The organism is Flavobacterium sp., from assembly GCF_027484705.1.
Taxonomy (GTDB): domain Bacteria; phylum Bacteroidota; class Bacteroidia; order Flavobacteriales; family Flavobacteriaceae; genus Flavobacterium.
In genome coordinates, this window is the sequence record NZ_JAIXSL010000019.1 from 1 (window position 1) to 57671 (window position 57671).

Here is a 57671-nt window from a genome sequence, read left to right on the forward strand (position 1 = left end):
ATGTATTTACAATTGGAGCTAATGTTAGTTTAATTCCAAACGTTTCTGGCGGAACGGTGACAAGTTATAGTGTTTCACCTGCTTTGCCTTTGGGACTTAATTTCGACACAACAACCGGAGAAATCTTCGGAACGCCAACGGCAATTTCAAATGGAATTTATACTGTGACTGCAATGAATTCCGGCGGTTCAACTTCTTTTGATGTGGAAATTACTGTGGACAATCCTTTAAACAACAATCAAAATGATTTTGAAAACATTACGGTTTATCCTAATCCATTCGAGGAAGTTATTCATATCAATGGCAACATTAATGGAGTTTCTTACCAAGTGTTCTCGATTGACGGAAAGCTGATTCAGAAAGATAAGCTTCTAAACAATGATATTGAATTCAGGGATTTACCGACAGGAGTTTATTTGTTACAGTTGTTTTATCAAGAAAAAGTTCAGACGTTGAAAATTATCAAACAATAAATAGATTGTAAAACTGTTTGAGCATAAAAAAGGAGGAAATTATTTCCTCCTTTTTTATATTTCATTCGTATACTGTTCTAAGGCAATATCCCAGTTTTTTATTGTTTGCTTAAATGTCTTTTCTATTTTTGACTTATCTAAAACGCTGTATTCAGGGCGTTTGGCCGGCGTCGGATATTGAGCCGTTGTGATGGGTGATAAAGCTATTGAAACATGATTCACTTCGAAAATCTTTTTGGCAAAGCCATACCAACTCGTGTTGCCTTGGTTGCTAAAATGATAAATTCCGTAATTTTTACTATTGCTTTTTATGATGGTCAGCAGCATTTTTGCCAAATCTACTGCGTGCGTTGGTGTTCCGATTTGGTCATCAACGACACTTAATGAACTTCTTTCCTGTGCCAGTCGTAGCATGGTTTTCATAAAATTATTGCCAAATTGGGAATAGAGCCATGAAGTTCTGATGATGAAATAGGTTTTCATGGTCTTGATTATGGCCAATTCTCCTTCGCGTTTGGTTTTTCCATAAACACTCTGAGGATCGGCGGCATCCGTTTCTAGATAGGGCGTTTTTTTATTTCCGTCAAAAACAAAATCAGTAGAAATATGTAATAAAGTCGTATTGAAAAGTAGGCAAACTTCGGCCAGATTCTTGGCGCCATCAACATTAATCGATTGGGCTTTTTCAATTTCTGTTTCGGCTTTATCGGTAGCTGTATAAGCCGCAGCATTGATGCAAAAATCGGGTTTCAATGCTTTCCAAACCGATTTGATGTCTTCGATTTTAGCAATATCAAGTGCCGTTGAACCAAGAAAATGAAATTGTATTTCGGGATAATCGGATGCAATATAATGCACCGCTTGCCCCAATTGGCCGTTGGCCCCTACAACTACGACTACCATGCGCTTCGTGCTTTTTCGAAAGTGGGCAGGATCGCGTCTTTTTCGGAAATGATGAGCTCGGCTTCATCAAACTGCCATTCGATGTTAAGTGTAGGATCATTATAGATGATGCCGCCTTCGGATTCCTTATTGTAAAAATTATCGCATTTGTAGAAAATGGTGGCCGTTTCGCTCAAAACCAAAAAACCATGTGCGAATCCTTTAGGAACAAAAAGTTGTTTCTGATTTTCTGAGGAAAGTACGATGGTCAGATGCTGGCCGTAAGTTTCCGAATCTGGTCTGAGATCAACGGCTACATCGAGAATTTCACCCGACAAGACGCGTATCAGCTTGGATTGGGCGTGCTCACCCACCTGATAATGCAATCCTCTTAGAACGCCTTTTGATGAAAAAGACTGGTTGTCCTGAACGAAATGAATGTGCTCACCTGTTTTTTCGTGAAAGGTTTTTTCATTAAAACTTTCCATAAAATAACCGCGATGATCATCAAAGATTTTAGGTTCTATGCAATAACAACCTTTTAATGGGGTGGCAATAAAATTCATGGTTATAAAATGCTTAACAAATGGGCTCCGTATCCGCTTTTGAGCAAAGGCTGGGCTAATGATTTTAATTGTGCGGCGTCAATGAATCCCATTTTAAATGCTGCTTCCTCAATCGATCCTATTTTCAATCCCTGACGCTCTTCAATCACCTGAACAAACTGCGAGGCCTGCATCAAAGAATTAAACGTTCCGGTGTCGAGCCAAGCGGTGCCTCTGTCGAGTATGCTTACTTTGAGCTTTCCGCGTTTGAGGTATTCTTTATTGATGTCGGTGATTTCTAATTCGCCGCGGTGGCTTGGTTTGATATTGGCAGCAATTTCTACTACATCATTGTCATAAAAGTATATACCGGGAACCGCATAATTTGATTTGGGGTTTTCGGGTTTCTCTTCAATGGACAAAACATTGCCATCAGCATCAAAATCAACCACGCCGTAACGCTCCGGATCCTGCACATGGTAGGCATAAATGATTCCACCTGTAGGATTGTTATTCGCCAAAAGCAATTCCGACAAACCAGTACCGTAGAAAATATTATCGCCCAGTACCAAAGCTACTTTATCGTTTCCTATGAATTCCTTTCCAATGATGAATGCTTCCGCTAAACCATTCGGGTTTTCCTGAACAGCATATTCGAAACGGCAGCCTAACTTTTGCCCATCGCCTAATAATTGTCTGAATAATGGTAAATCATGAGGCGTGGAAATAATCAATATTTCTTTGATGCCTGACCACAATAAAGTGGAAAGCGGATAATAAATCATCGGCTTGTCGTAAATCGGCATGAGTTGCTTGCTTACGGCCAGTGTCAATGGATGCAATCTGGTGCCTGAACCGCCGGCTAAAATGATTCCTTTCATGGGATTATTTATTTTTTGCTGCTTGTGTTTTATAGAAACTGATAAATATAGACGCCAACAAATAAAGTCCGATAAACAGTATGGGCAGTATCAATTTCAGTTTGCCGTTTATAGATTTAGTATTGAGTAAATTGATGGTCGTGCTATTGGTTTTAATGATTTTATCGGTGCCGACCAAACCTAGTCGCAAGCCGCCGTTTTCTGAAATCAGTTCGTTTTTGGTCTGGATCACTGCATTCAATTGCGTATTTTCATTGTAATAGATCAGCTTGTCACTTTTCGCACTGGCTTCGGACTTACCATAATCGTTTAAAAAACCATCAATTTGTGCGATGATCTCGTTATTTCTGAGAATTTTAGTTTCTGCATTTTTGATGTATACGCTTTTCATCTGCTCAAAATAAACACTATTGTTGAAATAGGCCATCAACGGGTCTATGATTTCTTTCAGGTTTATGGGTTTGTTGGTGGTAAACGAAATTAAATGAAAGGCATAATTTTTACTGGTCATTTTTTCTTCAACAATCTTTTTCAAATCTCCGTCATCGGCCATTAATTTCAACAGCTCGAAATTGAGTACGTTGCGGTCCTTATCACCGGAGTTAATGAATTTATAGATGTCAATCACCGGCGCAATGTCGATTTTTACTAGTTTTGACGGATTCTTGATTCCTATCGCTTTTAAGAAAACGGAGTCTCTCTGTTTTATTTTTGAGGTCAACAAGGCTACTTTGGCATACAAATAATCCGTACTTTCAAAATTGGGCTGAACAATAATCTCATGGTCATAAACTTTGTTGGTTTTGTCAAAATACATCCCCAAACCAACACCAATAACAAATAAAATCCCAAGAATGACAATGTGTTTTAAAACAAATTGAATGGCCTTAAAAATCATCGTGTTGATGCCTTGAAAAAATTCTCCAATCTTAGCCGAAATTAAAAACAAATCGATTTGCTGATCGTCTGAATTCCTTTTTTCGTTTGTACTCATAATGTAGCGTTTATTTTATGTTGAATATTTGCTCTAATATTTTTATCGTAATGAGATAAGTGGGTTTCACACCTGTGGTTCCCAATCCGCCTGAAGCCAAAGTGCTTCCGGTTTCTAACGGATTATCCGAAGCGTAATAGGCATAACGCACTTTCACATCAGGATTGATGCTTTTTCTGATTTTCGATGCCGATTGAATCGCTTTCTGATAGTAAGCGCCTTCCATTTCCAGACCAATCACGCCCCAGGTGGAATCATGGAAAAATTTCAACAAATCCTTATTCTGCAATGAAGTTCCCAAAACGGTAACCATCGGCCCGGCAAAAACTGGAATGCCGTTGCCGTCGAGCATCGCTGCAGTCAATTCGTTCACAAAAGGATAATTGTCACCAGTTCCTTCGTTAATGTGCGCCGAAGGAATCATGATATCGCCTTTTCCACCTTGCAAAATCCCGGCTTTTCCCATGATCGAAACCGATTCGACGTTGAGAAATACTTTCTTGATTTTGGTTTCCTGATAAGGTTTTAATAATTCATCGATGGTTTCATACGCCTGTTCTCCAAACGCATAATCCATCACAATGATTACTGGTGGTTGTGCGTCGATTTTAGCATTTGGGAACGATGATTTTTTCCAGTCGATTTTAGCGGTATCGAAAATCTGCACATCGATGTTGGTTCCCGAAGTATCCGGAAGCGAAATCATTCCGTGCTGATGGGCAAAAGCCGTCACCTTATCGCGAACCTCGTGTGCACCGGATTTGCTGAGTTCTTCGTAAATAAAGAAATCCGATTGGTCTTTGAATTTGGTTTTGAGCACATGCGTCGCGAAAATCGAATTCATCACGCTGTGCATGTTCGCGCTGATGATATGAATCGGGCGGTCTAAAAGTCCGTTTTGCATCAGCACATCTTTGATGTTGTTCGCCCAGATTTCTCCGTGGATGTGGTGCCCCAAACGTTCCCTTAAAATCGGGCTGAACGTGATGGTTCTTTTGGTGCTGTCCATGACTTCCTCAAGCGCCAGTTTTCCTAACCAATAAATGACATGCAGGAAACGGTCTGGTTTTTCGGCAATTCCGAACGCATCGTAAATATCCAATACTTCGGCAAAGGTTCTTCCGAGAATGTTAGCGGTATGCGAAATGGTTTTTTCTTTCTCTTCGAGCGTCAGTTTTTTATTCTGTAGCACGGCTTGTTCCAGTTTAAGCCAATCGCGTGTCACTTCGCCGCTTTCGTCAATGAGAATACGGTCTTTGATTTTATGTGATTCAATGAAAATAAACGTCAGGTGCGTCAGGATATCATAAATGTCCGAACGTCCGCGGGTGATTTCAACATTCATTTGCTCCTCATCGATGCGGTAACAATTTCTTCTTCTTTTGGGCGGAATGATGGCTTTGAAATGCGATTTCGAATAGCCTTCATCCGAAGTCAGGTTGATGAAACGGCATTGCTCAATTCCAATCGGCAGCCTTTCGATAACATATAAAAGTCCGCTAAGTTCTACTTTTTCTTCAGCAATAGTTCCGTAAATTTCCGGACGAAGCGACAACAATGCCTCGCGCAAAGTTTCTCCTGAGACGCCCATCGGTTTGTAGAAGCCTCGGTTGAACAAATGGCGCATGGTGATGTACAGTTTCTCAACAGCGCTTGAAGATTCCTGTGCTCTTGATCGTACGATATTTTTAATTTCTTTCATTAAGGTATATATTTTTTAATCTTTTGATGTCCATTTTCGGCCGTCTCTTTTCCTTATATTTCAATTTTCGACCGCGTAATTTACATTATTGTTATTTATTAACCGGCAAATGTAAGGTTTTTATCTTTTAGTTGGTTAGCATCAGACGGATTACCGGTTCATAGACCATCATTTTATCGGTTGCATTATCGGCATTGCGCTGGGTTTTTTTGATCCATTTTCCGCCTGAATACGCAAAGGTAAAATCTCTTTCGATCGCGGCATAAAGCACAAAAGGATAATACGTTATTTTGGTTTGGGTTTGTTGTGTGTTCGGATTGATGATGGTTTTTTCTACCTTGTTCTTTTCAATAATCAGTTTTTCAAAGCCGACGAAAATGCCATCTTTGGGCATTCTTAGATTGAATTTGGTCACACTGAATTTCGTTCGTTTTTCGCCTTTGCTTACCGAGACGATAAAATCTTTCGCCAGCAATTCTTCGCCCGGAAAACCACTGGCGCCGACGCTGTAAAAATGAATTTTAAAAGTAGCGTCATCAATCTGGCTGTCGGTTGAAATGATGACTTGTTTGATGAATTTTGTTTTTTTGTAAGAAGGAAAGTATGGGAAAAACTTTGTGTCGATTCTCGGTCCGTTGTCAAAAGCCTGGAAAATCTGATTGTCCGTTTCGCCGATTTCTTTCTCGCGGGTTTCAAATCGTTTTGAGATGGTCACCTCATCGAGTTGGTAAGCCATTGGTTTTAAATAGACTTCAGCAGTTTTTGCCAAGCCCACTTTTTTCTTTTCGAAACCCAAAGCTGAAAAAATCAGGTTTTTGCTTTGCTCTGAAACGTGTATTTTGAACGCGCCGTTTTCTTCAGAAGTCGCGCCTAGATTTTCGTTCTCCACCGAAATGTTGACGAACGGAATCGGTTGTTTGGTGATGCTGTCTTTGACGACGCCTTTGATTTGCGCTGAAACAGAAATACAGATCAAAAAAGTTAATAATACATTTAAGTTTTGTTTCATTTTAATGGGAGGTTTTCAACACATTGACGATATTTCTATCATTACTCAAACGCGGAATCTTATTCTGTCCGCCGAGTTTTCCGATCGATTTCATATAATCCTGAAAGCCGTTTTTGGCTACAGGCGTGACAACCAAACGCCGCAATACTTTACCGACAATCAGGTCGTCGTAATAGACATTCTGTTTTCGCATCGATGCCTCAATCGCTTCGGCGAAAATATTTAAGTCCGCTGGTGCATTTTCAAACTCGATGAACCATTCGTGGTAAGGCAAACCTTCTGTTGGTGTGATTTGAGGCGCCACAGTAAATTCATTGATTCGAATTTCGGTTCCCAGAATCGCTTCCTGTAAAGCCTGCTCGACTTCTTTGCCGATGACATGTTCGCCAAAAGCCGAAATGTAATGTTTGATCCTTCCCGAAACAATCACGCGGTATGGTTTTGTGGAAGTGAACTGAATCGTGTCGCCAATATTGTAACCCCAAAGTCCGGCGTTGGTTGAAATGATTAAGACGTAATTCACGCCAATTTCAACTTCGCCAATCGTATAGCGTTTTGGGCTTTCGGTGAAGAATTCCTCAGATTTGATGAACTCATAAAAAATCCCCGAGTTCAAAAGCAATAACATTCCTTTTTCTTTTTGGGAATCCTGGTACGCGAAAAAACCTTCAGAAGCCGGAAACAATTCAATGCTGTCGACTTTTCTGCCAATCAGGTTTTCAAATTTTGCGCGGTACGGTTCGTAATTCACGCCGCCGTAAATAAACAAATTGAAATTTTTGAAAATGTCACCAACCGACTTTCCTGCTTTCTGCTGTAGCTTTTCAAAATACATCTGCACCCATGAAGGAATTCCCGAAATCACGGTCATGTGCTCAGAATAAGTTTCTTCAACAATCGCATCGACTTTGGTTTCCCAATCTTCAATGCAATTCGTTTCCCAAGATGGCATGCGATTTTTCTGTAAATATTTAGGAACAAAATGCGCTACGATTCCGGACAACCTTCCGAGTTTGATGCCGTTTTTTTCTTCGAGCATCGGGCTTCCTTGCAGGAAAATCATTTTGCCATCGACAAAATCCGCTTTTCCGGTTTCGTGTATGTAATGCAAAATCGCATCGCGCGCCGCTTCGATATGAAAAGGCATCGATTCTTTCGTTAGTGGAATGTATTTCGCGCCAGAAGTCGTTCCTGAAGTTTTCGCAAAATACAACGGTTTTTCTGGCCAAAGAATGTCCTCTTCGCCTTTCACGACAAGATCGACGTAGCTTTTCAAGGCTTCATAATCGCGAATCGGAACGTGTTTGGAAAAATCTTCATAAGTATGAATCTCAGCAAAATGATGGTCAATACCGAACTTGGTGTTTTTCGCTTGTTGGATCAAATCCTTAAAAACCTGCTGCTGCGTTTCAATGGGATGGTTCGCCCAACGTTGCGTCTTGTTGACGATGTATCGGGCAAATAATCTAGCGGCGAAAGTTTTTACAGACATAGTCGATTATTCAAATTCGATGAATTGCGTCGGATCGATCGCGTAGCCGTCTTTCCAGAGTTCGAAATGCAAATGCACACCGGTTGATTCTTGTCCTGTTGAACCTGCCAGCGCAATGACTTCGCCAGTTCGCACGACATCACCTTGGTCTTTGGTTAAAGAAGCGGCGTGTTTGTATACTGAAATAAACCCATTGTTGTGGCGTATGATAATGACGTTTCCGGTTGAAGGCGTCCAGTCGGCAAAAATGACCGTTCCGTTTAAGATGGCTTTGATTGGCGTGTTTTTCGCGAGCGCGACATCGACGGCATAATGCTTATTTTTTGAACTGAACTTTTCGGTAATTGATCCTTTCGCTGGCGGAAAAAGTACTACACTTACTTTCGATTGCGCTTTTTCGAAAAGGTTGTATTTGTCTTCATGCGCGACTTCTTCGCGGAGTTTTAAATCAGCTTCGGAAGGCTTCGTTACTTCGCTATCATTGGTTTCCACTTTAGTGGCATAAATCGAATCTTTGCTGTATTTGGCAAATTCAAGATCGCCCGTGAGCACTTTTTTAATGGAAGCGATGTAAGCTTCGTTTTTCTTCACGGCATTCGTGAGCGAATCTGACTTCAAAGCCAATTCCGTAGCGTCTCTTTTAAGTTTGTCCGAAGCGTAACCCGGAATAAATTCCCGCAGCGGCGTAAAGGCAATGATGAAAGTCGTCATCGTGATGATCAAAACCGTGCCGACCGTAGCGACCACAAACACATTCATCAAGGTCAGCCTTAAAGAAAAAATCTCCTCGAACGACTCTTCGTTGAGGATCACCAAACGGTTTTTGGTGAATAATTTTTTCTTGATCAGCTGGCGTTTGAGCCTTTTCTTGGTCATGCTTTCAGTTTAGGATACAAATATAGAAATTATGTTAGTGTAGCCTTAGGGTTTGCGGAGTAAAATAGCTCCGGAACATTAACGCAGCCAAATCATAAATATTTGCCAAGGAATGAAAACAATTGTGATATTTTCTATTTATCTTTGCCCCGATATTATTACCAATTTGCTTCGGCAACAAATTATTACATCATGGGAAGATTAGGTGTTACAGAAATCCTTATTATATTATTGGTGGTTCTTTTACTTTTCGGAGGTAAGAAAATCCCGGAATTGATGAAAGGCTTAGGAAGCGGAATCAAAGAATTCAAGAACGCTGCTAAAGACGACCAATCGGCTGAGAAAAAATCAGACGAAACAAAATAAAAGAAATGTCCCGGTTTTCGGGACTTTTTTTTGCTGTAAAATCATTGATAACTGAATTCTTTTACGCTCTTCATCAACATCGGTGACTTTGACCTCAACATGCTGGTGCAGTTTCACGACTTCATTGACATCCGAAACAAATCCGGCTTTGAGCTGCGATATATGCACGAGCCCACTTTCCTTAATGCCGATATCGACAAAGCAACCGAAGTTCGTGATGTTATTGACAATGCCCGGCAAGATCATTCCGGTGCGAAGGTCTTTGATTGATTTTACATTGGCATCAAATTCAAAGACTTTAGCGGATTGTCTCGGATCAAGTCCGGGTTTTTCGAGTTCCTTAAGAATGTCTTTCAATCCTAAAACCCCAATGTCTGCCGTGACATAATTTTCGGGTTTGATCTGCGCGGTCTTTTCTTTATTGGCAATCAATTCGTTGACGGAAACCTTTAAATCCTTGGCCATTTTTTCAACAATCGGATACGCTTCTGGATGTACCGCTGAATTGTCGAGCGGGTTTTTGGCATTCGCAATCCTGATAAACGCGACGCCTTGCTGATAGGCTTTTTCTCCGAGACGCGGCACTTTTTTAAGTTGCTTCCGGTCTTCAAACGGACCATTTTCCAGACGATATTGTACGATGTTTTCGGCAAGCTTCTCTCCTATTCCACTGACGTAACTCAATAATGATTTGCTTGCAGTATTGATGTTGATGCCGACAGAATTTACACAACGAATCACGGTATTGTCAAGTTCTTCTTTGAGTTTGGTCTGATCGACATCGTGCTGGTATTGTCCTACTCCGATAGCTTTTGGGTCAATTTTTACGAGTTCGGCTAGCGGATCAGAAAGCCTTCTACCGATCGAAACCGAACCGCGAACCGTCACATCGAAATTCGGGAATTCCTCACGTGCGATTTTAGACGCGGAATACACTGAAGCTCCGGCTTCACTCACTACAAAAACCTGAACTGGTTTGTCAAAAGCGATTTTCTTGATGAAGAATTCGGTTTCGCGAGAAGCGGTTCCGTTGCCAATGGAAATCGCGTCAATCTTATAGGCGTTGACCATCGAACGGATTTTTTTCATCGCAATGGCATCTTCGTGTTGTGGCGCATGCGGATAGACGGTTTCGTTGTAAAGCAGATCGCCTTTTTCATCGAGACAAACCACTTTACAGCCGCTTCGATAACCGGGATCGATTGCAAGAATACGTTTTTCACCCAACGGTGGCGCCAACAACAACTGGCTCAAGTTCGTGGCAAAAACCTGAATCGAATTCGCGTCAGCTTTGGCTTTGGCTTCCTGTAAAGTTTCATTCGAAATGGCCGGAACCAACAAACGTTTGTAACTGTCTTCTATCGCCAATTGCAAATGCGGCGTACTGTCGTTGTTTTTTTTGATGATCGAATTTTCAATGGTGGTGATCGCTTCTTCAGGTTCGATCTCGACTTTAATCTTGATGAAACCTTCATTTTCAGCACGCAACATAGCGAGCAAACGGTGCGCCGGCGTTTTGGAAACGTTTTCAGACCATTCGAAATACTGATTGAATTTCTGCGCGGCTTCATCCTCTTTTTTAGTCTTGACGACTTTGGTCGTGATGGTTGCGGTGCGTTGAAAAAGCCTTCTGAGCAATTTGCGCACATAAGTGTTTTCGTTGATCCATTCGGCGATGATGTCGCGGGCGCCTTGTAAAGCTTCGTCTTCGTTGACAACTTTGTCGTTAAGGTAACGCGAGGCTATAAAATCAATGTCGTCGTTGTTTTGCGCCATGATGATTTTGGCGAGCGGCTCGAGTCCGTTTTCGCGCGCGACATCGGCTTTGGTTTTCTTTTTCTTTTTATAAGGCAAATAGAAATCCTCAAGTTCCTGCAGATCAAAACTGTCGTTGATTTTTTTGGCAAGTTCGGGCGTCAGTGCTTTTTGTTCTTCGATGGATTTCAAAATGGCTTCCTTGCGTTTTATAATCTCGTCGTATTGTTTGTTGCGTTTGGCAATCTGTTCGATCAAAACTTCGTCTAGGTTTCCGGTTTGGTCTTTCCGATAGCGCGCAATGAATGGAATCGTACAATCTTCGTCTAATAATTGCACGGTTTTTTGAATATTGATGGCCGAGGTCGCCACAGTCTGTTTGATGAAATCGATGTTTGTCATGATGGAAACTGGGAAATTTTATTCCTGGATAATGTAGTCTTTGGTGCATTGCTTCCCAAATTCTGGTTGGATTGTGCAATGGTTGATCTCGAATTCGTGAAAAAGCACTTCTTCAATCGTGTCGACAAGTTTGTTGAATTCGACAATCGTCATATTTTCTTTGCAATCCAAGTGCGCCTCAAAATGCAAAATGTTGTCATTAAGATGCCATAAATGAATGTGATACAATTGGTGAATGCCTGTTTTTTGATGGACGGTTTCAACGATTTTTTCGATTTCAAGATGTTGCGGCGTGAACAATAACAACATTTTTGTCGACGTTTTCAAGATATCGAAACTCATATAAATCAGATAAAGCGCAATCAGGAATGTCAATACGCTATCGATCCAGAACCATTGGAAATAATACATCAGAATCCCGCCGATTAAAACCGCCACAGAAGCGAGCATGTCGGTAAACAAATGGATGTAGGCCGATTTCATATTAAGGTTATGCTCAGAATCTTTTTTAATCAGCAGCGCTGAAAAACCGTTGAATAAAATCCCCAGCAAAGACAACCCAATCACCAATTCCGAACCAATATGCACCGGATTTGAAAAACGTTCGATGGCTTCAATGACAAGAAAAATAGCGACAATAATTAACGTAGCCGCATTGATAAACGCCACGAAAATCTCGGCTCTTTTATAACCGAAAGTACTGTTAGCATTGGCTTTTCTTTTTGACAATCGATGTGCAATCAGACTTAAAACGAGCGACAAAACATCACTGAAATTGTGCAGCGCATCGGAAATCAAAGCCAAACTTCCCGAAACAAAACCGCCAACAATCTGTGCCAAAGTAATCGCGATGTTTAGCCAAATGGAGGCTGAGAGATTTTTATCGGTTACTTCATGATGATGATGATGGTGGTGATTGTGCTGGTGCGCCATAAATTAACAGGAAATTTTGTTGACGCGGTTGGCGTGTCTTCCGCCTTCGAAAGTTGTATTTATAAAAGTTTCCACCATGTCAACTGCTTGAGGAATCGAAGTGAATCGTGCCGGAATACTGATAATATTAGCGTCATTATGCTGGCGTGCCAAGCTTGCAATTTCTTTGGTCCAACATAAAGCAGCTCGCACTTTCGGATGTTTGTTCACCGTCATTGCGATGCCGTTTCCGCTGCCGCAGATGACAATGCCAAAATCTACTTTACCTTCAGAAACATCATTCGCGACCGGATGGCCGAAATCTGGATAATCGACACTGTCAAAAGTATCGGTTCCGTAATTGGTCACTTCATGTCCTTTATCGCGAAGCATCTCGAGAATGGCTTTTTTATATTCGGGGCCGGCGTGGTCGTTGCCTATGGCTATTTTCATAATCGTTATTGTTGTGTTGTGGGGCAAATTTAATCAATCTTAGTGAAGTAATTCTTTTTTGCTTATCATTATCAAAGAAAAGCGATTGAAATAAAAATTAAATTCTAAAACATTCTAGAATATTTATAAAGTCTTAATAATCAGCTGTTTTATCGTTTATAAATAGTTAATTTTAAGTTATGTTAATAGTTTTTTTTAAACGCTTGATAGTCAGTTTACTTTAATTTAACATCCAATGTTTATAACTTGAGATAGAAAATCAGAACTTTTTCTTGGTGGTGTCTTTTAAAATTGTAATGCAAAACGTAAGTCGAAAAAACAAATTTAGTTTGGCATTTTTTTGGAATAGTTATGCGTAAAATTTAGCCGGTTGTTAACAAAAAAACGCAAACAACTTATCTACAAAACAACCTCTTTTTTTGTTGTCAACAACTGTTGATTATTTTTCAATTTAACTTAAAAATGAATCATTTATCTATTGAAACTGATGTTAACAAATCGTTATAAAAAAAGATAAGTACAAAACCATCATTCTAAAACGAAAGTTATTGTAACTATTAACACGCTATAATAACCATCATAAATTAAATTTAAATTCGTTCTCTTTGTTTTTGTTTTTAATAGCTGTTGAAAACTTTCAAATGATATTTAGGTTTGGCCGGTTTAGTTCTTCTATAATTTCTTGAACGCTATTGATATCATTCGGATGTACTTTAAGTTGAATACCGCCATAAGCGATACTTGCTAAAGAATCAATTGAAATCAGATTCTCATTCTGAAACAGATACGGAATTCCTTCATGATCTAAAATCGTTTTTAGAATCGTGATTTCGTGCGAATAATTGAAAGTGACTACGGTAACAAACTCCATAATCTTTTTTTATAAAGATAATCAAATGTTAGTTTTCTATTAAAACTCCAGACTTATCACTTATAACTTGCAACTATTTCGTAATTTTCAAGCTTTAAGAAAAAGATCTATGAGTAAGAAGCCTAAAAAATTTGGCAAAAGCGAGAAAACCTTCTCCGAAAGAATTTTAAAGATATTGTCCAAAAACGCCAATAAACCTTTCAACTACAAACAAATAGCCGCAATCCTCGAACTTGACGATACCAAAAGCAGGAATGAAATCATCAAAGATTTAAAGATTCTCGCCGCGCAGAAAGTCATCGTCGAATCAGAACCCGGAAAATATTTAGTCAAAGCCGTCAGCCAGGATTACTACGAAGGCACGATCGATATGACCTCGAGAAAAACCGCCTATTTCATCTGCGAGGATTTCGAAGAAGATGTTTTCATCCCGACCAACAACCTGAACCACGCTTTAGATAAAGACAAAGTAAAAGTCTATGTGTATAATCGCCGTCGCGGTAAAAAACCAGAAGGTGAAGTGATTGAAGTACTCGAACGTGCCAAATCAGAATTTGTCGGTGTCATCGATATCCAGAAGAATTTTGCTTTCGTGACGACCGCGAATGCTAAAATGTATACTGATATTTTCATCCCGAAAGATAAGATTGGCGAGGCCGAACAAGGCGATGTCGTCATCGCAAGAATTGAAGATTGGCCTAAAAAAGCTGACAGTCCGTTTGGTTCTATCATTAAAGTTTTAGGAAAACCTGGCGAACATGATACCGAAATCCATGCGATTTTGGCCGAGTACGGATTGCCTTATGATTTTCCGATTGACGTCGAATTGTATGCGCAAAAAATTGACACCTCGATTCAGGAAAGTGAAATCAAAAACCGTCGTGACATGCGCGATACGCTGACCTTCACGATCGACCCGAAAGATGCCAAAGATTTTGACGACGCGCTTTCATTTAAAAAATTAGATAACGGCAACTACGAAATCGGAATCCATATTGCCGACGTTTCTTATTATCTTCAGGAAGGAACGATACTTGACGATGAAGCCTACAACCGTGCGACTTCCGTTTATCTGGTCGATCGTGTGGTGCCGATGCTTCCTGAAGTATTGTCGAATTTTGCCTGTTCGTTACGTCCACAAGAAGAAAAATATACTTTTTCCGCCATTTTTGAAATCAATGAAAAAGCCCAGGTGATGAACCAATGGTTCGGAAGAACCGTGATTTTTTCAGATCAAAGATTCGCCTACGAGGAAGCACAATATATCATAGAAACCAAAGACGATACGATTCCCGCGGAAACTTCCATCACAGGAAAAGCTTATAAAGTCGATGCTCCGATTGTCGAAGCTACTTTAAAACTCGATGAACTTGCCAAAATTTTGAGAAGAAACCGAATGGCCAATGGCGCGATTTCGTTTGATAAGGTTGAAGTGAAATTTAACCTCAATGAAGAAGCTGAACCGGTGGGCGTTTATTTCAAAATTTCGAAAGATGCCAATCATTTAATAGAGGAATTCATGTTGCTTGCCAATAGAAAAGTGGCGGAATTCATCGGAAAGCAAAAGAAAACGTTTGTGTACAGGATTCACGACGAACCTAACGAAGATAAATTGATTAACCTACAAACGATTATTTCTAAATTCGGTTACAGTATTAATTTCAAATCGAAAGCGGACATTTCAAAATCATTGAACAATTTGTTGAACGATGTCGTCGGCAAAAAAGAACAGAATCTCGTTGATACGCTGACGATCCGAAGTATGAGTAAAGCCAAATATTCCACAGATAACATCGGACATTACGGTTTGGCTTTCGATTATTATTCGCATTTCACTTCGCCTATCCGACGTTATCCTGATGTGATGGTGCACCGCTTGCTGCAGTATTATCTCGATGGAGGAAAATCCGTAGATGCAGAGTTGTATGAAGAAAAATGCGAACATTCCTCAAGCATGGAAGGTTTGGCGACCAATGCCGAGCGTGACAGCATCAAATACATGCAGGTGAAATACATGCAGGATCACAAAGACCAGGAATTCTTGGGTGTGATTTCCGGAGTTACAGAATGGGGAATTTATGTGGAGATTGTAGAAAACAAATGCGAAGGTATGTGCAGAATCCGCGAAATAAAAGATGATTATTATACGTTTGATGATAAACAGTATGCGTTGGTTGGCGAGATTTCAAAAAATATTTTGCAACTTGGTGATGAAGTGATTGTCAAAGTCAAAAACGCGGATCTTGTCAAAAAGCAACTTGATTTTCACTTCATCAGAAAAAATGATACCGTATGAAAAAAGGATTCTTAACATTGTTTTTCGCAACGCTGGGCATGGTGGCGCAACAAAAAAAGGTTGGCGATTTTAATAAAGTAACGGCTTTTGACCAAATTGATGTGATGTTGGTTCCATCAAAAGAAAATAAAGTAATTTTGAATGGCAAAGGCTCTAAAGAAGTTGAATTGATCAATAAAAACGGAGAACTCAAAATCCGGATGCCACTGACCAAATTACTCAAAGGCGACGATATTTCGGCAACGGTTTATTACAGCAAAATCGATGCGGTGGAAGCGAATGAAGGCTCTCGAATTGCGAGTGAATCGGCTATTCAAGCAACTGATTTTAACATCATCGCAAAAGAAGGTTCGACGATTGAATTACTGCTCGATGTTGAGGATTTGCAAGCCAGAATTAGCAATGGCTCTAAAATAAACCTTGAAGGAACCGCAACCCAACAAGATGTTTTGATCAATTCTGGCGCTATTTACCATGCTTCAAATTTGAAGACTAAGCATACCACCATTACAGCAAATGCTGGCGGCGACGCAGAAATCAACGCTTCGGATTCTGTTGATGCTAAAGTCAGGGCTGGTGGTGATATCGTCATTTACGGAAAACCTAAAGACATCAACCAGAAAGTAATCGCCGGCGGAAAAATTTATGAAAAAGAAGAATAAAAAGAATTATTGCTATTTTTACATAAAAACCAATCGATGATTGAAGATATTATTACCGGAATTCCGTTGGGTATTTTTCTAAGTTTTCTGGTAGGCCCTGTTTTTTTTGTATTGCTCGAAACCAGCGCTGTAAAAGGATTCAGGGCAGCATTTGTGTTTGATATTGGGGTAGTATTGGCTGATATACTTTTTATAGCCGTAGCTTATTTCAGTAGTTATCGATTGATTCAAAGCATCAAAAACGATCCGGCAATCTTTATTTTTGGCGGTATTATGATGCTTACTTATGGCATTATTTCATTTCTAAAATTAAAAAAAGTCAGCAAGAATATTGATGAAATCGCTGTGGAAGAACTCATCAAAAAGAACTATCTAAGTTTGTTTTTCAAAGGTTTTTTTCTGAACTTCATCAACGTGGGCGTGCTTTTGTTTTGGTTTATGATTCTCATTACCATCGGACCAAAACTCGAGTTGGATACCATGAGAATGATCACTTTTTTCTCTACAGTTTTACTGACTTATCTGATTGTTGATATAGGTAAAATACTTTTAGCCAAACAGCTTAGAAACCAAATGACACCATCGAATATCTTAAAAATCAAGAAAGTAATCAGCATCCTGTTGGTGATTTTCGGGCTGGTGCTGATGTTTCAGGGTTGGTTCCCTAGCGACCAGAAATTGGTAAAGAAAGCACTGGAAAAAATCGAATAAATCCAATCTTAACTTTTTTTGCTCCATAAAAAAAGCTGCAAACGTTATTGTCTGCAGCCTTTTTCAATAAGCGTATTTCTATTAGTTGAAATGTTTCGAGATGAATAAAATAAGGTTTTCATCACTCATTTTGTTGGAAGTACTTTCGCTTGATACGGCATTTTTATATTGTGGCGTATCGGCAAGGAATTTCATAAACTGTTCTTGAACCTGTCCTGTTCCGATGATGTGGATCTCATCGATATTCGGCATTAGAACTGCAATTTCTTTGAAGAACTTATGCGTTAAACCAATTTCTTTGTTGTGAGCGGTTTTCTCGTTCGGATTGTGATTCGGCCCGCTACTGTTCACATGCCCAAGGATTATAAAAGAATCGTTATCGGTTTCTTTACCGACAATCGTTGCGTGAACAGAGTCCATCCAGACTCCGAATTGTTTTGTTTTTTGATCAGACATGATTTTTACTTTTATTAAAGGTACGCCTTCTTTGAAGTAAATATTCTTTTTTGTGTTAAGATTGTGATTGCGAATCCGCTTAGTTTAAGAATTCATTTTCATTATCCTAACCTTCAAAATAAGACACAAAAAAACCTCTAAATTGCTTTAGAGGTTTCAGAGGCATCGTCCGGATTCGAACCGGAGTAGGAGCTTTTGCAGAGCCCAGCCTAGCCGCTCGGCCACGACGCCATTAATATTGGTGGGCAAACTTAATAAATTATTTTGAATTCTGAATTTTAAATGCTGAAATTCTTCGCAAATTCCATGATCCTAGTTTCTGTATTCTTCCATTTCAATCGTAACCGCTTCAACATCACCGCCAATCGGAGGATTGATTTTGGAAACCGCCAGAACAATTCTTGATACCGATGGGATTTCCTTAAAAATTCTGGTAATAATTCTATGCGCAACATGTTCCAATAATTTCGAACGGATCGCCATTTCTTCGACCACGATGCGGTTCAGCAACACATAATCTACGGTATCTTCTAAATTATCACTGATCGAGGATTTTCTCAAATCGGTTTTAATTTCCAGATCAACGGCATAATCAGACCCGATTTTTCCTTCTTCTACTAAACAACCGTGATACGAGAAGGTTCTGATGTTTTTTAGTTTGATATTTCCCATTGTATGTTTATTCGTGAATGTCGTTATTTACTTCGTCTGTTCGCATTTTTAAAATGCTCGAGTGTTTATTCGATAAAAGTACAAAATAATCATAAGTGCAAATAACCAAATCAACACATAACCATATTGCCAACAATTTTGATAACTTTGCGACACTAAATTTTGATTATGTCCACTGAAGAAAAGTCACTGAATTTTATCGAGCAGATTATCGAGGAAGATCTCAAAAACGGCTTGTCGCCTGACAAATTGCGTTTTCGTTTTCCTCCCGAGCCCAATGGTTACCTGCATCTTGGCCACGCCAGCGCGATTGCTTTAAATTTTGGTTTAGGCATCGATTATCAGGCGCCCGTAAACCTGCGTTTTGATGATACGAATCCCGCCAAAGAAGAGCAGGAATTCGTAGACGCAATCAAACGCGATGTGCAATGGCTTGGTTACCAATGGGCCGAAGAGCGTTATGCTTCTGATTATTTTCAGCAGTTGTACGACTGGACGGTTGACTTCATTAAAAAAGGGAAGGCTTATGTTGACAGTCAAAGCTCGGAAGCCATGGCTATGCAAAAAGGAACGCCAACCACTCCAGGAACGGACAGTCCATATCGAAATCGCTCCGTGGAAGAAAATTTAGACTTATTCGAGAGAATGAAAAATGGCGAATTCGAAGAAGGCACCCATATTTTGCGCGCTAAAATCGATATGAAATCGACCAATATGCTGATGCGCGATCCAATCATGTACCGCATTCTTCATAAACATCATCACAGAACCGGTGATGCCTGGTGTATTTATCCTATGTATGACTGGGCGCATGGAGAAAGCGATTATTTAGAACAAATTTCACATTCGTTCTGTACACTCGAATTTTTACCGCACCGCGAATTATACGATTGGTTTTTAGACCAGATTTATGACAGTAATCTAGTACGCCCTAAGCAAAGAGAATTTGCCAGAAGAAATTTAAGCCACACCGTAGTCAGCAAAAGAAAGCTGATGCAATTGGTCAAAGAAAATTACGTAAACGGTTGGGACGATCCGAGAATGTCTACGATTTCAGGTTTGCGCCGTCGCGGTTATACGCCGGCTTCGATCCGCAATTTTGCCAATATCATCGGTATTGCCAAACGCGATAACCTGATTGATGTTTCTGTTCTTGAGTTCTGCATTCGTGAAGATCTTAATAAATCAGCGCCCAGAGTCATGGCCGTTTTAGATCCTGTGAAGTTGGTCATTACCAATTATCCCGAAGGGCATGTCGAATGGCTTGAAGCCGAAAACAACCAGGAAGATGACAATGCCGGTTTCCGTAAAGTGCCATTTTCTCGTGAACTGTATATCGAAAGGGAAGACTTTTTAGAAGAAGCACTTGCCAAATTTTTCCGTTTGAGCATCGGAAAAGAAGTACGTTTGAAAAATGCTTACATCATCAAAGGCGAAAGCGTCGTGAAGGATGTCGCTGGAAATATCACGGAAATCAATGCGACTTATGATACTGACAGTTTGAGCGGAAGCGGTTCTGAAGCCAGTCAGCGAAAGGTTTCCGGCACATTGCATTGGGTTTCGATTGAACATGCGGTTCCCGCCGAAGTGCGTTTGTATGACCGTTTGTTTGTGGATGAAGCGCCAGATTCGCATAAAGAAAAAGACTTTTTAGAGTTTGTCAATCCGGATTCTTTGAAAATCGTTACGGGTTATGTAGAGCCAAGTCTGAAAACCGCGCAGATTGAAGATAAATTCCAGTTCCAGAGATTGGGTTATTTTACTGTCGATAAAGATTCGGTGGCCGAAGGTTTGGTGTTCAATAAAACGGTCGGGCTTAAAGATGCCTGGGAAGAAAAAGGCAAAAAAGACGAGAACAGCATCAACAATTCGTTGAAGGAAATCAATAAATATTTCAAAGTTGAAACTCCGGAAGAGAGAAACGCCGTCGAGAAAATGATCAGCGAAAGTATCCAGTCGATTGCGAATTTCAGCTTATTGCAAAATGCGTTGAAGAAAAATATCAACAATAATAAAAGTTCGCTCTTGTTTGCCAACTTCCTGTTGAAACATTCCGACAAAATAAAACCATCAGATTTTGATACCGAAACCATTCACAAATTATATTCGATGTCGATGAAAAGCGAATCTGCTTTTGTGCGTTTGGAAACCATCAATAATTTAAAAAATGATCCGATTAATTTTGAAAATATAAAATCGCAAATAATCGATTTGAAAAATTCGGAAAAAAACGAATCGGTGCTTTTGGTTTTGCATTCGATTTTATCCTAAAAGCAACTATTATTTTAAACTATCAAAAGCGTCTCATTTCAGGCGCTTTTCTTATTATTATAAATAACTATTATTTTTTAAATTATTATTGCGAAAGACTATTAAAAATAGCGCTTTTAAATTGGCTCTAAAGCCATTTTTTAATAAAAACAAGTTCTTGGTCATTTGTCGACAAAAGAAGCTAATCACGCGCTTTATTTTAAATTTCGACCATCTAAAACGTACTTTTGAGTGTTGTTAACCGGTAGTTGTTAATAAAGTCGTACCTTTAACTAAGTGAAATTTTAAATCTATAGAATCATGTCAAATAAAACAGGAAATACCGTAGTGGCACTTTTAATCGGAGCGGCTTTAGGAGCTGTTGCCGGAATTTTGTTTGCGCCCGATAAAGGTTCCAAAACCAGATCGAAAATTAAAGACGGTTTTGACGATGCCCAAAATAATTTGAAAGATAAATTCGATCACGCGACCGAAGACGTCAAAGAAAAAATAGCTGATGCCAAATTCGATCTTGAGGAAACTTATGATGATTTGGTTTCTAACATGAGCCACAAAACCGAAGACGTCATTTCTTTTTTGGAAACCAAATTGGCCGACCTCAAAAAACAGAACGCCAAACTTCAAAAATAACGCGATGGCTTTTGACGAATTAAAAGAACAAACCGAAGACATTCAGGATCAGGCGCAGGCTTACATCGAAAGTAGTGTCGCGTATTATAAATTATGGGGATTCAAAGTGGCGATGAAATCGACTACGATGATGCTCAAATTTACTTTAATCCTGTTGTGCTTTAGCATGGTTTTGCTGTTTGGTTCGTTTGCAGCTGCCTTTGCCATTGGTAAAGCTTTAGACAGTTACGCTTTGGGATTCCTAATAGTGGCGGGCGTTTATGCCGTTTTCACGGGGCTTTTATTTTTGATTAAAGATAAAATCGTCGAGGGTAAGATTATGCAGAACTTTTCAGAAATCTTTTTTAACGACTGATTATGGAAGCCAAAAAATATTCCTCTTACGCTGAAATCGACCGCGACTTGGAAATCCTCAAACTTGAAAAGGATATCCAATACCAAAAGCTTGTGCTGAGCATTCAGAACACCAGAGAAAGTTTTACACCGCAGGGCATCGTGAAGAATTTCCTTGGTTCGTACAAAACCATTTTATCAGAATCTTATCTTTCCATTCTCAATATGGCGCTTCCTTATTTGGCCAAATGGTTGTTCAAAAAATGGAAGGATCGATAATTTAAGCCTAAAAATGTTCGTTAAATACGATTAAACAAAGTATTTTAGCGACTATAAATAATCGTTTATGAAAAAGATTCTAATCATATTAGCTGTAATCATAGCTAGTTTTCAAACCAGTGCACAATACCGAAATAAAGATGGAAACCGAATCGGAATTTCAGCGGGTATTTCTCAAATGACCTTATTGTCAAGCAACTTCAAAGCGAAACCAGAAATGGGATTCATGGGCGGCTTGTCGGTGCGCGGAAATTATTACAATGATTTCAGTATGACCTACGGAATGCAGTTCATCAACAACAGTTTTTCTCTGGAAACTTTAAGCAAATTAGGCAAAAAAGAAGATGTGAAATATACCGTTTCGGGTGTTCAGGTTCGATTAGTATTGAGTTATAATATTGTTGAAGATTACTTCGCCGTCGATTTCGGACCCGTATTGCAAGTCAACGGAAAACTCAAGGTTCAATCCGGAAAGGAAGACAATCTTCTGACCGGAACGCTTTTAAAAACGGAAGATATTGTTGATGTTACTACAATCAATGGCAATCTGTATTTCGGGATAACCGCCGGAAGCAAAGTGGTCAAAGCTGTAATTTTCTACCAATACGGCATGAACAATTTTATGAACAAACTCAACAAAGACGACGATTTGAAGGCTTTGAATGGCGGAAATAAATTCAAAGGTAATATTGGATTACTAGGCGGACAGATTTTAATTAGTTTGTAATTTATTATAGGACATTTATGAAAATCAACTTTTTAAGTTTAGTCTTTTTTGCGCTATGGTTTAACGGCGCAACTTCTCAGGAAGGTTTTATTATCAACAAAGATGGAGAGAAAATAATTGTAGATAACAGCACAGTTGAATTGTATGCTTCGCTTGAAAAATTCAAATACCAAGAACCCGGCAGCGATAAAACACATACTATCAATTTAGACAAAATAACGTCGGCCGCCATTGGAAAATATCGCATTGAAACTTTTAACTTAGATAAAGAACCGAGACCTTGTTTTATCTTGGCGGAATTGCCGGATAAGAAACTCGTCAGTTATATTGGAATTTATAAAACGTATAGAAAATATTTCTCTTACATTATCGATGCGAATAACACCGTGATAGAAACATTAAAATTTTCAAGTACGGATAAAAGAGACGATACTGAAGCGATTTTAAAACAACATTTCTCGCACTGTCCTGAACTTAAGACAAGAATGAATTCGTATGAATCGGATTATATGAATTTAGAAAACACATCAAAAAGAGCCGCCAAATTCGTTGAAAAATATGAAGAGGGAAATGGTAAGATGATCTTGCTTTTCAGAAGTCCAACCTATTCAAAGTGTAATAGTGAACCCCTAGAAACGGTTACAAAAGCTGATGATCTGACGAAAACAGCTACAAACACAGATAATTCAGCGCAATATAATGGCACCTATAAGTTCGAATCGATGACCACGGAATTCCAAGGGTCAAAGAGAACGTTGCCTATTAAAGGAACTTACATCATAAATGATGGTTTCGTCGAAGTCAAGACAAAGGACAACAGCCCGAAATATAAAATCAAAAGTATTCACAATGGCACCATTTATCTTGAAGACAATAACATGACTCACACCATTCTGGTAATACCTGAGACCGGAAAGAAATATGATACTAAAATAGTTTTTACGTCAGATAAAAAACTTGGCGGCGGCGGCGGTGAATACTGGTGCATAAAATTATAGCATCGATAAAAAAAGCTCCCAATTCGGGAGCTTTTTTATTTTATAAAGTTGCGATAGCTTTTTCCAAACGCTTGATGGTTTCTGCTTTACCAATCCATTCTACAATATCGAACAGATGCGGGCCTTTAAGCGCACCGACCAAACTCAAACGGAACGGCTGCATGACTTTCCCCATGCCGATTTCGTTTTTCGTCATCCAGTCTTTGACGATCATTTCAACATTTGAGGAAGTAAATTCACCGATGTTTTCCATCACGGAAATCAATTCCTGTAATAATCTTGGTGTGTCAGCATTCCAGTTTTTGGCTGCCTTTTCATCATAAGAAGTTGGAGCCTGCAAAAAGAAATCGCTGAGTTCCCAGAATTCTGATACAAAATGGGCGCGTTCTTTTATCAATGAAATTAAGACTTCAAGTTTGTCTTCGGCTACGGAAATTCCTTTTTCATTTAAGATAACCGTAAAATCTTTTGCTAAATTAGCATTGCTTTGCTTTTGCAAGTATTGGTGGTTGAACCATTTGTTTTTTTCAGGGTCGAACTTGGCTCCAGATTTGTGCACGCGGTTTAGGTCGAACGCTTCAACCAATTCATCTAATGAAAATAATTCTTTATCGGTGCCGTCATTCCAGCCTAATAAAGCTAAGAAATTGATAACCGCTTCTGGAAAAAATCCTTTTTCTCTGTAACCAGACGAAATGCCTTCTTCGGTTTTCCATTCAAGAGGAAATACAGGAAACCCTAATTTATCGCCATCGCGTTTGGATAATTTTCCGTTGCCTACAGGTTTCAGTATCAATGGTAAATGCGCGAATTCAGGCGCTTCCCAACCGAAAGAACGGTATAATAAAACGTGCAAAGGCATTGAGGGCAACCATTCCTCACCACGAATAACATGCGAAGTTTCCATCAAATGATCATCAACAATATTAGCCAAATGATACGTTGGCATGCCGTCGCTTTTGAACAGCACTTTGTCGTCCAAAAGATTGGTTTCAAATTGTATGTCGCCGCGTATAATGTCGTGCAAATGCAAAGTTTCGTTCACAGGCGTTTTAAAACGGATGACGAAATCTTCACCTTCAGCAATTCTCTTGTCGGTTTCCTCTTTTGAAAGTACCAACGAAGTATCGAGTTTTTCGCGGTTGTGCCAATTGTAGATGAACGTTTTGCCTTGCTCTTCGTGCTGTTTTCTATGGAAATCCAAAGCTTCGGCCGTATCGAAAGCATAGTAAGCATTGCCTGAATCAATCAGTTGATCCGCGTATTGTCTGTATAAATATTTTCTTTCGGATTGTCGGTAAGGACCGAATTTTTCGTTTTTGCCGACGGTTTCACTAGGAGAAATTCCAAGCCATTCCAAGGCTTCAAAAATATATTGTTCCGCTCCGGGAACGAAACGGTTCTGGTCAGTGTCTTCAATCCTAAGATAGAAAACACCGCTATGTTTTTTTGCAAACAAGTAATTGAATAGTGCGGTACGAACTCCGCCAATGTGTAAAGGTCCCGTCGGACTGGGTGCAAAGCGCACGCGAACTGGTTTCGACATTTTGTAAAAATTTTGTGCAAAGATACTAAGTTAGCCTGTCGGTTTTTTACATTTTTAGCATCGATTTGAAGCTTAGAAACTTTGGAATTTTTTTAACGTTTTGCAATTCAGATAAAATCGTACTTTTAGCGGTTATAATAAAAAAACAAGCGCCCTTGAAATCATCGAATATCATTTACGAAAAGTTAGAAACTTTCATTAGGAAATACTACACCAACGAGCTCATTCGCGGCGTGTTATTCTTTGTAGGGTTGGGGTTGCTGTATTTTTTATTCACGCTTTTCGTCGAGTATTTCCTTTGGCTCAAACCGATGGGAAGAGCGGTATTATTTTGGCTTTTTATCGGCGTTGAATTGTTTTTGCTCGCACGGTATATCGTTTTCCCGCTTTTCAAATTGTTTAAAATCCAAAAGGGAATCGATTACAAAGAAGCGTCAATCATCATTGGGAACCACTTTTCTGAAGTCAGCGACAAACTCACAAATTTCTTGCAACTGGCTTCTGACAACAACCAATCGGAACTACTTTTGGCATCTATTGACCAAAAAGCCAATGCGTTGCAGCCGATTCCGTTTGGAAGTGCGATCAATTTTAATGCGAATAAGAAATATTTGCCGTTGGCGATTTTACCAATTTTATTTTTTGCATTCTTTTACATTTCGGGCAACAGCAATGTGATCTCGCAGAGTTTCAACCGCGTCGTACATTTCAAGGAACAGTTTATTCCGCCCGCGCCGTTTGAATTTGTGATTGTGAATAATCCGTTGCAGACTGAACAGAACAAGGATTTTACACTTTTACTCCGCACCAAAGGGAAAATTGTTCCCGAGAACGCGATGATTTTCATTAACGATGAAAGTTACTATATGGAATCGGTGAAGCCAGGAGAATTTCAGTATAAGTTCACTAAACCTGCTGCCAATATTGATTTTCATGTGGAAGCGAATGCTGTAGTTTCTTCTGATTATGAATTGAAAGTGGTTACGGTTCCATCGATTGCGAACTTTGAGATGCATTTGAATTTTCCGTCTTATCTCAATAAAAAATCAGAAACCATCAAAGGTTCGGGAAATGCGATTGTTCCGGAAGGAACAACGGTTTCCTGGAAAATCAATACACAAGCGACGCAAAATGTGGAATGGTCAGATATGAAATCATTGACGCCATTTTCTAAAAATGAGAATACATTTTCCCTGTCCAAGTCTATTTTTCAAAACACCGATTACCAGATTTTGACTTCGAATGAGAAAGTGAAAAACTACGAAAAGCTAAATTATCAGATTTCCGTGATTAAAGATCAATTTCCGACCATAAATGTCAATCATGCGCCGGACAGCCTTAAAACGGAGAAAACGTATGTTATCGGGCAAGTTTCGGACGATTATGGTTTGTCTAAACTTCAGATCATCTATTATGAAAAAGATAAACCAAACACTGCTAAAAGAGGCATTATTGCGGTGAAGAAAGATATTTATGATCAATTTGTGTTCTCTTTCCCAAGTGCTTTGCCTGTCGAGCAAGGTGTAACTTATGAATATTACTTTGAAGTTTTTGACAATGACGCAGTGCACCATTTTAAAAGCACCAAATCTTCGGTATTTTCAAATAGAATCGTTACCGATACAGAGAAAGAAGATCAGGTATTGCAGCAGCAAAACAACAGCATCAATGGATTGGAGAAATCTTTGAAGGCTCAGGACAAGCAGATTTCTGAAATTGAAAAACTTCAGAAAGCGGGAAAGGAAAAAGACAATCTGGAGTTCAAAGACCAACAGAAAGTCAATGAATTCATCAACCGCCAGAAACAGCAAGATGCGATGATGAAGGAGTTTGCGGAGAAGATGAAAGAGAATCTGGACAAATTCAAATCCGAAAAGAAAGACGAGTTTAAGGAAGAACTGCAAAAACGATTGGAGAAAGCCGATAAGGATTTGGAGAAAAACCAAAAGCTGCTTGACGAACTTAAGGAACTCAATGATAAGATCAAGAATGAGGAGCTTATGGAAAAGCTGGATAAGTTCAAGCAAAACAGTAAAAACCAAACCAAGAACTTGGAGCAATTGGTCGAACTTACCAAGAAGTATTATGTAGAAAAGAAAGCAGAACAATTGGCTGATAAGCTAGATAAATTAGCGGAGAAGCAAGATAAGTTGGCAGAAAACGAAAAGAAAAATTCTACTGAAAAACAGAATGAAATTAACAAGGAATTTGATAAGATTCAGGAAGATTTAAAAGACCTGCAAAAGGAAAACAAGGAATTGAAATCACCGATTGATATCCCAAATGATGCTGAAAAAGAGAAAAGCATAGACGAGGATTTGAAAAAAGCTTCTGAGGAATTGCAAAAAGAAAAGAAAGACAAAGCCAAGCCCAAACAAAAAAGTGCCGCCAAGAAAATGAAGGAAATGTCCATGAAAATGGAGCAAAGTATGGAAAGTTCCGAAAAAGAAGAAATAGAAGAGGATGTCAAAATGCTGCGTCAGATTCTGGATAATTTGTTGGCTTTTTCGTTCTCACAGGAAGAAGTCATGGGACAATTCAAAGGACTCAAAAGAGGTTCGCCGTCATTCAATAAAAACCTGAAGATTCAGCAAAATTTGAAACAACAATTCAAACATGTCGACGATAGTTTGTTTGCGATGTCTTTAAGGAATCCCAAAATGGCTGAGAATATTACAGAAGAAATTGGGAATGTGCATTACAACATTGATAAAGCGTTAGAGAGCTTGGTTGAAGCGCAAATCCCAAAAGGACTGTCACACCAACAATATACCATTTCAGCGGCTAATAAGTTGGCAGATTTCTTAAGCGACATCCTCAATAATATGCAAATGTCTTTGTCAGGAATGGGTTCCGGTAAGCCAAAACCTGGTCAAGGGCAAGGAATGGGCATGCAATTGCCGGATATCATTAAAAAGCAGGAAGGCCTTGGTGAGAAAATGAAAAGTGGCATGCAGAAAGGTGATAAACCCGGAGACAAAGCAGGCGAGGGCAAAAAGCCCGGTGAAGGTGAAAAACCGGGCGAGGGTAAGAAACCAGGAGAAGGAAATAAACCCGGTGAGGGAAATAAGCCAGGACAAGGCGATAAAGGCAAATCAGGCAAAGATGGTAAAAACGGAAACGGTGATGGCAATAGTCAGAATGGAGAAAATGGCGAAGACGGAGAAGGCGATGCAAAAGCCATCATGGAAATTTATAAAGAGCAAAAACAATTGCGCGATGCCCTACAAAACGAATTAGATAAGCAAGGCATGGGAGGTAATGGCCAAAATGCGATTGAACAAATGAAGCAAATCGAAAAACAATTACTCAATAAAGGATTTAATAATGAGACTTTGCAGAAAGCCTTGAATTTAAAATATGAGTTGATGAAACTCCAGAAAGCAATCCAGCAGCAAGGAGAAGACAAGAAAAGACAATCCGAAACTAATAATAAGGAGTTTTCTAATAAAACCAATGCCCTACCATCAAGCTTGCAACAATATCTCAACAGTGTTGAAATCTTAAACAGACAAAGCCTACCTTTGCGCTCCAATTTTAACCAGAAGGTTCAAGAATATTTCAAGAGCAATGATTAGTTTTAATTACGAAACCGACTTTAAACTTCCCAAGAAAAAAGCTTTCTCGGAGTGGTTGTCCAATGTAATTCTGTCTGAGAACAAAAAAGAGGGTGAAATCAACTATATCTTTTGTGATGATGCTTATTTATTGGAAATTAACCAACAATATCTTAACCACGACACTTTAACGGACATCATTAGTTTTGACTATTCTGTAGGAAATGAACTACACGGAGATATTTACATTTCTGTCGAAAGGGTTCGTGAGAATGCGGTTGATTTCGATGTGATATTTGAGGATGAATTGAAAAGGGTTATGGTTCACGGCGTACTTCATTATTGTGGATTTAAAGATAAATCTAAAGAAGATGAATCGCTGATGCGTTCCAAAGAAGAAGAGAAAATGAAAATGTTTCACGTGGAACAAAACAAAAACAAATAAAAATGTTTCAAGAAGTATATGATGTTATTGTGGTCGGTGCCGGTCATGCTGGTTCTGAAGCTGCTGCTGCTGCCGCCAATATGGGTTGTAAAACACTATTGGTTACCATGAGTCTACAGAATATTGCCCAAATGTCATGTAATCCTGCGATGGGCGGAATAGCGAAAGGTCAGATTGTACGTGAAATTGATGCTTTAGGCGGATACTCGGGAATTGTTTCTGATAAAACCGCCATACAGTTTAAAATGCTTAATAAGTCGAAAGGACCGGCCATGTGGTCTCCAAGGGTTCAAAGTGATCGAATGCGATTTGCAGAAGAGTGGCGATTGATGCTTGAACAAACACCTAATCTCGACTTTTATCAGGAAATGGTAAAAGGCTTGTTGATTGAAAATCATAAAATAGTAGGCATCAAAACTTCTTTGGGTATTGAAATAAAATCCAAAACAGTTGTGCTTACCAATGGTACTTTTTTGAATGGTTTGATTCACATCGGTGATAAACAATTTGGTGGTGGTAGAGCAGGAGAAAGTGCTGCGTATGGAATAACCGAAGATTTAGTAAACGTAGGTTTTGAATCTGGCAGGATGAAGACGGGTACGCCGCCAAGAGTTGATGGCAGGTCGTTGGATTATTCCAAGATGAATGAAGAAAAAGGCGACGACAAGCCGGATAAGTTTTCCTATTCGGACCATACAAAACCGTTAATTCACCAGAAGTCTTGTCATATGACGTATACTTCGCTTGAAGTTCATGAAATATTGAGGGAAGGTTTTGAGCGTTCTCCAATGTTCAATGGGAGAATTAAAAGCATTGGCCCGCGTTATTGCCCATCAATAGAAGATAAAATCAATCGATTTGCAGATAAGGAAAGACATCAGTTGTTTGTTGAGCCTGAAGGATGGAATACCGTTGAGGTTTATGTGAATGGTTTTTCTACGTCTTTGCCTGAGGAAATTCAATTCAAAGCATTACGTTCTGTTGTTGGTTTTGAAAAAGTGAAGTTCTTTCGTCCAGGTTATGCTATTGAATACGATTATTTTCCTCCAACACAATTGAAGCATACACTAGAAACCAAGCTTGTTGATGGGTTATACTTTGCAGGTCAAATCAATGGCACTACAGGTTATGAAGAGGCAGCATCACAAGGATTAATGGCCGGAATTAATGCGGCTTTGAAAGTAAAAGAGCAAGTGCCATTGATATTGAAGCGTGATGAAGCGTATATTGGTGTTTTAATCGATGATTTAATCACGAAAGGAACAGAAGAACCCTATAGAATGTTTACATCAAGGGCTGAGTTCAGAACATTGCTCAGACAAGACAATGCTGATTTTAGGTTGACACCAATGTCTCATGAAATCGGTTTGGCATCCGAAAAACGTTTGAGACGAATGGAACATAAGTTTAATGAGTCAGAAAAAATGGTCAATTTCTTCAAAGAAACCAGTGTCAATGTGGCTGAAATTAATCCGATTCTCCAAGAAAAAGAAACAGCTTTGGTTAACCAATCTGATAAAATGTTTAAAATCTTTTCACGCCCGCAGATTGATTTGCAGGATATGTTGAAGTTGGAAAAAGTTCAAACTTATATTAACGAACAGGAAGTTGATCAAGAGATTTTAGAACAAGCAGAAATTCAAGTAAAATATTCGGGATATATAGAAAAAGAACGCAATAATGCGGACAAACTGACGCGTTTAGAAGATGTAAAAATCCCTGAATTTTTTGATTATCATAAAATAAAATCAATGTCTATTGAAGCCAAACAGAAGTTGTCTAACATTCGCCCTGTAACTATTTCCCAAGCTTCCAGAATTAGTGGCGTTTCCCCAAGTGATATTTCTGTACTCTTAATTTATATGGGAAGATAAATGTTCCACGTGAAACTCCATACGACAACCATTGTAAATAAAGGAAAACTTCTTGTTTTTTCATTTTGTATTGTATTAATTGGTTGTGTAGGAGCAAGGCAAACCATTCAGATTCCCGATTATATTTTGGTTCCAAAAGGCAAAGAAATAGTTGAAAACCAAGAAGGTTTAACGGCCTTTATTTTCGAAAATAACACGAAGAATTTGCCTATTGAAAAATTCCTGTCGATTAAATTCAAATCTGAAAATTACTTCAGTACAGAATATTGGGTGGTCATCGACAAAAGCAAATATAAGATGATTGTTTATGATAATTCAGACTTTGAAAAGTACTTCAACAGCGCCAACTATTCTGTCATCAATCTCGAACCACAAAATGACCAAAGCGATCAGCAAAGAAAGTTTATTGCGATTTCAATGGTCAATGCTAACAACGAAGATTGCCTGAAAGACGGTTCACTTTTCCAAAACATAGTCGTAAACTATTTAAAAAAATTAAAAGACGAATATTATAATCAATAATGGATATTTCAAACCACAAACTATATCTTACTGTAAAAGACCATTCGGTTTCCAAAGAAGCATTTAATCTTTATCGCGACGAGTCCATTGATTTGGTATTTACATATCCTCAGCCCGATTTAGATAAATTGCCAAGCTATTACGAAAGTGAAGACTATATTTCCCACACTGACGGCAGCCGTTCTTTGTTTGAAAAAGCCTATCAGTTTGTAAAGCAAATCGCACTAAAGAATAAGTTGAAATACATCAACCAACAAAAATTAACCAAAGGAATTTTACTCGATATTGGCGCGGGAACCGGAGATTTTTTAGCCGTAGCACAACAGGATGGATGGCAAACAAAAGGAATCGAGCCTAATGAAAAAGCCAGAACGATAGCGCAAACCAAAGGGGTTTCCATAATTGAAAGTACCTCTGCGATTGCCGAATCTTCTATTGATATCATCACCATGTGGCATGTTTTAGAACACGTGCCTGATGTTGAAAAACAAATCAAAGAACTCAAAAGAATATTAAAACCTACAGGAACTATATTTATTGCCGTTCCGAATTTCAATTCTTTTGATGCCAATTATTACGGTTCTTTTTGGGCAGCCTATGATGTCCCGAGGCATTTGTGGCATTTTTCTCAGAAATCCATCAAGCATCTTTTTGCAAGAGAAAACTTTCATTTGCTAAAAACCTTACCGATGCCGTTTGATGCGTTTTACGTGTCTTTGCTTTCTGAAAAATATAAAACAGGCAGCATGAATTTCATCAAAGCATTCCTTATCGGATTAAAATCCAATTGGAAAGGCAGAGCGACTGGAGAATACTCGTCGCACATTTACATCCTAAAAAACGACCAGAAAATCTAAATTTAATTTTAATACTTTTGAACCTTCAACTTAATCAAATCAACATGAAAAAAATAATTCTAGTTTTAGCCCTTTCGCTTTCCATCGTTGCCTGTAATAATAATCCCGCTACGACCAAAACAAAGGAAATTAAAACGGCCTATGTCGACACTTCAAAATTATTAGAGGAATACACAGAAGCCAAAGACATTGAAGCCAAGTATAAGTCTAAATCTGACGATATGGGTAAAGAACTGCAGGCAGAAGTGGCAAAATTCAAAGCTGAAGCGGCAAGTTTCCAGCAAAACGCACAAGCTAAAGGTCAGGCCTGGGCGCAAGAAAACGGCTCAAGATTGCAGAAGAAAGAGCAGGAATTAAGATATGCGCAAGACAGCATGGTGCAGCAATTGCAGCAGGAAAGCGGCGTTGAAATGGATTCCCTTGTTAAAAGCGTCAAAAAATTCATCAAAGAATACGGTAAAGAAAAAGGTTACGATTATATTTACGGAACCGGTGAAGCGGTTTCCATTTTATATGCCAAAGACCAATATGACATTACGAAAGAAATCACAAAACTGCTTAACGAAAAATATAAATCCGGAGATAAAAAAGCGGCAGAAAAAAAATAATTCATAGATTTATCCCTATAAAAAGCCTTCATCGATTTCAATGAGGGCTTTTTTTACGACATACCCAACGCGAATCAGTTTGTATAAATTAAAAATTGATGCTAAAACTCAATAATTCAACGGTTTATAAATATTTATTCCTCGCTATATTGGCTTGTTATTGCTTTTTTTTAACTCAGTTTGGATTGGAAAACTTTGATACGGGTTATATCCCAAGTTTTTCATGGAGAATCATCAACGGGCAGTCGGTTTACGAAGACTTCATCTACAAAGGCCCTCCGGTAACGCTTTACTTCAACGCCATTTTCATGTATGTGCTTCCGGAAACCGGACAATTTTTTTGGATCAGGATCACCAATTATCTGCTTTTTGCTTCGCAGGTTTACCTAATCGTTTCCGCAGTTGATAATCTTTATGATTTCTCAAAGTTTAAAGTATCAAAATGGGGTTTAATGATTGTGGGTTTCGTAGTTTCGCTATTGAATTTTTCGCCTTATCCTTGGCCCACAACAGATGGACTTTTATTTGCAGCCATGGCCTTTTGGTTGGTTTCAAAAACCGATGAGCCGAAGTTCTTCAGATTGTTTGCCGTTGCTTTCTTGGCGGTTTTGTGCGCTTTAACCAAACAGTCTTTTTATTTGGTGCCGCTTTTATTTCTGTTTTGGATATTTATGAAATTCAATCTCAAAACGGCTTTCGTTTTTACAATTCAATTGTTATTTTTTGTGGCGCTATACCTTGGTTTTATTTTGTCGATGACTAGTTTTGACAAATTTATCCAGCAAACAACTGGCGAAACCCATGTCATGGATTTATTCCACGCTGGAATACAAAACTATATTTTCATGCCAGTGATTTGGTTTTTAGGTTTGGTGTTGTCGTTTGGCCTGGCCGTTTTAATCTATCTGAAAGTAAAAAAACAAAAACCAACAGCCATTGTCCCGCTTTTTAAATGGATGGCTTATATCATATTCTCAATTGCCGTTGCTTTGTGTTTTGTGAAACAAATCGAATTGGCTTCGAGATTGGCTTTTGTAGCCGCCTTTTTTGCACTTATTTATAGCTATGGATTCAAAAACAAAAATATTCCCTTAATAGCGCCCATAATCGTCTTATTGGGAATTGCATGGTCGTGTTCGATCAGTCTTGGATACCAATTCCCGATTTTTTTCGCTACGGGTATTGTTTCCTGTTTTCTCGTTTTGGTTGGTAAGGATCTGAAATCATTTTCAAAATATTATTTCTGGATTGCTTTTCCGGTTTGTCTCACAGCCTTTTCCTACAATTACCGGCCATACCGAGAAGCCTCGATTCCAAATCTGAACTATTCGCTTGAAACGGTTTCGCCCAAACTCCAATACATCAAAACCAGTAAAAGCAATTTCGAAAAATACACCGAACTCAAACAACTCATTGCGAAATACGGCGAAAATTTCATCGTCGCGCCCAATATTCCGATGGCGAATTATATTTTTAACCAGCAAAGCGAATTGCCCGCCGATTGGTTAATAGAAACCGAAGTCGCCAGAAGTCAAAAAATGTTTATTAGCTTAGCAGCAGATAAAAAGAACTATATTTTCCTCGAGAAATCGTTCCTGAACCGCGAAGAGTTCATGCCGGCGGAACGCGAAAAATTCAGTTCGATCACCGAATTCATTTACGAGAATTTCAATTGCATTGCTCAAACGAAACACTTTCTGGTTTATAACGCATTAAAGAATAATGAAACATTACCTTAAACTCATTCGTCCCGAACAATACGTCAAGAACGTGTTTGTTTTTGCGCCGTTGTTTTTCGGTGGCGCTTTCTGGGATTTCCATTTGTTGTTTTTGGTTTTTCTGGCGATTGTTTCGTTTTCATTGGCTGCAAGCAGTATTTACATCATCAATGACTTTTTTGATATCGAAGCCGATCAAGCGCATCCGCTGAAATCAAAAAGACCGCTGGCTTCGGGTGAAATCAAAATTAAAAACGCTTTGGTTTTACAGTTGGTGCTGATGATTGGCGCGCTGCTATTGGCCTGGAGCATCAACCGCAACTTATTTCTGATCATTAGCAGTTACATCTTTTTGAATTTTCTTTATTCCAAATGGCTCAAGCATATTGCGATAGTTGATCTGAATATTATTGCCATTGGTTTTGTGCTTAGAATTCTCGCCGGAGCCGCCGTTTCTGCGATTGAACCTTCAGTCTGGATCTTATTGATTACTTATCTGCTGGCGCTATTTCTCGGAATCGCCAAAAGAAGAACGGATGTGATTTTATCGCAAAACGGCAAAGAAGTCCGCAAAAGCATCGAGGGTTACAGTCTAAGTTTTATCGATACCGTACTCGGAATCTTGGCTTCTGTGCTGATTGTCTGTTATATTTTTTATTGCATTGCGCCTGAAAACCTGCAACATTATCACTCGAAATGGTTGTATTTGTCGATTATATTTGTCGTCAACGGCATTTTCCGATATCTCAAACTTGCCATTGTAGACCAATCCACGCATTCGCCGACGAGCATCGTTTTAAAAGACCGTTTTATTCAGATTACCATTTTACTATGGATTGGTTTGATGAGTTATTTGCTGTATTTCAATTCCTAAAAAGCCATGAAAACATTAGCGCTTTTTGATTTCGACGGCACGCTTTACAATAAAGACAGCTTGATTGAGTTTACCATATTTGCCAACGGAAAAGTCAGATTTTACCAAGGATTGTTGATGCTTTTTCCATCGCTTTCAGGTTTGAAACTGGGCATATTAAATAATGAAAAAGTCAAAGTAAAATTCCTTACGCATTTCTTTAAAGACGACGATGTCAAAGAATTTAAAGCACTGGCACAAAATTTCGCAACCACAAAAATCGAAAAAGACTTAAATAAAAAAACATTTGAATATTTCTTAAAACACCTCGAATCGAACCATACCGTTTGCATCGTTTCCGCTTCGAGCGCCTACTGGATTGAGCCTTGGAGTGAAAAATATAAAGTCCCTTGCATCGGAACAGAGTTAGAAACCATAGACGGGAAAATCACCGGAAAGTTCACCACCAAAAATTGTTATGGGCCGGAGAAAGTCAACAGGATCAAAGCTGTTTATGACTTAGAGCAATTCGATGTTATCAAAGTTTACGGCAGCGGCAAAGGCGATAGGGAAATGTTGCAACTTTCCAAAGGCTAATAAATTCACCATCAAGCAATTGTTTTTAATTTTGATTCTATAATTTTGTCATTCAATATCAGCCACATGGAAACCATCACAGCCGAAGCGAAGTATACCCTTCAATTCATCAACCAAACCCAACGGTCTATATTTCTGACCGGAAAAGCAGGCACCGGCAAAACTACGCTGTTGCGCGAAATCATCAAAACTACACACAAGAACACCGTTGTTGTTGCGCCTACAGGAATCGCGGCACTAAACGCTTCAGGCGTTACGATCCATTCTTTGTTCCAGTTGCCTTTCGGCGGATTTATTCCGGAGAACATCACGCCGCACTTTTCAGACGCTGTAAAATTCGAATCTAAAAGTACGCTGCTGCGGTTCCCAAGAATGAGCGGGCTCAAAAAAGCCGTGATCCGCAACATGGAATTGCTCATCATTGATGAAGTCAGTATGCTGCGCCCAGACGTACTCGATGCCATTGATTTTACGATGCAATCGATTCGGAAAAACAAAAAATCCTTCGGCGGCGCCCAGGTTTTATTCATCGGCGATCTGATGCAATTGCCGCCCGTAATGCAAAACGAAGAGTGGAAAATCTTAAAGAAATACTACCGCGGGAAATTCTTTTTTCATTCGCATGCTGTGCAGAACAATCCGCCTTTATACATCGAACTTTCCAAAATATTCCGCCAGTCGGATGACGTGTTCATCTCGATTCTCAATAATTTACGCAACAACCAGATTACGCAGCAGGATCTTCAACATCTGAATGCGCATGTCAAGCCAGATTTCGACCTGAAAGCCAACCCAGGTTTTATCACGCTGACGACACACAATGCCAAAGCCGATGCGATCAACCAGCAATCTTTACTTGATCTGAAAGGAACGATGGTCACTTACCAACCCGAAATTGTAGGCGATTTTCCAGAAAAAATTTATCCTGTCGAGGCTAATTTGCAGCTCAAAATCGGAGCACAGGTCATGTTTATGAAAAACGATTTGTCATTCAACAAGCAATATTTCAATGGGAAAATGGGCGTCATCGAATCGCTATCGGACGAAGAAATTTTGGTGCATTTTCCTGAAGAGAAAAAAACGATAGCCGTTGAGAAATACGAGTGGCAGAACATCCGCTATACCGTCAACGAAATGACCAAGGAAATCGAAGAAGATGTGTTGGGAACTTTCGTGCATTATCCGCTGAAACTGGCCTGGGCGATCACTGTTCACAAAAGCCAGGGTTTGACTTTCGATAAAGCCGCGGTGGATGTTTCACAGGTTTTTCTTCCCGGACAAGCTTATGTGGCGCTGTCACGACTTCGTACTTTACAGGGATTGGTACTACTTTCGCCGTTACGGATGAACGGCATCTCGAACGACGAGGAAGTCATGGAATATGCCGCCAACAAAACCGAAGAATCCGATTTGGAAAACGCGCTCAAGCAAGAAACCAATCAATTCATTCAGCATTTTCTCAAAGATGCTTTCAATTGGTCGGATTTGGCTCAGGAATGGCGCAACCACCAATTCAGTTACAACGAGAAATCGGAAATTTCAGAAAAATCCAAGCACGCAGTCTGGGCGAAAAAAAATGCTGAAACTATTGCGGAATTGCTCGAACCGGCCAGAAAATTCACGTTGCAATTAGACAAACTGTTTGCTGCCGAGCCTTTCGATTTCGAATTCATTTCAGAAAGAGTGCAAGCCGCATTTGATTATTTCTTTTTGCCGCTGGACAATCTCGTGCATGAAATTCTTTGGAAATTAGAAGAAATCAAACGTGTCAAAAAAGCCAAAGCCTTTTTCGAAGAACTGTTGGTTTTAGAAGAAGCGCAGACCAAAGCCGTGCTGCATTTGATGAAAACCAAAGTGTTTGTGCAAACCATCGCCAACGGAAACGAAATCACGAAAGAGAATTTATACACACCGGCGATCAAAAATTATAAAGTCAAAAAATTAGAATCGATCCAGTCGTTGTTCCAATCGCTTCATGTGACTTTGATTGAAGATGAAGAAGACGTTGTTCGCTATAAGTCTAAAAAGGAAACCAAAACCAAAGAACCCAAAAAATCCACTTTCCTCGTGACTTACGAATTGTGGCAGGAAAAGAACTCCATTACAGAAATCGCCAACATTCGCAAACTCACCAAGCAAACCATCTGCACGCATCTGGCCAAACTCATAGAAATTAAATCGATCAACATCGCAGACGTATTGCCACACGATAAAATCGCCGATTTAACCAAAGCTTTTGAAGGTTATGAAGAAGCGTCATTGAACCCACTCAAGGAACAATACGGCGACACGTTCAGTTGGGACGAACTCAAAATGTTTAAGGCGAGTTTGCCGGTGCGATAATCCAGTTTTACATTCATTTTCAATCTTAAATAATCCTATAAATAGGATATTGCAAGGACTTATTATTAGGCCTAGGTTTGTCACGTTTTATGAGTCCGAATGATTATTCGGTGTTGGGTTTTAATGCCTTATCAAAACTTCCCAAGGATTCATAGCGCAAAAACAGGAGCTAGCCGAAAATCCTTTTCAGAGTAAGCGATTAACAGATTCAAAATGAAAAAACAATTACTTATTCTATTTTTCGGTTTATTCAGTTTCGTGCTTACCGCACAGAATGCGGGCGATATTGATGCGACATTCCCGATTGGAAATTCCATAAATGCCAATGGCAACACCAGGGCTCTGGCGATTCAAAGCGATGGAAAAACCATAGCGGTGGGCAGTTTCTATGACTTTTCAGGATCGGGTTCTAACGGTATAGCGAGGCTTAATTTAGACGGAACGCGTGATGTCACATTCAATACGGGGTCAGGGTTTAACGATGTTGCAACGTGTTTGGCGATTCAACCTGATGGAAAAATTGTTGTGGCCGGTGCTTTTACTTCATTCGATGGTACGGCAGCCAATCATATTGTTCGTTTGAATAGCAATGGTTCTGTTGACACTTCCTTCAATTCGGGCTCGGGATTTAATAATAGTATTTATGCCATGGCTATGCAGTCTGATGGTAAAATCATTTTGGGTGGTGACTTTACGACTTACAATGGAGCATCAGCCATAAGAATCATCCGTTTAAATACCGACGGAACTGCCGACACCAATTTTAACTCAGGAACGGGATGCGATGCTACGGTACTTGCTTTGCTGCCGCAACCCGATGGTAAAATTATACTAGGAGGTCTTTTTGTTTCCTACAACGGAACAGTGGTTAATAATATAGTAAGGATAGCAGCTGACGGCACTATCGAATTTTATGGTGCTGGATGTACAGGAGGTATTTATAGCATGGCATTTCAACCTGATGGGAAACTGGTTTTAGTAGGTAATTTTACCGTTTTTGCCGGCTTTCCTGAAAGTCATATTGTTCGCTTGAATAGTGATGCCACAATTGACACTTCCTTTGTTACCGGAAGTGCTTTTGACGGATTTGTTCGTCGCGTAGCCATTGAGCCTGATGGGAAAATTACTTTAGGAGGGAATTTCACTTCCTATAATGGCATTACTTCTAACGGAATTATTCGATTAAATGCCGATGGCTCGAATGACACTTCATTTGTTACTGGCACCGGATTTAATGCAGGAGTCTTAGCGATTGCTATTCGATTCGACGGGAAGACAGTTGTTGGCGGATTGTCTAATTTTTACAATGGTTTCGCAAATTCTGGTGTTTTGAGATTGAATGCTGATGGAACAAAAGACGTTTCATTCAACCCCGGATTATTTATTGCCAATAGTTTCGTGAATGCGGTATCGCTTCAAACGGATGGTAAAATTTTGGTTGCAGGGGAATTCAATTCGTATTTCGGAAGCCAATCCAACAGGATTATCAGACTCAATCAAGCAGACGGATCGAAAGATGTAACTTTTAATACAGGAACAGGCTTTAATGGCGCGCCTTATTGTATGGTAGTTCAATCAGATGGAAAAATACTCGTTGGTGGTTCTTTTTCAAGATGCAACGAAATCACATCAAATGGCATCGCGCGTTTGAATGCGGATGGATTATTGGACGTTTCATTTCAATCAGGAACTGCTTTTAACGCGGATATTTATGCGCTAGCTGTTCAATCCGACGGCAAAATTATAGCAGGAGGCGCTTTCACCACCTACAACGGAACGGCTTCTAAAAAAATAATCCGCCTAAATACTGATGGATCAATTGATACGTCTTTTGTAGTAGGAACAGGTTTTAATAATGATGTTTGGTCTATGGTCATACAATCCGATGGAAAGGTATTAATCGGAGGCGCTTTTACGAGTTATAACGGAGTGAGTTCCACACGAATCATTCGATTGAATGCCGACGGGACAAAAGACAATTCGTTTGTCACAGGATTGGGATTCAACGCCATAATCAACAACTTACTGGTTCAACCAGACAATAAAATTGTTGTGGCAGGAAAATTCACCTTATACAACGGAGGCACGTTCAACAGGATTGCCCGTTTAAATTCGGACGGCACCACAGACACTTCTTTCCTCACAGGCACAGCTTTCGACGCAGATGTGTTGACGCTGGCCAGACAAACCAACGGAAAAATTCTTGCCGGAGGTTCATTTACAGTTTACAACGGAACCACTGCGAATCATATGCTTCGTTTAAACGCAGACGGAACCAACGATACTTCTTTCGTAACAGGCACAGGAAACAATGATGCCGTTCGTGCGATCGCCATACAATCGGATCGAAAAATAATTGCGGCAGGCCAGTTCTGGAGTTACAACAGCAATTTCTCAAACCGCATTGTCCGTCTCACCGGCGATTCTTTTTTAGCATCTACAGCTTTTTGGAAAATGTCATTTTCAATCTATCCGAATCCGGTTGCGGAATTGCTGCATTTGAATTTTGCCGGATTGAATACCGCAAATGCTTATGAAATGTTCGATGTCTCTGGAAAGAAAGTGGCTTCGGGAGTTTTTGATGAAAATCAAATCAATGTGAGTGCTTTGAAACAGGGTATTTATATTCTGAAGATTCAAAGCGAGAATGCTGTCTGGACGGAGAAGTTTACCAAAATGTAATTTTTTTTAAAGAGTAAATTAAGCCTGACTCTCATCTGTCGGGCTTTTTTATTTTCACCAAATTAAATTTATACCCAACCTTCGCGAATCGCTTTGGCAATCATTTGCGCAATACTTTTTGAGGCTGTTTTTTGCAGCAATTTTTTGCGGTAGGTTTCAATCGTGAGCAATGTCAAGCCTAACGTCAATGCAATTTCTTTACTGACTTTGCCTTCAATCAGCAGGTTGATGATTTGTTTTTCGCGTTTCGACAGGAAAGAAGAAACCACGAATTTTTGCGCTACATCAACATTGATGTAAGAAGGTTCTCCGTCAATCCCTATGATGGAAAGCAAAGGTTTCCCCGCTGTTTTTATATGGGAAATATCGGTGTGGACACACAATGATTTTAATAAGCTGCCATCCTGATCATGTTCCAGAACAATCACTTGTTGCAGGATGCGAATATAATCGCCATTGCTTTTTTGGATTCTGTAATCGTATCTCGATTTGTAACGGGTCACCTTTTCAGCGGGCAATGTTTTAAAAAAGTCAGACATAGCTTGTTCAAAATTCATAAAATAAGGCAAATCTTCCGGATGAATTTTTTCTAGAAGAACCCCAATGGTTAAATCGCCTGGTTTTATTCCGATAACTTCTTCCGCTGTAGGACTCACATAAATAAATTCACCGTCATAAACGTCTAGAATGATGTAATAAAATTCACCAACATGAAAAACATTGAGTAGTTTTTTATGAACGTCTAAATCAAACGCTAAAACCTTTTTTGATTTATTTTCGGTAGAAATCACTTTCCAAATATTCTGAACTTCAGTAATAGCAGACAACGAGGTCTTTTTAGACATTTAGTTTGTTGTTTAATTTGATTTAAAACAAGCTGTAAATATCTTCAAGGAATGAAAAGCAATGAAAAATTTAAAGAGGGAATTAAATGCTAAATAATGAATTAAATATACACTATTAACAAGGATTTAGAGACAAACAACTGTTAAATTAATTAGCGAACACTAACTCAGCCAATAAACGACCATCACAGCCGGAATAAAATAAATCACGATCGTTCTGGCGCCATCGTAATCTTTCGCCAAACGTTGGCCGAACAGCAACATAATCAGAGTGATACATGAGAAAATACCGCCATACAAACCGAAAACCCTACCGTTATTGACCATCAGCTCAATGCCGCCGACCACACACAAAACACCTGAAATCAATTCCAAAATCAAAACATGGAATAATGCCAACGGAACATGGTTCTTCAAACGGGTTTTCGCAAAATGTTCTTTAAGCCAGGACACGTTGCCTTTCCAATCCATGACTTTGTCGTAACCCGACTGGAGGAACGTGACGGCAAGAAAAGCCAGAATCAGGATTGAAGCGATATTGAACATAAGTTTATTTTTTATGAATGAGACGCGTGAGTTTGATCGACAAATCGGTTAAGATGATTTTCGCGTTACCGTTGCGCTCGATATGATACATCGCATCGGAAAGTTCCTTGAAAATCTCACTGATATTATTGCCATTGACGAATGGTGCGAAATTCTCTAGTTTAAATTTTTCAATTTTAGGCTCCATATACACCAGACTTGTCGCCTGATAATTGAGTAATAAAGCCTGTCTGAACAGATCGATGCAATAGCTGAGGAATTTCTTTTGGGTTTCACGGCCCAAGCCTGCAATTTGTTCGCTCCATGAAATCAAATCCTGAATCGCAGCGGCATTTCCTTTGGCGCGGAAAGCGGCGCGTACCCAATCGACGAACCATTTTTCAAAAACAACATCTTCGCCAGTTTCTTGCAAAAGTTGTATGGCTTTGTTGAAATTGCCCTGCGACTGGTGCGCCAATCTCGTAGCGGTTCTCGGATCAACCTGGTGACGCGAAATTAAAGCTTCCGCAATGATTTTTTCAGGCAAGGCGTTGAACTGCAAAACCTGACAACGCGAAAGAATGGTTTGGATAATGTCTTCTTCGTTTTCAGCAATCAGGATGAAAAGGGTTTTGTCGGATGGTTCTTCAAGCAATTTCAGCAGTTTGTTTGATGCGGCGATATTCATTTTTTCGGCCATCCAGATGATCATAATCTTATAACCGCCTTCGTAAGATTTCAGTGCTAGAGATTTCAAGATTTCCTGCGCATCTTCCACACGGATTTCGCCCTGTTTGTTCTGAACGCCTAAAAGTTGGTACCAATCGAAGAGGCTTCCATAAGGATTTTCCGCCAGAAACGAACGCCAGTCTGCAATGAAATCAAGGCTTTTGGGTTTGGTCTTGACATCTTCAGTAGTCACGGTCGGATAAATAAAATGCAGATCCGGATGAGAAAAAGACTGGAATTTCAGATTACACGAGTCATTTCCGCCGGAATTTTCATTTCCGGTATTGTGACATAAAATGAATTGCGCATAAGCCACTGCCATTGCGAGCGTGCCACTGCCTTCCGGCCCGACAAACAACTGCGCATGCGGAATTCTCCCCGAAAACGCACTCGTCGTCAGATGGTTTTTGATGTAATCCTGTCCTAAAATTTCTGAAAATAGCATGAGCAAATATAACGGAAAGTTGTCAAGAGCCAAAGTTTATTACAGACAGTATCGGTTTGTTGCGGTTTTTTCTCCAAAAGTTTTAAATCGTATATTTGTGCCATATTTTTAAAACCAAAAATTATGAAAACGCTGGCTGACTTCCATTTCAAAAATAAAAAAGCTTTAATCCGCGTAGATTTCAACGTGCCTTTAGATGAAAATTTTAACGTGACGGATGCCACGAGAATCGAAGCTGCCAAACCAACGATTGATAAAATTCTAGCCGATGGTGGAAGTGTCATCCTGATGTCGCATCTCGGCAGACCCAAAGGCGTTGAAGCCAAATATTCTTTGAAGCATATCGTCAAAAAAGCGTCTGAAGTTTTAGGCGTTGAGGTCAAATTCGCTGAAGATTGCATCGGTGATGTTGCTAAAAAAGCGGCAGCCGATTTAAAACCAGGTGAAGTTTTGTTGTTAGAAAATCTGCGTTTTCATTCCGAAGAAGAAGCCGGAGATGTAGCGTTTTCAAAAGAGCTTGCTTCTTTAGGCGACATTTATGTGAACGATGCATTTGGTACGGCGCACAGAGCACATGCGTCCACCACAATTATTGCGCAATTTTTCCCGAATGAAAAATGCTTCGGAATGTTATTGGCCAAAGAAATTGAAAGCCTCAACAAAGTTTTGAAAAACAGCGAAAAACCAGTAACAGCTGTTTTGGGCGGTTCAAAAGTGTCTTCTAAAATTACCGTCATTGAAAATATTTTGGATAAAGTTGATCATATGATTATCGGCGGCGGCATGACGTTCACTTTCGTGAAAGCGCTCGGCGGCAAAATCGGAGATTCCATCTGTGAAGATGATAAACAAGAACTCGCGTTGGAAATTTTGAGATTGGCCAAAGAGAAAGGCGTTCAGATTCATATTCCTGTGGATGTTGTGGCAGCTGATGCTTTTTCAAATGATGCCCACACGCAAATCGTAGATGTCAATGCAATTCCTGACGGATGGCAAGGTTTGGATGCAGGTCCAAAATCGTTAGAGAATTTCAAAAAAGTAATCCTTGAATCAAAAACCATTTTGTGGAACGGACCGTTGGGTGTTTTTGAAATGCCAAAATTTGCCCACGGAACCATCGAACTAGGGAATTATATTGCGGAAGCTACCTCAAAAGGGGCGTTTTCGTTAGTTGGCGGTGGCGATTCGGTTTCAGCAGTAAAGCAATTCGGACTTGAACCTAAGATGAGTTACGTATCAACCGGCGGTGGTGCCATGCTCGAAATGCTCGAAGGAAGAACGCTTCCGGGGATCGCGGCAATCCTCGATGAAAATCACAATTAACACGACGAAAAACGAGAAAATACAATATTTAGCACAATTTTAAGTTATAAGATTAGATATCTTTGTTATAAGATTCTTATTTTTGCCGCGTGCAATGATTTGAAAAATAGCCAGTTGGAATTATTGATTCTTTCGGGATTTCATTTTAACTGCCTAATCCATAAGACTAAACAACAAGTTTTCTACCTACGGAAAGCGAAAAATATTACATATGAAATTAAAAAAAATCACATTAGCGGCGATCCTTCTTTTTGCGGCTCATGCCTTTGCCCAGGACTTCAGCGGCAAACCCCAAAGCAACATTTCGTATCTCGATTCCATCAAAAAAACATTCATTAAAGACAATATCGCTTCTTGCGTGGACAGCCTTTGGCTTAAGGAATTGACGAGTCTTGATTTGTACAACGATCTTGAAAGCGACATCAAAACGATCAATCTTGACCAGAAAGTAGAATACGAATTGCCAACGGAATTGCTCAAGGCGCGTTTGAAGGAAATGGATTCGAAATCTCCTTTCAACATCGAATACAACCAAGGTCTTGAGAACATCATCAAATCGTTTTTGAGAAACAGAAAGAAAGCTTATGAAAGATTGATGGCGATTTCGGAATATTATTTCCCTTTGTTTGAAGATGCTTTGGCGAAACAAAATGTGCCTTTGGAAATCAAATATCTGGCGGTTGTAGAATCGGCTTTGAACCCTAAAGCGGTTTCAAGAGTAGGCGCCACAGGACTTTGGCAGTTTATGTACCAGACCGGAAAACAATACAATTTGAATATTGATTCTTATGTTGATGACCGCAGCGATCCCTTAAAAGCGAGTGATGCAGCCGCCCAATACATGACCAATATGTACAAGATTTTCGGCGATTGGGATTTGGTGCTTGCGTCCTACAATTCAGGGCCGGGCAATGTAGCCAAAGCGATCAGACGTTCAGGCGGCCAGCAAAATTTCTGGAACATCAGAAAATACCTTCCGCAAGAAACCCAAGGTTATGTTCCTGCATTTTTGGCGACGATGTATATTTACGAATACCACAAAGAACACGGAATTGTCCCGAATCGCGCGCTTGTAAAACATTTTGCGACTGATACGATTATGATCAAAAAGCAGATGACGTTCAAACAGATTTCGGATTTGTTGGATGTTCCTGTTGCACAGTTACAAATGTTAAACCCGCAGTTTAAACTTAATGTGATTCCTGCTTATTTTGATACGAAGCATTTTTTGAGATTGCCATCTGAGAAGATTGCGGTGTTCACTTCTAATGAAGATAAAATTTATGCTTACGTTCAGCATGAAGCCGACCAGCGCGAAAAACCGTTTTCACGTTTTCAACAAGCCTGGGCTTCGCGTGATTCTTCTGCAACAGCGGAAAGTTATATGGTTTCCAAAACGAAATTCCATAAAGTCAGACGAGGTGATAACCTTAGTGAAATTGCAGATCGTTACGATGTTTCGATGTCTGACATCAAGAAATGGAACAAACTCAAGAGCAACAAAGCGCCTTTGGGAAGAAACTTAAAAATCATCACGACCGAAAGGGTTGCAGCCCGCGGGAAGAAAACAAAAGTGGATACGATTTCATTGGTTCCTAATAACAAAGCAGTTTCGTCCGCAGTAGCGGAAGTTACGGTAAAAGAACCGAAAGTTTATAAAGAAGAAAAAGTAGTTTCGTTTAAAGACGTGACCAAAACCCACAAAGTCAGAAAAGGTGATAGCCTTGGTGAGATTGCCGACAAATACGGCGTGGCGATGAGCGACATCAAAAAATGGAATAAACTCAGAAGCAACAATGTTCCGTTAGGGAAAAACTTAAAAATCATCACTAACGAAAGAGTCGTAACCACCGTTAGAAAATTAGTGAAATCAGAAGCAATTGCAGCGAATGAGAAATCTAAAAAAGACACGGAAACTGCTGAAGATTTCTACATTGTTGAAAAAGGAGATAATTTGTCTACGATTGCAAAGAAGTATAACGTTTCAATCGACGATTTGAAAAAATGGAACAACCTTCAGGACAACAACATCCAGTTGGAAAGCAAACTTAAAATCGCAGACATCAAAATCAACAATGATGAAGTTGCCGAAACAACTCCAAAAACAGAAATCAAAAACGTTGAATATACCGTACAACGTGGCGACAACTTAGGGGCGATTGCCAGAAAAAACAACGTAGCGGTTTCAGATCTTAGAGTTTGGAATGATTTGTCTGATGATAACATCCAATTGGGCGATAAACTAATTGTTGCAAAGAAACTGATTGTAGATAATAGTCAAGCATTAGCAGAGAAAAACAACAAAAAAGATAAAGCCAACAAAAACAACAGAGAAGATCATTATTACGTTCAAAAAGGCGATTCGCTGTTCAGCATTGCCAAAAAATATCCTGGCGTAACGGTTTCAGACATCAAAAAATGGAACGGAATCAACGGAAATTCCTTAAAACCCGGAATGAAGTTGAAAATAAACGGTTAATCTAAAAAATCTACATAAATTTAGGGCTTATTTCAGACTATGAAAAAAGCCCTTTTTTTTGTGCTTGGTTGTTCCGTTTTTTTCGGTTCGTGTATTAAAAAGCACGATCGGGAAAAGGAAAAAACTTCTGGAAAAATCAATACGATTTCCGTAATCATTGACGACCAACTCTGGAACGGAGAAGTTGGCGACAGTATCCGCAATAAGTTCGCCTCGCCCGTGATTGGCCTGCCGCAGGAAGAGCCGCTTTTCACCATCAACCAATATCCGATCAAATTGCTTGAAGGTTATATGAACAATTCGCGTAACATCATTGTGGTCAAGAAGGAAGCCGAAACCAAATTCGAGATTGTGGAGAATGAATACGCAAGCCCGCAAAATGTGATTCATATTTCAGGCAAAACCACCGCCGCGATTCTGGAACAGATTGAAACCAATACGCCAACAATCATCGAAAAAATGCGCGAAACGGAAATTGAAGAAAACCAGCGCATCATTGACACTTCGATGATCAACACCAAAAAAATCAGGCGGAAATTCAAAATCGATTTACACCTTCCGAAAGGTTACAATTATGTTTTGGAACGCCGCAAATTCATCTGGCTCAAAAAAGAAATCACGAGCGGCAATACGAGCATCCTGATTTATCAGATTCCACTATACCGTATCAACGGAAGCCGCGACGTGCTGGGCAGCATCATCAAAACCCGCGACTCGATTGGCAATTTATACATTCACGGAACAGCGAGAAATACGCAGATGGTTACTGAAGATTCGTATGCGCCGTATTTATTCCACATCAACATCAACGGAAAGGAAGCCTACGAAACCAAAGGCACCTGGGAACTTAAAAATGATTTCATGTCGGGTCCGTTCATCAATTACAGCATTTTAGATCGGGTCAACAGACGTGTAGTGGTTTTGGAAGGATTTTGCTACGATCCGTCGAAAGAAAAAAGGGATCTGATGTTTGAACTCGAAGCCATCATCAAATCGGTCGAATTTCAGCCAAAAGAAAAGAAAAAATAAAGCATGGATTTAAAATGGAAAATAAAGCGTTTTACGGAGCTTTCTGTAAACGAGCTATATGATTTGCTGCAATTGCGCAGCGAAGTCTTTGTCGTGGAGCAAAACTGCGTTTATCAGGACATCGACGGCAAAGACCGAAAGGCGTTGCATCTGATGGGCGAATACGATTCCAAAATTGTAGCCTATGCGAGATTATTTGCTGCGGGTGATTATTTTGAGGAAGCGTCGATAGGAAGGGTTGTAATTGGAACAAAATATCGCGATAGAAAATGGGGACACGAACTGATGCGAGAAGCGATTGTAGGCATTGAAGCAAATTTCCACACCAAAAAAATCACAATTTCAGCGCAACTATACCTGCAAAAATTTTACGAAAGTCATGGTTTTGAAGTGACAAGCGAAACGTATCTTGAAGATGATATTCCGCACATTCAGATGAAGATAAACTAATCTAAATCTTCGTAATCACCAATTCCACGCGGCGGTCATACTCAGAGCCTTTTCCCAACGGAACAGAATTTCCATACCCTTTGAAAGTCATTCTGGTTTTGGCGATTTTTTTAAAAGCAAGGTATTTATAAACCGATTCCGCTCGGTTGGAAGACAAGTTTCGTTTTCTGGTTTCGCGGTCAATGGCTTCTTTTTGGTAAGGCGGCGTGCAACACACATGGCCTTGAATCTCAAATTCCAGTTTGCGGTATTTCAGCAAAAGCTTAGCGATTTTATCGAGTTGGGTTTTGGCTTCGTACGTCAGTTTGCTGCTGCCGCGCTCGAACAAAAGGTTCTCAAGGTAGATGTGGTCGCCCACGATATGTTTTTTCTGAATACTCGTGTAAAACCCCGGAAGCTCAATTTTTGGAAGCGGCTTAAGGTTCAGCACCAAATCGACACGGCGGTTTTTGGAACGGCGTTCGGGCAGGTTTTCTACAACGTCATCATCAATGAGAATGCGGCCTTTGCCTTCAATAGTGACGATGATTTTATTCTTGATGCCGCTCGAAACGAGTTTTTCTTTAATCGTATTGGCGCGGTTCGAAGAAAGTTTGAAATTGTAGGCTTCTTTGCCGACATCATCGGTATAGCCAAAAATCTGAATCGATTCGATGCGTGTAGAATCGGTGTTTTTAATGAAATCCACTACGGCATTGCCCTGTTTTTCATCGAGATGGAATTTATCGAAATCAAAATAAACCGACTGAACGACTTCTTCCTGCGCGTACAAAAAACCACAAAGCAACAACGGTAAAAACCTAAAAAATCGAATCATTATTTTTTTAATATTTTGTTGTATTCAGAGGCGTTGCCAAGTATTGAAACGGCTTTTTTAACCTCAGAATTGTTTTTGATATAATATTGATACAAACCTTCTTTGTATTGGTATCTTTTGATGATCTCGTCCAAAATCAGGTTCTTGATTTCCTTTTGGTTCTGGTTCAGTTGCGTTTCTTCAGAGCGTTGGATGGCCGCCATCAATTGTTGGTATTCCGAGGCAATCGAAGCGTCTATTTTTTCTGCTTTAGCTGCGGTCAAAGTATTTTTCAAAGCCAATTCGGATTCGGAGTCAAAATTAAAGTTTTGTTTTTTCAAAAACGCCTTAAATTCGGTAAAATCCGCATCGGTTATCGTTGGAATGGTTGTGCCGAGGTTCGGATGTTTGTAATAATAATCGGTCACGAAATTGAAAATGCCATCATTTTTAACAAGTTTTTCTGTAATCGGGCTTAGTTTCGTTTCGTCCATTACAACATCAGGAAGGATTCCGCCGCCATCATAAACCGTTCTTCCGTTTTTGGTTTTGAAAGCATTATAATTCTCTGAAGTCGTGCGAATCGCATGGCCGTCTTTGTCTTTATGCGAATAATCAAGCGCCTGGATACAACGACCTGAAGGTGTATAATACCTAGAAATGGTGATTTTGATTTGCGTTCCGTAAGTCAAATCCACCGGGCGTTGCACCAAACCTTTTCCGAAACTTCTCGAGCCGATGATCACCGCACGGTCTAAATCCTGTAAAGCGCCCGAAACGATTTCCGAAGCTGAAGCACTTTTACTGTCGACAATAATTGCCAGCGGAATTTCAGTATCGATCGGTTCGCGGTTGGTTTTATAAGAATTGTTGTGTTTCTCGATTTTCGATTTGGTCGTCACGATGATTTCGTTTTTCGGCACAAACAAATTGCAGATGCTTACGGCTTCATTGAGCAAACCGCCCGGATTTCCGCGAAGGTCCAAAACGATTTTTTCGGCGCCATCTTTTTTGAGCTGTTCCAAAGCTTCTTTGGTTTCGAGTGCGGCTTTGGCGGTAAATTGCGTCAGTACGATATAGCCGGTTTTGTCATCGATTTTTCCGAAGAACGGTACGGCTTTGACTTCCACTTCGCCCAATATGATATCGGCAGTCGAGGTTTTGCCTTGGCGGATGTATTTGACAGTGATTTTTGTATTCTTCCCGCCGCGCAACAATTGCGACGCATCTTCTTTGAAGTCTTTCAGATTGACATCGCCGATTTGGATGATTTCGTCTCCGGCTTTGAGTCCGGCTTTGTCTGCAGGAAAGTTTTTGTAAGGTTCTTTGATGATGAGTTTGTCTTCTTTTCGGATCATCAACGCGCCAATTTCTGTGTATTCTCCGGTATTGTTGATTTTATATTTGACGACGTCCTGCTCGTTGAAGTAATTCGTATACGGATCGAGATCGGCCAACATGCTTTTGATGGCTTTGTCCATAAGTTCACCTGGATTGGTTTCATCCACATAATTGGCATTAACAGCTTTGAAAAGCGTCGTGAAGATTTCAATCTGTTTGGCGACCTCAAAAAAATCTTCTTTGAAACTAACGCCTACAAACAAAAATGCGCCGACAACCACAGGAATGATGTATTTCTTTTTAAGAACGGAACGCATGGCCATAGGTTTTACTAAATTTAGGTTTTTCGAGATTTCGAAATGCCTTCAAATATAAAAGTTTACCGATGAAAAACAATAGGAATTAAGATTTCGTTTTCATCTGCAACTTCATAGAAAATTATTCTTTCGGTTGCGATTGTATTTGAAGCAAAAATTTTTCGAACAACTGAATGGTTTTTTGATGAATTTCTTCATACGACAACCGATCGCTAGTTTGGTAAAACAACATGAAACCATGAGGTTTTTCAAGGCCATCCAACAACAAGTGTTTGTTCAGTCGAAAGGTTTCGCGCAACACTCTTTTGAAATAATTCCGATCGACGGCATGCTTGAAATGTTTTTTGGAAACCGATACGCCGACCGTGGTTTTGGCTTCGTTTTCATCATCGAGCGACACATACACCAAACGCAACGGATATTTCGAAACCGATTTGCCTTTCGAAAAAAGTAAATCAATCGTTTTTTTGCTCTTGAGCTTTTCGGATTTCGGATAGGTGAATCTCATGTTTGGGTTTGTCGTCACGCAAAGGTACGAAGCGATCCTAAAAAGCAACTGTTTAAATTTTATAATTTATGCTGTAAATTCTGTAACAGGTTTAGGACTTGTGGATTGTAATTTTACGATGTAATCCTAAAGCAACATCTGTTCAAAATATAAGCATGATCCGTGAGTTGAAGAAACAACTGCTGCCAATAAAGCGGATAGATTAAAAAGCCCTCAGCATAATAGTACTGAGGGCTTTTTCAATAGTGTTATTTTTTTACTTCGGGTTTTACTTCGGCAGGAAAAACGTTGTTGTCTTTTTTGACGTCAGCCATCAAACCGCTTGGATCGATGGTGATTTTTTTGATCGTTGATTTTGCTTTAGGAATTTCAAAAAAATAAGTAGGAGTGGCCCAAGCCCAATCGCCCAAAACGGTTCTTTTGACGGCAGGATCGGGATTTTCCTTTTCAAAACTCATCATGCGCAACGGAATGTAAAACGACTCTTTGGTTCCGTCGGAATATTCCACCAAAAGATCAATCGGCATGGGCATTCTTCCGATTCTTTCTAAAGTGACGCCGGTTCTTTGTACGCCATCGGTAGCGCCTTCAACATTTTTGATTCCGTAATCGATGGTGTTGGTGGTTTGCGTCCAGTCGGTCAGGTACCAATCGAGGTTGGCTCCGGAAACACGTTCTGCGGTTCTCTTGATATCGTTAGGCGTCGGATGTTTGAATTTAAAATCGTTGTAATATCGTTTCAGGGTTTTCATCAAGTTGTCCCGACCAATCAAATAAATCAATTGCGACAGGAAAATATCACCTTTGCTGTAAGAAGTGATGCTGTATACCTGATTGAAATCGAAACGGTCCGAATGTGTGCTTTGCGGCAATTCTTTTCCCGAATTCACCATGAAATAATAACCGTCGTAAGATCCCGAATGCGGGTTGTTTACTTTCTTTTCGGCAATTTCATTCATGCCTAAATCTTCGAGAAACGAAGTGAACCCTTCATCCATCCAGCCGTGTTTGCTTTCGTTTGAGGCCAAAACATGCTGAAACCACGAATGTGCCATTTCGTGCGCGATGACACCGATTAATCCGTCATAACTTCCTTCGCCCAAAATTAAAGTGCACATCGCGTATTCCATACCGCCATCGCCACCTTGAATTACGGAGTATTGGTCGTAAGGATATTTCCCGACAGTTTGATTGTAGAATTGCATCAAACGCGCGGTTTCAGGCTCAGCTTTCTTCCAGTTGTCGATGATTTTCGGATTGTTTTTATACAGAAAATGTAAGGTCGCTCCATTCGGAATCTGATACACATCATGCAGATAATTTTTATCAGCAGCCCAGGTAAAATCATGCACATTCGGCGCGATGAAATGCCAGGTTAGCGTTTTCGTTTTCTTGGGATAAGTTACCGTTACGCCCGCATCCTGATAGCCTTTCCCGATTTCATTTTTGTTTTGCAGGTAACCGCTTCCGCCGAGAACATAGTCTTTATCGATAGTAATATTAACATCGAAATTTCCCCAAACGCCATGGAATTCTCGCGCGATGTAAGGATCTGCGTGCCAGCCTTCAAAATCAAATTCAGCCATTTTCGGATACCATTGCGCCATCGAGAATTCGACACCTTCGGCGTTGTTTCTTCCGGAACGTCTGATTTGCACCGGAACTTGTCCGTCAAAATCTAATGTCAAGGTTGTTTTTGAATGCGGTAATAATGGTTTGGCTAACGTGACTTCGAGAATCGTTCCGACTTCTTTGGCGATGGCCGGAACGCCGTCTTGTTTGAAATTGGAAATCTTAAGGTAGCCGATTTCGTTAGGTTTCAATTTAGCGATGCGGCTTTCCTTGAAGTCTTTCCCATCGACCTTGATTTTGTTGACCATTCTACGATCAGGATCTGCGATGGATTGTACACGCGCATCCATCTCGCTTCCGGGTTGGAACGCGTTGTTGTACAAATGATAAAATACGCGTTTCAAAGTGTCGGGAGAATTGTTGGTATAAATTAATTCCTGATTTCCTTTGTATTGATAGGCTGCGGCATTCATCGTCACATTCATTTTGTAATCGACATGCTGCTGCCAATAATGGGAATCCTGTGAGAAAGCAAAAGTTGATACTAAGCAAAATGCGATTAAAGAAAGTGATTTCATCAGATAGCGTTTACGGTTTTAATAAAACAAAAATAAGCTTGAAGATACTTTCTCACAAGCTTATTTTTAATATTGAAAAATGAGGTGATTATCCTCGAACTTTTTTACGTTTTGGCTTTGGCGACATTTTTTCTGCCATTTTGAACGCATTGTAAGCATTGACCATTTTTCCAGAAGTTGACAAATCTGCGAAAGCTCTCACATCTTTTGGATCTCCACCAACTACGACTTTACCTTCGACTGGCGTTCCAGAATTCAGAAGAATGTATTTCACTTGTTTGGCGGTTAAATTCGGAAAGTAAGAACGGATTAGCGCGGCAACTCCGGCTACATTCGGTGACGCCATTGAAGTTCCTTGTTCGTATTTGTAGGTGTTGTTTGGCGTAGTAGCGAAGATTTCCATGCCCGGAGCATAAACGTCAACGTTAAGTTTTCCGTAGTTTGAAAACGGCGCAACTACTTTTTCACCGTATTCATAACCCAACGCACCGACAGTGATGACATTGCCTGCAAATTCAGTTTTCTTATCGTCGGAATCATTCGGGAAATTACTTTCCACATCAATGTCTTTGGCGTCGTTACCTGCTGCATGGACAATCAAAACGTCTTTCTTTTCGGCATATTTAATCGCGTCATAAACCCATTGTTTGTGTGGAGAAAAGCTTTTCCCAAAACTTCCGTTGATGACTTTAGCGCCATTATCCACGGCGTAACGTATACTTAGAGCGATGTCTTTATCGTATTCGTCACCATTAGGAACGGCGCGAACGGCCATGATTTCAACATTGTCTGCGATTCCGTCTCCTCCTAAATTGTTGTGTCTGCTTTGGGCGATAATCCCAGCAACGTGCGTTCCGTGTAAGGCGTCTTTTTTGTCTGGACCGTAAACCGTATTGTTTCCGTAATGGATATTGGTCATGTCATCAGCATTGTCACCGAGTACTTTTCTGCCGTCGAATTCTTTGTTGAGGTTGTAGTTGAGCATGTCATAAACCTGATTTTTGTACTCGTTCAGATTTTCATTAAATTCGGGACCAGCTTGGCCAATGATGCTCATCATCACTTGTTTGCTTCTGTTTAATGAAGCGTCCGTAGTTTCGATGGCTTTCACTTCTTCGAGCGTGTAATTATCTTTTTTGAGATAATCTTTAATCGCTTGGTTGGCTTTAAAAATAAAGTCTACTTGTTGCTTGCCCTGAAGGTTTTCCTGATACATTTTTTCGTATTCCTCTTTGGCGGCTTTGTATTCTGCGGAACCATCATCGGCTTTTTTCAGAATACGCGTCATTTCTAGGTTTTCATCCCCTGAATCGCCTAAGAAATTCCATCCGTGGATGTCATCGATATAACCGTTTTTATCATCATCGATTCCGTTTCCTGCGATTTCTTTTTTATTGGTCCAGATGACGTTTTTCAAATCCTCGTGATCGATGTCTACACCTGAATCCACAACGCCCACAATCACTTTTTTACTTTTTTTGCCTTTGGTGAGTTCGGCATAAACACGGTCAACGCTCATTCCGGGAATGCTGTCTTTGCTGAGGTCAAGATGACTCCATCTTTTCAATTGGTCGTCAGAAAGTTTCCCTTTTTTGGCACTGTAGCTCGTGCCTTGCGCTTGGATAGAGAATGAAACTGTTAAGCTTAACAGCATGGAATAACAAGCAGTTTTAATTACATTCATTTTAATAGTTTTTAAGTGAGCCAAAAATAATCAGGTTTTGTTTTAAAATGGGGTTTACTTAACATTAATTTAGTACGCAAGGTTGTTCAGCCTGAATCTGCTTCAGGTTTTATTGTAAAATGCTAATAAATCTTTCGTGAAGTGCTAAATAAAAAGCGACAGTACGAATTTAAAAGCGACGATAAAAAGCAGGGCCACTACGTATACTAATTTCAACATAATCTTTCGTTTAAGATTGACAGTTTTTAATGATTTTTTTCAAGGTTGCATTGAGGTTTTCCAACTCTTCTAAGGTGATTCCGGCTTGGGCTATTTTTCGGTTTTCAAGTACTAGACCCTGAACTTTATTGATGATATCTACTCCTTCAGGCGTTACTTTCAATATCGAAGTTCTGCGGTCTTTTGGGTTGACTTTTCGGTCGAGATATTTTGATTTTACCAGAAGTTCGATGATTCTTGTGATTGATGCATTGTCCTTGAAGGCTTTCTCTGCGATTTGCTGTTGTGACAAGTCCGGATTTTCCATCAATACTTTAATCACAAGCCATTGATCGACCGTAATTTTGAAACCATGCTCGCGCAATTTTTTTTGGGAATAGACGCGATAGGTGCGGATGGCTTTGTCTAGCAAATAAAAATTGATGGTTTCGAGTCTTTCCATGGCGTAAAAATAGAAATGTTTTTTAGAAATTGATATGTCAAATAAATTTTTAACATAAAAAAATTTCCCTTTAATTGGTTGATGGTCAAAAAGGTAATTAGGAATTTCCTTTTTTTGTCCAGATTTCTTTTTGGGAGCAATGAAACTCTAATTGAAATGTCAGGGCGATCAAGATCAAATTTTGAAAGATACATTTACACCACAGACCAACAGATTACAGTAAATTAAAACAAAAAAAAATTTAAAAGATGTCTTTCGTGCGTATAACTTCTTTCAGCCGGACGCCTCGTTCGGTTCGTTCGACAGTGATGATTTCGTTGTGTGCATCATGCTCTAAAAACAGATGATAATTATGGTCCGCTGCGGCATTCATGAATTTCTCTTTTTCAGGCAAAGTCAACAGCGGTCGCGTATCATAACCCATGACATAAGGCAAAGGAATGTGCCCGGCAGTCGGCAATAAATCAGCCATGAAACAAATCGTTTTGCCTTGGTATTTAATGTGGGGGATCATCATTTTTTCCGTATGGCCATCAACAAAGAAAATCCCAAATCCTAATTCCGTTTCGGAAAGAAAATCACCATTCGCCCTTTGGATAAAATGCAACTGCCCGCTTTCCTCCATCGGTAAAATATTTTCAGAAAGGAACGAAGCTTTTTCTCTGGCGTTGGGTTTTGTAGCCCATTCCCAATGGTTTTCATTGGTCCAGAATCTGGCATTTTTAAAAGCGACTTCATAACCTGTCCGGTCTTGATTCCACTGCACGCTTCCGCCACAATGATCGAAATGCAAATGCGTCATAAAAACGTCGGTAATATCATCCCTGTGGAAACCATAATTTGCCAGAGATTTGTCAAGACTGTGCGTTCCCCAAAGCGAGTAATAGCCGAAAAATTTTTCCGATTGCTTGTTTCCCAAACCCGTATCAATCAGAATCAGCCGATTGCCATCTTCTATCAATAAACACCTTGCCGCAATATCAATAAGATTGTTCTGATCGGCCGGATTGGTCTTGTTCCAGATGGTTTTAGGCACCACGCCGAACATGGCTCCGCCGTCTAATTTGAAATTACCGGATTCAATAGGATAAAGTTTCATGTGAGTTGCTTTCAAAAATGAGTCGCCAAATTACTAAAAT

Annotated in this window: 51 protein-coding genes and 1 tRNA gene; 26 read left to right on the forward strand and 26 right to left on the reverse strand. The window is 39.7% G+C overall.

Annotated features, from left to right (window positions below; translation table 11 throughout):
• Positions 1-473: T9SS type A sorting domain-containing protein (locus tag Q0058_RS11640; RefSeq protein ID WP_298224115.1), on the forward strand; the 473-nt coding region annotated here is incomplete at its 5' end.
• A gap of 54 nt (positions 474-527) precedes the next feature.
• On the opposite strand, the gene rfbD is transcribed toward Q0058_RS11640, so the two are convergent.
• The 8 genes from rfbD to Q0058_RS11680 all read right to left on the reverse strand — a co-directional run bounded on the left by rfbD (position 528) and on the right by Q0058_RS11680 (position 8854).
• Entirely contained in the window at positions 528-1376 is an 849-nt protein-coding gene (rfbD, locus tag Q0058_RS11645; RefSeq protein WP_298224117.1) for a dTDP-4-dehydrorhamnose reductase, read from the reverse strand.
• Positions 1370-1921, reverse strand: a complete 552-nt coding sequence (rfbC, locus tag Q0058_RS11650) for a dTDP-4-dehydrorhamnose 3,5-epimerase (RefSeq protein ID WP_298224119.1) — start codon at positions 1919-1921, stop codon at positions 1370-1372. The genes rfbD and rfbC overlap by 7 nt, the downstream gene beginning before the upstream one ends.
• A 2-nt stretch (positions 1922-1923) precedes the next feature.
• On the reverse strand, positions 1924-2781 hold the full coding sequence (rfbA, locus tag Q0058_RS11655) for a glucose-1-phosphate thymidylyltransferase RfbA (RefSeq protein ID WP_298224120.1): 858 nt from the start codon (positions 2779-2781) through the stop codon (positions 1924-1926).
• A gap of 4 nt (positions 2782-2785) precedes the next feature.
• Complete coding sequence (locus Q0058_RS11660) at positions 2786-3775, reverse strand: hypothetical protein (RefSeq protein WP_298224122.1); 990 nt, start codon at positions 3773-3775, stop codon at positions 2786-2788.
• Between the two features lie 10 nt (positions 3776-3785).
• The gene (locus tag Q0058_RS11665) at positions 3786-5477 is read right to left on the reverse strand and encodes a hypothetical protein (RefSeq protein WP_298224123.1); all 1692 of its coding nucleotides are present in this window, start codon (positions 5475-5477) and stop codon (positions 3786-3788) included.
• A 127-nt stretch (positions 5478-5604) separates the two neighbouring features.
• Positions 5605-6486, reverse strand: a complete 882-nt coding sequence (locus tag Q0058_RS11670) for a carboxypeptidase-like regulatory domain-containing protein (protein ID WP_298224125.1) — start codon at positions 6484-6486, stop codon at positions 5605-5607.
• A 1-nt stretch (position 6487) separates the two neighbouring features.
• A complete protein-coding gene (locus Q0058_RS11675; RefSeq protein WP_298224127.1) occupies positions 6488-7978 on the reverse strand; it encodes a GH3 auxin-responsive promoter family protein in 1491 nt (496 codons plus the stop codon).
• 6 nt (positions 7979-7984) lie between these two features.
• A complete protein-coding gene (locus tag Q0058_RS11680; protein ID WP_298224129.1) occupies positions 7985-8854 on the reverse strand; it encodes a M23 family metallopeptidase in 870 nt (289 codons plus the stop codon).
• Between the two features lie 192 nt (positions 8855-9046).
• Here Q0058_RS11680 and tatA point away from each other — a divergent pair, with 192 nt between their 5' ends.
• Complete coding sequence (tatA, locus tag Q0058_RS11685) at positions 9047-9220, forward strand: twin-arginine translocase TatA/TatE family subunit (protein ID WP_298224131.1); 174 nt, start codon at positions 9047-9049, stop codon at positions 9218-9220.
• On the opposite strand, the gene Q0058_RS11690 is transcribed toward tatA, so the two are convergent.
• The 4 genes from Q0058_RS11690 to Q0058_RS11705 all read right to left on the reverse strand — a co-directional run bounded on the left by Q0058_RS11690 (position 9203) and on the right by Q0058_RS11705 (position 13613).
• Positions 9203-11377, reverse strand: coding sequence for a Tex family protein (locus Q0058_RS11690; protein ID WP_298224133.1), 2175 nt, complete (start codon positions 11375-11377; stop codon positions 9203-9205). The genes tatA and Q0058_RS11690 overlap by 18 nt on opposite strands.
• Before the next feature lie 18 nt (positions 11378-11395).
• Positions 11396-12310, reverse strand: coding sequence for a cation diffusion facilitator family transporter (locus Q0058_RS11695; RefSeq protein ID WP_298224135.1), 915 nt, complete (start codon positions 12308-12310; stop codon positions 11396-11398).
• Between the two features lie 3 nt (positions 12311-12313).
• Positions 12314-12742 (reverse strand): ribose 5-phosphate isomerase B, encoded by a 429-nt coding sequence (gene rpiB, locus Q0058_RS11700; RefSeq protein ID WP_298224136.1) that lies wholly within the window; start codon positions 12740-12742, stop codon positions 12314-12316.
• A gap of 637 nt (positions 12743-13379) precedes the next feature.
• Entirely contained in the window at positions 13380-13613 is a 234-nt protein-coding gene (locus Q0058_RS11705; RefSeq protein WP_298224138.1) for a DUF2007 domain-containing protein, read from the reverse strand.
• A 109-nt stretch (positions 13614-13722) separates the two neighbouring features.
• Here Q0058_RS11705 and rnr point away from each other — a divergent pair, with 109 nt between their 5' ends.
• From rnr to Q0058_RS11720, 3 genes are read left to right on the forward strand one after another with little or no spacing between them, the layout of a single operon-like run.
• Positions 13723-15909, forward strand: coding sequence for a ribonuclease R (rnr, locus tag Q0058_RS11710; protein WP_298224140.1), 2187 nt, complete (start codon positions 13723-13725; stop codon positions 15907-15909).
• The gene (locus Q0058_RS11715; RefSeq protein ID WP_298224142.1) at positions 15906-16571 is read left to right on the forward strand and encodes a head GIN domain-containing protein; all 666 of its coding nucleotides are present in this window, start codon (positions 15906-15908) and stop codon (positions 16569-16571) included. Before rnr ends, Q0058_RS11715 begins: the two co-directional genes overlap by 4 nt.
• A 36-nt stretch (positions 16572-16607) precedes the next feature.
• Positions 16608-17282, forward strand: a complete 675-nt coding sequence (locus Q0058_RS11720) for a LysE family transporter (RefSeq protein ID WP_298224144.1) — start codon at positions 16608-16610, stop codon at positions 17280-17282.
• An 81-nt stretch (positions 17283-17363) separates the two neighbouring features.
• Here the strand turns inward: Q0058_RS11720 and Q0058_RS11725 are convergent, their stop codons facing one another.
• The 3 genes from Q0058_RS11725 to folB form a co-directional block, all read right to left on the reverse strand.
• On the reverse strand, positions 17364-17738 hold the full coding sequence (locus Q0058_RS11725; protein ID WP_298224146.1) for a hypothetical protein: 375 nt from the start codon (positions 17736-17738) through the stop codon (positions 17364-17366).
• A 160-nt stretch (positions 17739-17898) separates the two neighbouring features.
• Positions 17899-17969: transfer RNA gene (locus Q0058_RS11730), tRNA-Cys, on the reverse strand.
• An 81-nt stretch (positions 17970-18050) separates the two neighbouring features.
• Positions 18051-18410, reverse strand: coding sequence for a dihydroneopterin aldolase (folB, locus tag Q0058_RS11735; RefSeq protein ID WP_298224148.1), 360 nt, complete (start codon positions 18408-18410; stop codon positions 18051-18053).
• 168 nt (positions 18411-18578) lie between these two features.
• On the opposite strand from folB, the gene Q0058_RS11740 reads away from it, so the two are divergent.
• The 6 genes from Q0058_RS11740 (at position 18579) to Q0058_RS11765 (ending at position 23648) form a co-directional block, all read left to right on the forward strand.
• Positions 18579-20681 carry a glutamine--tRNA ligase/YqeY domain fusion protein gene (locus Q0058_RS11740; protein ID WP_298224150.1) on the forward strand — a complete coding sequence of 701 codons (2103 nt, stop codon included), beginning with the start codon at positions 18579-18581 and terminating at the stop codon, positions 20679-20681.
• A 300-nt stretch (positions 20682-20981) separates the two neighbouring features.
• Positions 20982-21311: a YtxH domain-containing protein gene (locus Q0058_RS11745; protein ID WP_298224153.1), complete on the forward strand. Its 330-nt coding sequence runs from the start codon at positions 20982-20984 to the stop codon at positions 21309-21311.
• Positions 21312-21315: 4 nt separating this feature from the next.
• Positions 21316-21666, forward strand: coding sequence for a competence protein (locus Q0058_RS11750; RefSeq protein ID WP_298224155.1), 351 nt, complete (start codon positions 21316-21318; stop codon positions 21664-21666).
• A gap of 2 nt (positions 21667-21668) precedes the next feature.
• Positions 21669-21923, forward strand: coding sequence for a DUF6327 family protein (locus Q0058_RS11755; protein ID WP_298224157.1), 255 nt, complete (start codon positions 21669-21671; stop codon positions 21921-21923).
• Between the two features lie 67 nt (positions 21924-21990).
• Positions 21991-22650, forward strand: coding sequence for a PorT family protein (locus Q0058_RS11760; protein ID WP_298224159.1), 660 nt, complete (start codon positions 21991-21993; stop codon positions 22648-22650).
• A 17-nt stretch (positions 22651-22667) separates the two neighbouring features.
• Positions 22668-23648, forward strand: a complete 981-nt coding sequence (locus tag Q0058_RS11765; protein ID WP_298224161.1) for a hypothetical protein — start codon at positions 22668-22670, stop codon at positions 23646-23648.
• 40 nt (positions 23649-23688) lie between these two features.
• Here Q0058_RS11765 and gltX read toward each other — a convergent pair whose 3' ends face one another.
• A complete protein-coding gene (gene gltX, locus Q0058_RS11770) occupies positions 23689-25194 on the reverse strand; it encodes a glutamate--tRNA ligase (protein ID WP_298224163.1) in 1506 nt (501 codons plus the stop codon).
• A 155-nt stretch (positions 25195-25349) separates the two neighbouring features.
• Here gltX and Q0058_RS11775 point away from each other — a divergent pair, with 155 nt between their 5' ends.
• The 11 genes from Q0058_RS11775 to Q0058_RS11825 all read left to right on the forward strand — a co-directional run bounded on the left by Q0058_RS11775 (position 25350) and on the right by Q0058_RS11825 (position 41250).
• The gene (locus Q0058_RS11775) at positions 25350-28772 is read left to right on the forward strand and encodes a DUF4175 family protein (RefSeq protein WP_298224164.1); all 3423 of its coding nucleotides are present in this window, start codon (positions 25350-25352) and stop codon (positions 28770-28772) included.
• Positions 28765-29196, forward strand: coding sequence for an rRNA maturation RNase YbeY (gene ybeY, locus Q0058_RS11780; protein WP_298224167.1), 432 nt, complete (start codon positions 28765-28767; stop codon positions 29194-29196). Before Q0058_RS11775 ends, ybeY begins: the two co-directional genes overlap by 8 nt.
• Positions 29197-29198: 2 nt before the next feature.
• Positions 29199-31070, forward strand: coding sequence for a tRNA uridine-5-carboxymethylaminomethyl(34) synthesis enzyme MnmG (mnmG, locus tag Q0058_RS11785; RefSeq protein ID WP_298224169.1), 1872 nt, complete (start codon positions 29199-29201; stop codon positions 31068-31070).
• A 9-nt stretch (positions 31071-31079) separates the two neighbouring features.
• Positions 31080-31592 (forward strand): hypothetical protein, encoded by a 513-nt coding sequence (locus Q0058_RS11790; RefSeq protein ID WP_298224170.1) that lies wholly within the window; start codon positions 31080-31082, stop codon positions 31590-31592.
• On the forward strand, positions 31592-32449 hold the full coding sequence (locus tag Q0058_RS11795; RefSeq protein WP_298224172.1) for a class I SAM-dependent methyltransferase: 858 nt from the start codon (positions 31592-31594) through the stop codon (positions 32447-32449). Before Q0058_RS11790 ends, Q0058_RS11795 begins: the two co-directional genes overlap by 1 nt.
• 44 nt (positions 32450-32493) lie before the next feature.
• Positions 32494-33057 (forward strand): OmpH family outer membrane protein, encoded by a 564-nt coding sequence (locus Q0058_RS11800; RefSeq protein ID WP_298224173.1) that lies wholly within the window; start codon positions 32494-32496, stop codon positions 33055-33057.
• Between the two features lie 185 nt (positions 33058-33242).
• Positions 33243-34796, forward strand: coding sequence for a hypothetical protein (locus tag Q0058_RS11805; protein ID WP_298224175.1), 1554 nt, complete (start codon positions 33243-33245; stop codon positions 34794-34796).
• A complete protein-coding gene (locus Q0058_RS11810; protein WP_298224177.1) occupies positions 34780-35649 on the forward strand; it encodes a decaprenyl-phosphate phosphoribosyltransferase in 870 nt (289 codons plus the stop codon). Before Q0058_RS11805 ends, Q0058_RS11810 begins: the two co-directional genes overlap by 17 nt.
• A gap of 6 nt (positions 35650-35655) precedes the next feature.
• Positions 35656-36225, forward strand: coding sequence for an HAD-IB family hydrolase (locus Q0058_RS11815; protein WP_298224179.1), 570 nt, complete (start codon positions 35656-35658; stop codon positions 36223-36225).
• Between the two features lie 66 nt (positions 36226-36291).
• On the forward strand, positions 36292-38568 hold the full coding sequence (locus Q0058_RS11820) for a helix-turn-helix domain-containing protein (RefSeq protein ID WP_298224181.1): 2277 nt from the start codon (positions 36292-36294) through the stop codon (positions 38566-38568).
• Between the two features lie 213 nt (positions 38569-38781).
• On the forward strand, positions 38782-41250 hold the full coding sequence (locus tag Q0058_RS11825; protein ID WP_298224183.1) for a T9SS type A sorting domain-containing protein: 2469 nt from the start codon (positions 38782-38784) through the stop codon (positions 41248-41250).
• Between the two features lie 68 nt (positions 41251-41318).
• Here the strand turns inward: Q0058_RS11825 and Q0058_RS11830 are convergent, their stop codons facing one another.
• The 3 genes from Q0058_RS11830 to Q0058_RS11840 all read right to left on the reverse strand — a co-directional run bounded on the left by Q0058_RS11830 (position 41319) and on the right by Q0058_RS11840 (position 43794).
• The gene (locus Q0058_RS11830; RefSeq protein ID WP_298224185.1) at positions 41319-42095 is read right to left on the reverse strand and encodes a LuxR C-terminal-related transcriptional regulator; all 777 of its coding nucleotides are present in this window, start codon (positions 42093-42095) and stop codon (positions 41319-41321) included.
• A 162-nt stretch (positions 42096-42257) separates the two neighbouring features.
• Entirely contained in the window at positions 42258-42641 is a 384-nt protein-coding gene (locus Q0058_RS11835; protein ID WP_298224187.1) for a DoxX family protein, read from the reverse strand.
• A 4-nt stretch (positions 42642-42645) separates the two neighbouring features.
• A complete protein-coding gene (locus tag Q0058_RS11840) occupies positions 42646-43794 on the reverse strand; it encodes a DNA polymerase III subunit delta' (RefSeq protein WP_298224190.1) in 1149 nt (382 codons plus the stop codon).
• 123 nt (positions 43795-43917) lie between these two features.
• Here Q0058_RS11840 and Q0058_RS11845 point away from each other — a divergent pair, with 123 nt between their 5' ends.
• The 4 genes from Q0058_RS11845 to Q0058_RS11860 all read left to right on the forward strand — a co-directional run bounded on the left by Q0058_RS11845 (position 43918) and on the right by Q0058_RS11860 (position 49075).
• On the forward strand, positions 43918-45117 hold the full coding sequence (locus tag Q0058_RS11845; RefSeq protein WP_298224192.1) for a phosphoglycerate kinase: 1200 nt from the start codon (positions 43918-43920) through the stop codon (positions 45115-45117).
• 211 nt (positions 45118-45328) lie between these two features.
• Positions 45329-47596, forward strand: a complete 2268-nt coding sequence (locus Q0058_RS11850) for a LysM peptidoglycan-binding domain-containing protein (RefSeq protein ID WP_298224194.1) — start codon at positions 45329-45331, stop codon at positions 47594-47596.
• A gap of 39 nt (positions 47597-47635) precedes the next feature.
• The gene (locus Q0058_RS11855) at positions 47636-48625 is read left to right on the forward strand and encodes a DUF4837 family protein (RefSeq protein ID WP_298224196.1); all 990 of its coding nucleotides are present in this window, start codon (positions 47636-47638) and stop codon (positions 48623-48625) included.
• A 3-nt stretch (positions 48626-48628) separates the two neighbouring features.
• A complete protein-coding gene (locus tag Q0058_RS11860) occupies positions 48629-49075 on the forward strand; it encodes a GNAT family N-acetyltransferase (RefSeq protein ID WP_298224198.1) in 447 nt (148 codons plus the stop codon).
• A gap of 1 nt (position 49076) precedes the next feature.
• Here Q0058_RS11860 and Q0058_RS11865 read toward each other — a convergent pair whose 3' ends face one another.
• The 7 genes from Q0058_RS11865 to Q0058_RS11895 form a co-directional block, all read right to left on the reverse strand.
• The gene (locus Q0058_RS11865) at positions 49077-49892 is read right to left on the reverse strand and encodes an OmpA family protein (RefSeq protein WP_298224200.1); all 816 of its coding nucleotides are present in this window, start codon (positions 49890-49892) and stop codon (positions 49077-49079) included.
• Positions 49892-51529 (reverse strand): S41 family peptidase, encoded by a 1638-nt coding sequence (locus Q0058_RS11870; protein WP_298224202.1) that lies wholly within the window; start codon positions 51527-51529, stop codon positions 49892-49894. The genes Q0058_RS11865 and Q0058_RS11870 overlap by 1 nt, the downstream gene beginning before the upstream one ends.
• 121 nt (positions 51530-51650) lie before the next feature.
• Complete coding sequence (gene rnpA / locus Q0058_RS11875) at positions 51651-52037, reverse strand: ribonuclease P protein component (protein ID WP_298224204.1); 387 nt, start codon at positions 52035-52037, stop codon at positions 51651-51653.
• A 248-nt stretch (positions 52038-52285) separates the two neighbouring features.
• Complete coding sequence (locus tag Q0058_RS11880) at positions 52286-54187, reverse strand: M1 family metallopeptidase (protein WP_298224206.1); 1902 nt, start codon at positions 54185-54187, stop codon at positions 52286-52288.
• 88 nt (positions 54188-54275) lie between these two features.
• A complete protein-coding gene (locus tag Q0058_RS11885) occupies positions 54276-55871 on the reverse strand; it encodes a S8 family peptidase (RefSeq protein WP_298224208.1) in 1596 nt (531 codons plus the stop codon).
• A gap of 229 nt (positions 55872-56100) precedes the next feature.
• A complete protein-coding gene (locus Q0058_RS11890; protein WP_298224210.1) occupies positions 56101-56532 on the reverse strand; it encodes a MarR family transcriptional regulator in 432 nt (143 codons plus the stop codon).
• Between the two features lie 241 nt (positions 56533-56773).
• Positions 56774-57631, reverse strand: coding sequence for an MBL fold metallo-hydrolase (locus Q0058_RS11895; RefSeq protein ID WP_298224212.1), 858 nt, complete (start codon positions 57629-57631; stop codon positions 56774-56776).
• Positions 57632-57671: the final 40 nt, after the last annotated feature.

Coding starts and splice junctions, on each gene's coding strand:
- rfbD (WP_298224117.1), bottom strand. CDS start 1,376: ATGGTAGTCGTAGTTGTAGGGGCCAACGGCCAATTGGGGCAAGCGGTG.
- rfbC (WP_298224119.1), bottom strand. CDS start 1,921: ATGAATTTTATTGCCACCCCATTAAAAGGTTGTTATTGCATAGAACCT.
- rfbA (WP_298224120.1), bottom strand. CDS start 2,781: ATGAAAGGAATCATTTTAGCCGGCGGTTCAGGCACCAGATTGCATCCA.
- Q0058_RS11660 (WP_298224122.1), bottom strand. CDS start 3,775: ATGAGTACAAACGAAAAAAGGAATTCAGACGATCAGCAAATCGATTTG.
- Q0058_RS11665 (WP_298224123.1), bottom strand. CDS start 5,477: ATGAAAGAAATTAAAAATATCGTACGATCAAGAGCACAGGAATCTTCA.
- Q0058_RS11670 (WP_298224125.1), bottom strand. CDS start 6,486: ATGAAACAAAACTTAAATGTATTATTAACTTTTTTGATCTGTATTTCT.
- Q0058_RS11675 (WP_298224127.1), bottom strand. CDS start 7,978: ATGTCTGTAAAAACTTTCGCCGCTAGATTATTTGCCCGATACATCGTC.
- Q0058_RS11680 (WP_298224129.1), bottom strand. CDS start 8,854: ATGACCAAGAAAAGGCTCAAACGCCAGCTGATCAAGAAAAAATTATTC.
- tatA (WP_298224131.1), top strand. CDS start 9,047: ATGGGAAGATTAGGTGTTACAGAAATCCTTATTATATTATTGGTGGTT.
- Q0058_RS11690 (WP_298224133.1), bottom strand. CDS start 11,377: ATGACAAACATCGATTTCATCAAACAGACTGTGGCGACCTCGGCCATC.
- Q0058_RS11695 (WP_298224135.1), bottom strand. CDS start 12,310: ATGGCGCACCAGCACAATCACCACCATCATCATCATCATGAAGTAACC.
- rpiB (WP_298224136.1), bottom strand. CDS start 12,742: ATGAAAATAGCCATAGGCAACGACCACGCCGGCCCCGAATATAAAAAA.
- Q0058_RS11705 (WP_298224138.1), bottom strand. CDS start 13,613: ATGGAGTTTGTTACCGTAGTCACTTTCAATTATTCGCACGAAATCACG.
- rnr (WP_298224140.1), top strand. CDS start 13,723: ATGAGTAAGAAGCCTAAAAAATTTGGCAAAAGCGAGAAAACCTTCTCC.
- Q0058_RS11715 (WP_298224142.1), top strand. CDS start 15,906: ATGAAAAAAGGATTCTTAACATTGTTTTTCGCAACGCTGGGCATGGTG.
- Q0058_RS11720 (WP_298224144.1), top strand. CDS start 16,608: ATGATTGAAGATATTATTACCGGAATTCCGTTGGGTATTTTTCTAAGT.
- Q0058_RS11725 (WP_298224146.1), bottom strand. CDS start 17,738: ATGTCTGATCAAAAAACAAAACAATTCGGAGTCTGGATGGACTCTGTT.
- folB (WP_298224148.1), bottom strand. CDS start 18,410: ATGGGAAATATCAAACTAAAAAACATCAGAACCTTCTCGTATCACGGT.
- Q0058_RS11740 (WP_298224150.1), top strand. CDS start 18,579: ATGTCCACTGAAGAAAAGTCACTGAATTTTATCGAGCAGATTATCGAG.
- Q0058_RS11745 (WP_298224153.1), top strand. CDS start 20,982: ATGTCAAATAAAACAGGAAATACCGTAGTGGCACTTTTAATCGGAGCG.
- Q0058_RS11750 (WP_298224155.1), top strand. CDS start 21,316: ATGGCTTTTGACGAATTAAAAGAACAAACCGAAGACATTCAGGATCAG.
- Q0058_RS11755 (WP_298224157.1), top strand. CDS start 21,669: ATGGAAGCCAAAAAATATTCCTCTTACGCTGAAATCGACCGCGACTTG.
- Q0058_RS11760 (WP_298224159.1), top strand. CDS start 21,991: ATGAAAAAGATTCTAATCATATTAGCTGTAATCATAGCTAGTTTTCAA.
- Q0058_RS11765 (WP_298224161.1), top strand. CDS start 22,668: ATGAAAATCAACTTTTTAAGTTTAGTCTTTTTTGCGCTATGGTTTAAC.
- gltX (WP_298224163.1), bottom strand. CDS start 25,194: ATGTCGAAACCAGTTCGCGTGCGCTTTGCACCCAGTCCGACGGGACCT.
- ybeY (WP_298224167.1), top strand. CDS start 28,765: ATGATTAGTTTTAATTACGAAACCGACTTTAAACTTCCCAAGAAAAAA.
- mnmG (WP_298224169.1), top strand. CDS start 29,199: ATGTTTCAAGAAGTATATGATGTTATTGTGGTCGGTGCCGGTCATGCT.
- Q0058_RS11795 (WP_298224172.1), top strand. CDS start 31,592: ATGGATATTTCAAACCACAAACTATATCTTACTGTAAAAGACCATTCG.
- Q0058_RS11800 (WP_298224173.1), top strand. CDS start 32,494: ATGAAAAAAATAATTCTAGTTTTAGCCCTTTCGCTTTCCATCGTTGCC.
- Q0058_RS11810 (WP_298224177.1), top strand. CDS start 34,780: ATGAAACATTACCTTAAACTCATTCGTCCCGAACAATACGTCAAGAAC.
- Q0058_RS11815 (WP_298224179.1), top strand. CDS start 35,656: ATGAAAACATTAGCGCTTTTTGATTTCGACGGCACGCTTTACAATAAA.
- Q0058_RS11820 (WP_298224181.1), top strand. CDS start 36,292: ATGGAAACCATCACAGCCGAAGCGAAGTATACCCTTCAATTCATCAAC.
- Q0058_RS11825 (WP_298224183.1), top strand. CDS start 38,782: ATGAAAAAACAATTACTTATTCTATTTTTCGGTTTATTCAGTTTCGTG.
- Q0058_RS11830 (WP_298224185.1), bottom strand. CDS start 42,095: ATGTCTAAAAAGACCTCGTTGTCTGCTATTACTGAAGTTCAGAATATT.
- Q0058_RS11835 (WP_298224187.1), bottom strand. CDS start 42,641: ATGTTCAATATCGCTTCAATCCTGATTCTGGCTTTTCTTGCCGTCACG.
- Q0058_RS11840 (WP_298224190.1), bottom strand. CDS start 43,794: ATGCTATTTTCAGAAATTTTAGGACAGGATTACATCAAAAACCATCTG.
- Q0058_RS11845 (WP_298224192.1), top strand. CDS start 43,918: ATGAAAACGCTGGCTGACTTCCATTTCAAAAATAAAAAAGCTTTAATC.
- Q0058_RS11850 (WP_298224194.1), top strand. CDS start 45,329: ATGAAATTAAAAAAAATCACATTAGCGGCGATCCTTCTTTTTGCGGCT.
- Q0058_RS11855 (WP_298224196.1), top strand. CDS start 47,636: ATGAAAAAAGCCCTTTTTTTTGTGCTTGGTTGTTCCGTTTTTTTCGGT.
- Q0058_RS11860 (WP_298224198.1), top strand. CDS start 48,629: ATGGATTTAAAATGGAAAATAAAGCGTTTTACGGAGCTTTCTGTAAAC.
- Q0058_RS11865 (WP_298224200.1), bottom strand. CDS start 49,892: ATGATTCGATTTTTTAGGTTTTTACCGTTGTTGCTTTGTGGTTTTTTG.
- Q0058_RS11870 (WP_298224202.1), bottom strand. CDS start 51,529: ATGCGTTCCGTTCTTAAAAAGAAATACATCATTCCTGTGGTTGTCGGC.
- rnpA (WP_298224204.1), bottom strand. CDS start 52,037: ATGAGATTCACCTATCCGAAATCCGAAAAGCTCAAGAGCAAAAAAACG.
- Q0058_RS11880 (WP_298224206.1), bottom strand. CDS start 54,187: ATGAAATCACTTTCTTTAATCGCATTTTGCTTAGTATCAACTTTTGCT.
- Q0058_RS11885 (WP_298224208.1), bottom strand. CDS start 55,871: ATGAATGTAATTAAAACTGCTTGTTATTCCATGCTGTTAAGCTTAACA.
- Q0058_RS11890 (WP_298224210.1), bottom strand. CDS start 56,532: ATGGAAAGACTCGAAACCATCAATTTTTATTTGCTAGACAAAGCCATC.
- Q0058_RS11895 (WP_298224212.1), bottom strand. CDS start 57,631: ATGAAACTTTATCCTATTGAATCCGGTAATTTCAAATTAGACGGCGGA.